We start from the raw sequence: 57,671 nt of genomic DNA, 5'->3' as shown, positions 1-57,671 counted from the left end.
GTGAAATTCCCCGCTGTTTTCCGTAATCCCCTGCTTTTATTCGCACTTTTTGTTTTAGGACTTACCTCAGCCGCTGCCGCCGACTGGCCGCGTCAGGTAACCGACAGCCGTGGAGTACATACCCTTGAGCACAAACCGACGCGCATTGTCTCCACCAGCGTGACCTTAACCGGCTCCCTGCTGGCGATTGACGCACCGGTCGTCGCCAGCGGCGCGACCACGCCGAATAACCGCGTGGCCGATGGGCAGGGCTTCCTGCGCCAGTGGGGTGATATCGCGAAGCAGCGCAAGCTGGCCCGGCTGTACATCGGCGAGCCCAGCGCTGAAGCGGTCGCCGCGCAAATGCCGGATCTGATTTTGATCAGCGCCACCGGCGGGGATTCCGCGCTGGCGCTGTACGATCAGCTCTCCGCCATCGCCCCGACGCTTATCATCAACTACGACGACAAGAGCTGGCAGGCGCTGCTGACCCAGCTGGGCACCATCACCGGACAGGAAAAGCAGGCCGCAGAGCGCATTGCCGCGTTTGATAAACAGCTCGCGCAGGTGAAACAGCAGATGAAGCTGCCGCCGCAGCCGGTGAACGCCATCGTCTACACCGCCGCCGCGCACAGCGCCAACCTGTGGACCGCGGAATCCGCGCAGGGCAAGCTGCTGCACCAGCTGGGCTTTGCGCTGGCGGAGCTGCCTGCCGGATTGCAGACCTCAACTAGCCAGGGTAAGCGCCACGACATTATCCAGCTGGGCGGGGAAAACCTGGCGACGGGGCTGAACGGCGAAGGGCTGTTTGTGTTTGCCGGTGACGAGAAAGACGTGGAGGCGATTTACGCCAACCCGCTGCTGGCGCATCTGCCGTCGGTGAAGAACAAGCGCGTCTGGGCGCTGGGAACGGAGACGTTCCGCCTGGATTATTACAGCGCGATGTTGGTATTAGACAGATTGAATGCGTTGTTTAAGTAGGCATTTTCCCTCCCTCTCCCCGTGGGAGAGGGCCGGGGTGAGGGCATCAGGCCGCACCGTCGTTCAACACACTCTCCTGCCTGAATCGGCGCAATTCCACCAACGCCACTAACAAAATCCCACCAACCATCGCTAACGCAAACCCGCTGCTGCTCGCCGACGCCGCCGGGGTCATTATCGCCCCCAGCCCGCCGAGGATCGCCGCGCCGATGGCATCACCCGTCACGTTCTGCGCCGTCCACAGGCCGTTGATGCGCCCGAGCATCCCTTCCGGCGTCTGGGTCTGGATCAGGGTGTACTGCAAGAGCGAGCTGATGGCGCTCAGCCAGCCGAAAATCACCAGACACAGCACCCCGAGCGCCCAGACCGGCATCAGGCTAAAGAAGCCGATGGCGATAAACGAGGCCAGCGTGGCAAGCAGCATAATCAGCCCCGGACGCGCGCTTTGCGCCAGGTTGCCGCTGGTCAGCGCCCCGCACGCCGCGCCGAGCGGAATGGCGGCGTAGAGAATGCCAATCTCCGAGGCGCTCATCTGCCACTCTCCTGCCAGCGCCGGGTAGAGCACGCGCACTGCGCTCGCCATGGTCAGCAGGCCGCCGAGCAGCGCAATGCCGCCAATCAGCGGGTTGCTGAACAGGAAACGAATAGCGGCCATCAGTGATTTCAGCGGATGCTCGCGCGGCTGCGGCGGAGGCGGCAGCAGCGGCAGGCGCAGCAGCGTCAGGGTGGTGATAAAGGTCCCCGCCGCCGCCAGCCCGTAGTTCCACGCCACGTTGCCGGTTGCCAGCAGCAGGCCGCCCACCATCGGCGAAATCACCGAGCCCAGACGCACGGTGAGCATGGTGATCGCCCCCGCCTGCATCAGGTTATCGCGCCCGACCAGCGCGGGCGTTGCCGCCAGCAGCGCCGTCACGCCTAAGGAGGCAAAGAAACCGTCCCACAGCCCGAGGGCATAAATGGCGATCAGCGACGGCTCCGGCAGCATCGCGTTCAGGCACAGCCCGATAAAGCCCACGCCGCAGGTGCCGCGCGCCAGCAGGATCATCTTCTTGCGCTCGTAGCGGTCCGCCATTACGCCGCCGACCATCAGGCCGATAAACATCGCTCCGCCGGTTAACGTCACCGATAACCCCACCAGCCAGCTGGAGTGGGTCATAGTCTGTATCTGTACCGGCACGGCCACGCCGAGCAGGCCGAGGGATAAAATGGAGATAAAACGAGCGATAAAAACGGCGCGATACGCCGGGTGCGTTTTGAGCAGGCTGAGGTTGAGCAGCCAGGATTTTTGATTCATGACAAAGCCTTGAGTGTAATTCTACCCATTCCATGGGCGCACATGCTAACATAGCCAAATAAGATAGATAACGATAATCACTATCATTATCAAATCATGGATGTTGCTATGTCGTTTTCCTCTTCTTCGGTGCGCGCCGTTGCCGTGCCCGTTTTATTGCTGCTATTGAGCCTGGCGATTGCACTCAGCCTGCTGGTTGGCGCGAAGCCTCTGCCCGCGTCCGTTATCGTTGATGCGCTCTCCGGTACCTGCCAGAGCGCCGACTGCGTCATTGTGCTCGACGCCCGCCTGCCCCGCACCCTTGCCGGACTGCTGGCCGGTGGCGCGCTCGGCCTTGCCGGTGCCCTGATGCAAACCCTCACCCGTAACCCGCTGGCCGACCCCGGCATTCTCGGCGTGAACTCCGGTGCCAGCTTTGCCATCGTGCTCGGTGCGGCGCTGTTCGGGTTGACCTCTCCGTCCGAGCAACTGGTGATGGCCTTCTGCGGCGCGCTGGCCGCCTCGCTGGTGGTGGCGTTTACCGGCAGCCAGGGCGGCGGACAGCTGAGCCCGGTGCGCCTGACGCTGGCGGGCGTGGCGCTCGCGGCGGTGCTGGAAGGCTTATCCAACGGCATCGCCCTGCTCAACCCGGACGTTTACGACCAGCTACGCTTCTGGCAGGCCGGTTCGCTGGATATCCGCACTCTTGAAACCCTGAAAGTGGTGGCGATCCCGGTGATGATTGCCGCTGCCGTGGCGCTGTTTTTAAGCAGGTCGCTCAACAGCCTGAGCCTCGGCAGCGACACCGCGACAGCCCTCGGCAACCGCGTGGCACGCACGCAGCTGATTGGTCTGTGCGCCATCACCGTGCTGTGCGGCAGCGCGACCGCCGTGGTCGGGCCGATCGCCTTTATTGGCCTGATGATGCCGCACATGGCGCGCTGGCTGGTAGGTGCGGATCACCGCTGGTCGCTGCCGGTGACGCTGCTGGCCACCCCTGCCCTGCTGCTGTTTGCCGACGTACTGGGCCGCCTGCTGGTGCCGGGTGAATTGCGCGTCTCGGTGGTCAGCGCCTTTATCGGCGCGCCGGTGCTGATCTTCCTGGTACGACGCAGACGCGGGGGTGGCGCATGATGGCCCCGTCCCGTCGTTTACTCACCAGCGTCGCTCTGCTGGTCGTCACCAGTCTGCTGCTGGCGGTCTGGAGCCTGCAAAGCGGTGCCGTAACGCTTGATTTCGCGCAGGTCTTTCATGCTCTCACCGGCAGCGCGCCGCGTAACATCACCATGGTGGTCACCGAATGGCGACTGCCGCGCGTGGCGATGGCGATCCTGGTTGGCGCGGCGCTTGGCGTCAGCGGCGCGATATTCCAGTCGCTGATGCGGAACCCCCTCGGCAGCCCGGACGTGATGGGCCTGAATACCGGCGCGTGGAGCGGCGTGCTGGTGGCGATGGTGCTGTTCGGGCAGCATCTCATGGCCATTACCTTTACGGCGATGGCGGGCGGCATTCTCACCTCCCTGCTTATCTGGGCCCTGGCCTGGCGCAACGGCATCGACACCTTCCGCCTGATCATCATCGGGATCGGCATCCGCGCGATGCTGATGGCGTTTAACACCTGGCTGCTGCTGCAGGCCTCGCTGGAAACGGCGCTTTCCGCCGGGCTGTGGTACGCAGGTTCTCTCAACGGCCTGACGTGGGGCAAAACCTGGCCCGCCGCGCCGCTGATTGTGCTGATGTTTATCGGCGCGCTGCTGCTGGTGCGACGCATGCGGCTGCTGGAGATGGGCGACGACAGCGCCTGCGCGCTGGGCGTGGGCGTTGAGCGCTCGCGCCTGATGCTGATGCTGGTGGCGGTATTGCTGACCGCCGCCTCCACCGCCATCGCCGGGCCGATCTCGTTTATCGCCCTTGTCGCGCCGCATATCGCACGACGTCTAAGCGGGACGGCGCGCTGGGGATTAACTCAGGCGGCGCTGTGCGGCGCGCTGTTACTGCTGGCCGCCGATCTCTGCGCCCAGCGGCTGTTTATGCCTTACCAGCTTCCGGTGGGCGTGGTGACCGTCAGCCTCGGCGGGATTTACCTTATCGTCTTGCTCGTTCAGGAGTCTCGCAAGAAATGACAGATTCAACCACCCGCTTGCGCGGCGAAAATCTCACTCTCGGCTACGGCAAAAAAATCGTTGCCCGTGATTTATCCGTCGCCATTCCGGACGGCCACTTCACGGCGATTATCGGCCCGAACGGCTGCGGTAAATCGACCCTGCTGCGCACGCTGAGCCGCCTGATGACGCCGGCTGAAGGCAGCGTATTCCTCGACGGGGAGCAGATCCAGCGCTTCGCCAGCAAAGAGGTGGCCAGGCGCATCGGGCTGCTGGCGCAAAACGCCACCACGCCGGGGGACATCACGGTTCAGGAGCTGGTCTCGCGCGGACGCTATCCGCACCAGCCGCTGTTTACCCGCTGGCGCAAGGAAGATGACGAGGCGGTGAACCGCGCGATGCGGGCGACGGGCATTACCGATCTCGCTCAGCAAAGCGTGGATACCCTTTCCGGCGGACAGCGTCAGCGCGCGTGGATCGCGATGGTGCTGGCGCAGGAGACCTCCATCATGCTGCTGGACGAGCCGACGACCTGGCTGGATATCAGCCATCAGATTGACCTGCTGGAGCTGCTGAGCGAGCTGAACCGCGAGCAGGGGTACACCCTTGCGGCGGTGCTGCACGATTTAAACCAGGCGTGCCGCTACGCCACGCACCTGATTGCCTTGCGCGACGGGGAGATTGTGGCGCAGGGCGCGCCGAAAGAGATTGTGACGCCGGAGCTGATCGAGCGGATCTACGGCCTGCGCTGCATGATTATTGACGACCCGGTGGCGGGTACGCCGCTGGTGGTGCCGCTTGGAAAACGTGCGGTCTGATGTCCCCTCACCCTGACCCTCTCCCCAAAGGGGAGAGGGGACGATTACACCCTCTCCCCTTTGGGGAGAGGGCTGGGGTGAGGGGCTTTTGACGTTATCCCAATATCTCCCTCAAAACCGGCCCTATCTTCTCAAACGCCTGCGGTGAAATGATATCCACGTGGGCGCAGTCCTGGCTGTACACCTCAAGCTCCGCCACCCACGGCGCCCAGGCGGTCTGCGGATCCATCGTTCGGGTGCGCTCGGCGACGAACAGCGTCGCTTTGCCGTCAAACCGCGCGCTGTGCGCCGTGGTGAGCAGCCGCACCGCGTCGGCGTAGTTGCCTTCGATAGCATTAAACAGCTCGCTGGAGCCCTGCCCCTGCTGGGCGGCGATAAACGCCTGACGTTCCCGCTCGATCTCTGCCAGCACCGCCGGGTCCAGGCCGTTGGCCTCTTTCTCCGCCCAGTTCTGGGTTTCCGGCGGCCAGGTATCCAGCAGGCCGAGGAAGGCCACCTCTTCACCCAGCTCGCGCAGACGGGCGGCAATCCCTTGTGCCAGCGTACCGCCGAGGGAATAGCCGAACAGATAATACGGACCCTGCGGCTGCTGCGCCCGTAAGGTGTTCAGGTGATGGTCGATGACTCCATCCAGATCCGCACACTGCTGCATCGGCCCGTCCGGGCGCGGCGACTGAATGCCGACGATTGACCAGCGCGGACTGAGGTAGCGCGCCAGCACGCTAAACTGCCAGGCGAAGCCGGACGCCGGATGGAAGCAGAACAGCGTCGGGCCGTCGCCCTCACGCAGCGGCAGAAGCGTTTCATACCCCAGACGCTGCGCCTGCTCGTCGCTCATCTGCGAGTCCAGCAGCGTGCTCAGCTTGCTCACCGTGGAGGCGACCATAATCTGCCCCGGCGTAACCTTGCGCTCGAACGCGCGGCTAAGCTGCGCCGCCAGACGCATCGCCAGCAGCGAGTGTCCGCCGAGGGCAAAGAAGTCGGCCTCAATGTCGTTGACCTCGCAGCCCAGCAGCGCGGCAAACGCCTGCGCGACGGCAATTTCGGATTCGCTTTCCGGCGCACGTCCGGAGATTTTGCTGGTCAGCTCCGGCAGCGGCAGCGCCTTGCGGTCAAGCTTGCCGTTGGCGCTCAGCGGCAGCGCGCTGATTTGCAGCAGCACCACCGGCACCATATGCGGCGGCAGCTGTGCCTTGAGCGATTCGAGCAGCGCGTCGCGGTCCAGCGGTAAGCCGGTTTCAGAAACCACGTACCCCACCAGCTGCCGGGCATCGCCACCCGTTGCCGCCGCCCGGTTGAACACGCAGGCGTGCGCCACGGCCTGAGCCACGCCCGGCAGCGACAGCATCGCCCGGTCGATTTCACCCAGCTCGATGCGCTGGCCGCGGATTTTAAGCTGGTCGTCGCTGCGGCCCAGGTATTCCACCGCGCCGTTGTCCAGCCAGCGGGCAACGTCTCCGGTGCGGTACATCCGCTCGCCCGGCGCAAACGGGTCGGCGATAAAGCGGCTGGCGGTGAGGTCCGGACGGCCCAGATACCCCTGCGCCAGCTGAATGCCGGTGAGATAGAGATCGCCCGCCACGCCGAACGGCACCGGGCGCATCATCGCGTCCAGAATGCGCAGCCCCGTGTTCCACACCGGGAAGCCGATCGGCACGCTGTTGCCCTCCACCGCCGCCAGCTCGGGACCAAACGCCGGATACCAGCTCACGTCCACCGCCGCTTCCGTCGGGCCATAGAGGTTGTGAAGCGGCGCATGGGTCAACTGCTCCCACTCGCGGCACAGTTCGGTTGGCAGCGCTTCGCCGCTGCAGAACACCTGCTTAAGGGTTTTACAGCACGCCACGTTTTCCGGCGTCAGCGAGGCAACAAACGCCGCCAGCATCGACGGCACGAAGTGGGTGGTGGTCACGCCGTACCGGGTGAAGAAGCTCTGCATCGCCTGGGGATCGCGGTGCGCGTCCGGCTCGGCCATCACCAGCTTCGCCCCGGCGATAAACGGCCACCAGAACTCCCACACCGACACGTCAAAGCTGCACGGCGTTTTCTGCGCCACCACGTCCGTCGCGTCCAGCGGGTAATGATCCTGCATCCACTTCAGGCGGTTAACGATGGCGGTATGGCCGACCATGACCCCTTTAGGGCGCCCCGTCGAGCCGGAGGTAAAGATGATGTACGCCGTCTGCTCCGGCGTCGCCAGCCGCAGCGGCTCAGCACCCGCGGTCGGTAACAGTGTGTTGTAACTAAACGTCGTAATCGGCAGATCGCTAAAGCGCGGAAGCTGTTCGTCGGTAGTAATGAGCAGGGACGGCTTCGCGTCCTCAAGCATCATCCGCAGGCGGTCGTCCGGATAGCCGGTGTCGAGCGGCAGCCACGCGGCGCCCGCCTCCACAATGCCGTGCAATGCTAACGTCAGGAATACCGAGCGCGGCAGGGCCACCGCCACGCTGTCGCCCGGCTTCACGCCGCGCGCGCGCAGCAGGTTTGCCAGCGCGACGACCTGCTCACGCATCTGACGATAGCTGAGTTCAACGTGCGCATCCGCCAGCGCGGGCGCGTCCGGCGTTTTGCTCGCCTGCTCCGCCACCAGATCCGCGAGCGTGGTGGACGGCAGCGCCAGCCCGGTATCGTTGATGCGCGCCAGCTGCTGATACTCCTGCTCTGAAACGGTTTCCACTTCGCCACAGCGCAGGTCCGGATTAGCCGCAAACTGCCTCAGCATCGCGTTCAGACGCGCGACGTGTCGGGAAAGCGTCACTTCATCGTAGCGCTGCTTATTGGCGAGGATCTCAATGCTCAACCCGCCCTGCTCGTCCGGGAACAGCGCCAGCTCAAGGTCGTTCACCGGGCCGGTTGCCAGCGTGTGGGTAATGGCCTCCACATCGTCGATATCCAGCTGATAGTCGAACACCTTGACGTTCAGCACCGGGCCAAACAGCGCTTCATCACCCGCCGCTTTCCCGCTGTCGCGCACGATCTGCTCGGCGTCATAGCGCTGGTGGCGGCGCATTTTTTTCAGCTGGTTCGCCAGGCGCAGCGCCAGCGAGGGCAGGCTCTCCTGCGGATCGATATTGACCGCCAGCGGCAGGACGTTAAGCACCGGCCCGGTCGCGGTCAGCGCCGCGGAGCCCAAGCGGCGCATAAAGATAAACCCGGCGGCATAGTCCAGCCTCCCGGTCAGGCGGCCCAGCCACAGTGCCACCAGCGCAAGGGCCAGGTCGGTGCGCTGTACCTTTTCTGCCGCCTGCGCAAGCTGGCTAAAGGCGCGGCCGTCGGCGGCAACCTTTAGGCGAAGAATATCGGTCGTGGCGGCGCGTCCAGGCAGGGGCGCGGAGGAGAGCGAGACCGGAGAAGGCAGCTCCTTGCGCTGCTCTGCCCAGAAGGCGCCGTCGCGCGCGTACGCCTCGCTGTCGCGATAGCGCTGATACTCGTCCACCACCTCGGCAAACGGCGTAAACGGAGATGCGGGCGTAGGTTCGCCCTTTTTCCACGCGGCGTAAATCGCGGCGATCTGGCGGGTAATCGCCGGGAAACTAAAGCCATCCACCACCAGATGGTGATAGCGCTGATACCAGTACCAGTGGCTTTCACCCACCTGAATCAGCTGGTGAAACGCCAGCGGCTGACCGCTGTCGACGCGCAGGTTCTGGTCAAGATCGGATTCCATCAGCGTCATGGCGTCGTCGTGAGAGTTAACGCGAACGATGGACGGCTCAGGCAGGATCGTGGACTCGTCCACCCACTGCCACACCTCGCCGTTCTCCTCGGCAAAACGCATCCGCAGGGTATCGGCCTGCATCATGCCTTCAGCAATCGCTTTTGCCAGCAGCGGCGCGTCGATATCGCCTTTCAGCTCGGTGTAGTGCGCCACGCTCCAGGCGTTTGGCAGCGTGGACAGCTGTTCCGCCATCCAGATCCCCGGCTGGGCGGCGACGAGAGGAAGACGGTTCATGCGCTTCCCTCCGCAAAATGGGACGGGACAAGCGTTTGCCAGTGCCCGACAAGCCACTGCTGGCACGCCTCCTGAGACTGTGCTTCACACACCACGTGCCACCCCGCCGGCAGTTCGCACTGCTGCGGCCACAGGCTGTACTGCCCCTGGTCGTTTTGCAAAATGGCGAACTGTCCCTGCGGATTATCGAAAGGATTGCTGAATTCCATACAGACTCCGTTAGTGAATGAGCGGCTGCCAGAGGGTCATCAGCCCCTGCGTCAGCCCACCGCGCCAGCAAAGCGCATCGTGTCCGCCGTCAACCTGACGCCAGATAACCGGTTGGTGCGTGTGCAGCTCGGCGTAAATCGCCTGATTCGCGCGGAAGATGAGCGGCTCGTTGCGCCCGGCTTCAAGAATGATGCGTAGCCCGCGAGGGGATATTTCACCGGCTTTAAGTTGTTCGATTAACAGCCCGTCCTGCTGCCCACCGCGGTGCGGCCACCAGAAGGATCCGGACTGGCTGAGCACACAGCCAAAACGCTGCGGCCAGTGGAGGCCAGCATAAAGCGACGCGAGACCGCCAAAGCTCTGGCCTGCCACCACCGTACGGTCGGCGCGGTCGCTGAACGGCGCGTGTTTCTGGACAAGGGGGAGAAGTTCTTCCTGCACCGCCAGCCAGAAATCGGGATTGCACGGCAGCTCGCGGTTGCGATGCTCCATGTCGATAACATCGATTAAGACGTAGACCGCAGGCGGCAGTTTGCGCTCGCTGGTGAGCGACGCCAGCGCAGGCCAGACGGGCATGCTTTCGGCCCAGAACTGGCCGTCGAGCAGCACCGCCAGCGGGCGTTCCGGGTTATCGTCCCCGATGGTGAAAATCCAGACGCGGCGGCGGTTGTTCAGGCGCGCGCTTTCCCACTCAATGCAGACTGGCGGCTGATACGACGTATCGGGATGATTCCACCCCGGCTGAACGGGCGCATCCGGCATTTCCAGCGCCGAGACGGCATGACCGCGCCCGCCGCGCCAGCTCTGCGGATTCAGCGGATCAGACACCGCGTGCGGCAGCAGTTTGCGCCAGCCTTCGCGCAGCGCCATGCGGTCCGGCTGCTGGCCTTCGAATACCGCGTCGGCAAAATCAATTTCATTCACGGAGGGGATAAAACAGTAGCTTCCGCGCCACTCGGGGCTGAACTCGCCCTGCCACTGCCAGACGTCGGTATCGGGAATGCGTTCGAGGGACTGCGGGCGGGCATTTTTGTGGTGATCGGTCACGCCGGTGACGTAGAGCCAGACGCGTTTGATCGGTGACGTTCTTTGCGTTCCTGCCGGGTCACGCCACCAGAACGTGACGCGATAGTTTCCCTTTTCCGGCTTCCATTCAGGCCCGTTTTTCGACTGCCACCACGCTTCACTTCCCGTTGTTAACGCCGTCACCCTTATAACCTCATGTTTAACAGTCTTTTTTGTTTCAGAGCAAATTTTATTGATAATATTATTGATAACTATTTGCATTTGCAATAGCGTAGTGCCCGCGCTGTGGGAAGCGCTCATAAAACAACCACAAAAGCAGGACGTACAATGAATAAGAAGATTCACTCTCTGGCCTTGCTGGTCAATTTAGGGATTTACGGCGTCGCGCTGCCCGCTCTGGCAGACGACAACACCGCCTCTGCGCAGCACGAAGACACGATGGTGATCACCGCCGCCAAGCAGAATCTGCAGGCGCCGGGGGTATCAACCATCACCGCCGATGAGATCCGTAAAAACCCGCCCGCGCGGGACGTGGCTGAAATCATCCGCACCATGCCGGGCGTTAACCTGACCGGTAACTCCACCAGCGGCCAGCGCGGGAACAACCGTCAGATTGATATCCGCGGCATGGGGCCAGAAAACACCCTGATCCTGATCGACGGCAAGCCGGTCACCAGCCGAAACTCCATCCGTCTGGGCTGGCGAGGCGAGCGTGACACGCGCGGCGATACCGGCTGGGTGCCGCCGGAGATGATCGAGCGCATCGAAGTGATCCGCGGTCCGGCCGCCGCGCGCTACGGCAACGGCGCGGCTGGCGGCGTGGTGAACATCATCACTAAAAAATTCGACGACCAGTGGCACGGCTCCTGGAACACCTACCTGAATGCGCCTGAGCACAAGGATGAAGGGTCTACCAAGCGCACCAACTTTAGCCTGAGCGGCCCGCTGGGCGGCGACTTCAGCTTCCGCATGTACGGCAATCTGGACAAAACCCAGGCCGACGCGTGGGACATCAACCAGGGTCACCAGTCTGACCGAACCGGTGCCTACGCCGACACGCTGCCCGCGGGCCGCGAGGGTGTAGAAAACAAAGACATTAACGGCGTGGTGCGCTGGGACTTTGCGCCGATGCAGTCTCTGGAATTTGAGGCGGGCTACAGCCGCCAGAATAACCTCTACGCAGGCGACACGCAGAACACCAACAACGACAACAGCTCCAGCGGTCTGGTGAAAAAGAACTACGGCAAAGAGACCAACCGCATCTATCGCCAGAACTTCGCGGTGACCTGGAACGGCGGCTGGGATAACGGCATTACCACCAGCAACTGGGCGCAGTACGAGCACACCCGCAACTCCCGTCTGGGAGAGGGGCTGGCGGGCGGTCTGGAAGGTCTGTTCAACAGTAATAAATTCACCGACACCGATCTGGCCGACGTGATGCTGCACAGCGAAGTCAACCTGCCGATTGATTTCATCGTCAACCAGAACCTGACGCTCGGCACCGAGTGGAACCAGCAGCGCATGAAGGACTCGACCTCCTTCACCCAAACCCAGCAGGGCGGCACCATTCCGGGCATGAGCAACGACCGCAGCCCGTACACGTCGGCAGAGATTTTCTCCCTGTTCGCCGAAAACAACATGGAGCTGACCGACAGCACCATGCTGACCCCTGCCATGCGCTTCGACCATCACACCATCGTCGGCAACAACTGGAGCCCGTCACTTAACCTGTCGCAGGGGCTGGGGGATGACTTCACGCTTAAGATGGGGATCGCGCGCGCCTATAAGGCGCCGAGCCTGTACCAGACCAACCCGAACTACCTGCTCTACAGTAAAGGCCAGGGCTGCTACGCCAGCTCCGACGGCGTGGGCTGCTACATGATGGGTAACGACGACCTGAAGGCCGAAACCAGCATCAACAAAGAGATTGGTCTGGAGTGGAAGCGCGACGGCTGGCTGGCGGGCGTCACCTGGTTCCGCAACGACTACCGCGACAAGATTGAAGCGGGCTACGCGCCGATTGGTCACACCTCTTCCGGTAAAGTGCAGACCGACATCTACCAGTGGGAAAACGTACCTAAAGCAGTCGTCGAAGGGCTGGAAGGCTCCCTGAACGTGCCGGTCAGCGACACGATTAACTGGACCAACAACATCACCTACATGCTGCAGAGCAAGAACAAGGAGACCGGCGACCGTCTGTCGATCATTCCGGAGTACACGCTGAACTCAACCCTGAGCTGGCAGGTGCATCAGGACGTGTCGCTCCAGTCGACCTTTACCTGGTACGGCAAGCAGCAGCCGAAAAAGTACAACTACAAAGGTCAGCCGGTGACCGGGTCTGAAAAAGACGAAGTCAGTCCGTACAGCATCGTTGGCCTGAGCGCGACCTGGGACATGACCAAAAACGTCAGCCTGACCGGCGGCGTGGACAACGTCTTCGACAAACGCCAGTGGCGCGCGGGTAATGCCCAGACAACCGGAAATACCACCACCGGTGCGTATATGTACGGTGCGGGTGCGTATACGTATAATGAACCGGGTCGCACCTGGTACATGAGCGTGAATACGCGTTTCTGATACAGGCAGTAACTCCCCCTCTCCCTGTGGGAGAGGGTCGGGGTGAGGGCATCAGGCCGCACTATTTGCTGATAGAGGAAAAACATGCACACCACCCACAGCACGCTCATTCTCGCCGGCCACACCGTCCACCACGTCACCTTCGACCCAACCACCTTCACCGACACCGATCTCCTTTGGCTCCCCCACCACGCTGAGCTTTCAAACGCCGGGCGCAAACGCAAAGCCGAGCATCTGGCAGGCCGCATCGCCGCCGCCCATGCCTTACCTGACCACACCGTGCCCGGCATCGGCCCCAGCGGTGAACCGCTCTGGCCGGAAGGCGTTTCAGGAAGCATCACCCACAGCGGCACGCAGGCGATGGCGCTTGCCGTCCGTCATCCAGATGCGCTTGTGGGTATTGATTCCGAAGCCATTCTTCCTGACCGTGAAGCCCGCGAAATCCAGGACGGCATCATTGATGCACAGGAAGCGATGTGCCTGAAGCGTTCGGGCTACCCCTTTGCGCTGGCGTTGACGTTGGCATTTAGCGCCAAGGAAAGTTTGTTTAAAGCCCTGTTCCCTACGGCAAGGCACTACATGGGATTCGACTGTGCACGGGTCACGGCGTTGAATCAGCAAACTATCGCGTTGACGCTCAGCCATCCGGCGGGCCGTTATAAGCAGGGAAAATGCTTTAGCCTCGCCTGGCAACGTGTTAATGGAGAGGTATATACCTTGATTGTCGTTCAGGAATAATGCTGCCCTGTTTATTGCTCCCGGCAATTAAACACTAAAAATAACGAAACTCTCACTTCCTACCATTTATAATAGCCACCAAAATCTTCCTGAAGCATTTAAAAGTATGCGAGCGAATTTTTTCATAACAGAATTTGGTCATAAAACCTCGAGCCAGATCAAAAACATGAGGATAAAAAATCAATAAATACAAAATAAGTTATTTCAATTTTATATTTTCAGGAACATTATTTCTTCGCTTTTCTACATTAACTCGATGTGACTAAGGAAACATGACGTACTCAACTAACGCCACTAACAGAACAACATGAGCCCAGCCAGAAATGAAACATTGTCTGATACCGAGAATAAAACCTATCAGCAAGCAGATAATTATTACTATCCTCGCATTTTTCGGCTGTATCTTTTTCGCTCATGCTAACGAAAATCCCTATGAGGACGGCATGGATCCTTATCATTGGATGGAAACTCACCCCCAACAGACTGCTCGCTGGTTAAATCAACGCTCAAACCAGACGGTTAAGACACTCCACGCCCTTCCATGGAGAAACGCGCTGGCGAAAAGGTTGAGCGAGTTAGTGAATACGGCCCCCACTATTTCAGACATTTATGATGCGGGAGACAATCGTTTTTATCTCCGCTCATCGGTCGAACATCCCTACCTGCGGCTGTTTGTAAAACAAGCGGGAAAGCCTGAACGTGTGCTCATCGATCCGCCTGTGGGTTATGGGATTAACTTTTTCATTCCTTCACATGATGGTCGCTTCGTTGCCGTTGGGCGCTCACGAAATGGAACGGAAAGCACGGATATCACGGTGATCAGAGTGGCTGATAACGTGGTATTAGACACTCGCATCCCCGCCGTTCGCTACCCCAATGTTGTCTGGGCCGCAGATAATCAGTCCTTTTATTACAGTCTGAACACTACAACTCAGGATTCAGGACGGCAGACCTGCGGCAAGGTCTATCTCCACCATATAGAAAGCAACAACGATATTATGACGTTTGACTGGCGCACCATTCCAGAACTCGCACAGCAATCCTGCGAAAACGTTAATCTTTACGCCTCCCCTGATTCTGACTACCTGATTGTTAACGTGTCAAAATCCATTAGCGGTTATGGCAGCTCTCTTTTTTCCGCTAAAAAAGCCCCGGATGACAACAGCACATTCACCTGGAACAAAATTGTTGATACCGATAAAAATGTTTCTGCCTTTGTTTATTCCGGGGAGTGGATTTATCTGGCGAGCTATAACGCCTCCTCAGGCTATGATATTTCACGCATCAATCTGGCGGCTCCTGCCTCCACCAAAGAACCCGTGATGAGCTGGTCTAACGGAGAGTTAACACAATTAAGCCTGAGCAGGGATTCACTTTATGTGGCTTATCATGACGCCGGCAGCAGTAAATTCATGCGTATTCCGTTTGTTGAAATCAATAAACACCAGACAATTCCGGTCCCTGCAGATGAAGACGTGAGTGCGATATTTGCCAGTAGTGACAGTAAGGACATTCTCTTCACTCGCCAGGGCTGGCTGAAGCCCCCCGTCATTTATCATTATCAACCTGCAGATAACATCATCCAGAAAACAGAGTTAATACCGCCGTTAAGCCAGCCCCTGACAGACTATGTGACGGAAGAAAAATGGGTCACTACAGCAGACAATATTCGCGTCCCACTGACCCTCATATACCGTAAAGGCATTGCGCGCGATGGTTCGGTCCCTACCTGGTTGACGGCTTATGGCGCGTATGGCGTGAGTACGTTTCCTTCATTCGATCTGACCCGTCTGCTCTGGCTGGAACAAGGCGGTATTCTCGCTATCGCGCATGTACGCGGAGGCGGTGAAATGGGCCCTGAATGGCACGAAGCAGGAAGAGCAGATAAGAAAGAAAATTCCATTACCGATTTTATCCGTTGCGCGGAATATCTTATCGACAGTCGCTACACCTCACCGTCAAAACTGGCAATCGGGGGTGAAAGCGCGGGGGGAATTATCGTGGGTATGGCGATGACCCGTCGCCCGGAACTGTTTGCCGCAGTGGCCATAGACGCCGGGATGCTCAATACCAGCCGACTGGATAACATTCCGATAGGCGTGATGAACTATGACGAACTGGGATCGCCGCTGACGCCGTCTGGCAGGCTAAACTTACTGAAAATAGATGCTTACCGGCATCTGGTACCTGAAAAACGTTATCCTCCCGTCCTGTTAACCGTAGGCCTGCATGACCAGCGCGTTTCCCCGTGGCAAACAGCAAAATTCGCCGCCCGTTTAGAGGAAATAGGCTCGCCGCGCAGCGTGCTGGTTCTGGCTTACCGTCAGGGAGGACACAGTGCGGCAACCTATGCCGAGGCCGATTCAAAATTAGTCGACACGGTAAGCTTCTTTATTTGGAAAACCGGTCTTCACGTTCAGGATAGATGATAGCGGCACCCGTTACGGGTGCCCTGTCATTCATACACGAAATGGTTCAAACATCCGGGAACATCACGCTATTCCCCGGCGCTTCCCTGTGCAGATGGATAAAGTTCAGGTGCCGTTCATACTGATCCAGAATGTCCGTAATTACCTGCTCCTTGCTGTAGTCCATCAAATCGTTCCCCTGGCTCCCTTCCAGCAGGAAGGTCTCAAGCCGGTAGTAGGTCGATTTCCCGCTGCGCGCCCGGTAGGTAAAGCCGGGGACCGAGTACTGCTGCGGCCAGATCTGGTAGACAAAGTTCTGCTCGTCGCCCATATGCACCAGCAGATCCAGGTGCCCCAGGGTCTCGCCCTCCTCCGGCGGCAGGTTTTTCAGCTCCACGTAGGCGCCACGCAGCTTCAGCTCCTGGGCTACCTCTTCCATGGCGGGGAAGCAGACCGTCTCCATCATCTGTTTGGTGTAGCGCGTGCCCGGGTAGTTCATCAGGCGCGACAGACGTTTCTTCCAGCTCAGCCTGTCCTGCGCGCCCATCGGGCGCGGCGCGGTGTCGCGGCTGGCGCTGACGCGGCGGTAATCTTCCACCTTGAGGGACTTATACAGCCCGGCCATGACAAAGAAGATGACGAAGCTGAACGGCAGCCCCATGATCACCGTGGTGTTCTGCAGCGCCGAGATGCCGTTGGTCATCAGCATGCCGAGCGTCAGCAGGCCGATGGCGACGGACCAGAAGATGCGCAGCCAGTTCGGGGCATCGCTGTTGATGTCCTTCAGCTTCGAGGTGAAGTTACCCAGCACCAGCGCGCCGGAATCCGCCGAGGTGACGTAAAACAGCAGGCCGGTAATAGTCGCCACGGAGGCGCTAAAGGTGAACGCCGGATACTGCGCCAGCAGGCTGTAGAAGCCTCGCTCCGGGTGCGCCATCGCTTCCTGCGCGAAAGTAGCATTGCCGTGGATAATCTCGTGCAGCGCGCTGTTGCCGAACACCGACAGCCAGAGCAGCGTAAAGGTGAACGGGATGATCAGCGTGCCCATCACAAACTGGCGGATGGTGCGGCCACGCGAAATACGCGCCAGGAACAGGCCAACAAACGGCGACCACGCGACCCACCACGCCCAGAAGAACAGCGTCCAGTTGTTCATCCACTCTACAGGGCGGTCGAAGGCGAAGCTGTTCAGCGTCATGCCCATAAAGCGGTTCACATAGTCGCCCACGTTGAGTACTAAGGCATTGAGCAGGAACGAGGTATCGCCCATAAACAGCACGAACAGGATCAGGCCCAGCGCCAGCGCCACGTTCAGCTCGGAGAGCACGCGGATGCCCTTATCGACGCCCGACGTCACCGAAATGGTGGCGATAATGACCGAAAGCGCAATCAGCGCCGCTTTCGCCGCCATCGAATCCGGAATATCAAACAGCACGCTCAGCCCGTAGTTAAGCTGCACCACGCCAATCCCAAGCGTCGTCGCGATACCGAAGATGGTCCCGATCACCGCCGCAATGTCGACGCTGTGGCCAATCGGGCCGTTGATCTTTTTACCAAAAATCGGGTACAGCGCGGAGCGGATGGTGAGGGGCAAATTATAACGATAGCTAAAGTATCCCAGCGCCATGCCCATCAGGGCGTACATTGACCAGCCGGTCAGGCCGTAGTGGAACAGCGTCCAGACCATCGCCTGGCGCGCGGCCTCCATCGTCTGCCCTGCCCCTTCCGGCGGCTGCATATACTGCGTGACCGGTTCCGCCACGGAGAAGAACATCAGGTCGATGCCAATGCCTGCGGCAAACAGCATCGCGGCCCAGCTCAGCAGGCTGAACTCGGGCTTTGACTGCTCAGGCCCGAGCTTCACCGAACCGAAGCGCGAGCAGGCAATGCAGACCACGAAGACGATATAGAGCGTCGCCGCCAGCAGGTAGTACCAGCCGAAGGTCTTCGACACCCAGTTCAGGGTGCGCCCAATCCACTCGGCAGAAAAATCGCGAAAGAAGATCGTTGTCAGGGAAAACAACAAAATCAGCCCGGCAGACGTATAAAAAACGACCGGATTGATTTTGTCTTTTTCTCTGTCCTGTGAAAGGTCTGTCATCCAGTATCCCCACTGTTTTTGTAACTATTAAAATCCAAATCCGCAACAATTAAGACACATTTTATATTGAACGTCCAATCAAAAACCGCTTTAATGGTTAACCAACGCTGATGAATGGAGTGGCAATAATGCCCAAAGTGGGGATGCAGCCGATCCGGCGCAGGCAGCTTATCGACGCCACGCTGGAAGCAATAAATGAAGTGGGAATGCATGACGCGACGATCGCGCAGATCGCCCGTCGGGCAGGCGTTTCCACGGGGATCATCAGTCACTATTTCAAAGACAAAAACGGTCTGCTGGAAGCAACCATGCGCGACATCACCGGCCAGCTGCGCGACGCGGTATTGAGCCGCTTACGCGCCCTGCCGGACGCCAGCGCGGAGCAGCGACTGCAGGCGATTGTCGGCGGCAATTTTGATGAAACCCAGACCAGCGGCGCGGCAATGAAGGCCTGGCTGGCCTTCTGGGCAAGCAGCATGCACCAGCCGATGCTCTACCGCCTGCAGCAGGTGAGCAGCCGCCGCCTGCTGTCGAACCTGGTGTACGAGTTCCGCCGCGAACTGCCGCGCGAACAGGCCGAAGAGGCGGGCTACGGCCTGGCGGCGCTGATCGACGGGCTGTGGCTGCGCGCCGCGCTAAGCGGCAAGCCGCTGGATAAAACCCTGGCACAATCGCTCACCAGCCACTTTATCAGCCAGCATTTACCGACCGAATAACCGAGGAGAATTTATGTCCCGAATGGCAGAACAGCAGCTTTATATCAATGGTGGTTATACATCGGCCACCAGCGGTCGCACCTTCGAGACCATCAACCCGGCCAACGGTGAAGTCCTGGCGAGCGTACAGGTCGCCGGGCGCGAAGACGTCGATCGCGCCGTAGCAAGCGCAACGCGCGGGCAAAAAGTCTGGGCGGCGATGACCGCCATGGAGCGCTCGCGCATCCTGCGTCGCGCCGTCGATATCCTGCGCGAACGCAACGACGACCTGGCAAAGCTGGAAACCCTCGACACCGGAAAAGCGTTTTCTGAAACCTCAACCGTGGATATCGTCACCGGTGCGGACGTGCTGGAGTACTACGCGGGGCTGATCCCGGCGCTGGAAGGCAGTCAGCTCCCCTTGCGCGAGAGCTCATTCTTCTACACCCGCCGCGAGCCGCTGGGCGTGGTGGCGGGCATCGGCGCGTGGAACTACCCGATCCAGATCGCCCTGTGGAAATCGGCCCCGGCGCTGGCGGCGGGCAACGCGATGATCTTCAAGCCAAGCGAAGTGACGCCGCTTACCGCTCTGAAGCTTGCCGAGATCTACACCGAAGCGGGCCTGCCGGACGGCGTGTTTAACGTCCTGCCGGGCGTGGGCGCGGAGACCGGCCAGTACCTGACCGAGCATCCGGGCATCACCAAAGTCTCCTTTACTGGCGGCGTCGCCAGCGGCAAAAAGGTGATGGCGAACGCCGCGGCGGCCTCCCTGAAAGAGGTGACGATGGAGCTGGGCGGCAAATCGCCGCTGATTATTTTTGACGATGCGGATCTGGATCTCGCTGCGGACATCGCCATGATGGCCAACTTCTTCAGCTCCGGCCAGGTGTGCACCAACGGCACCCGCGTGTTCGTGCCCGAGAAATTTAAAGCCGCGTTTGAGCAGAAAATCGTTGAGCGCGTGGGCCGCATCCGCGCGGGCGATCTGTTCGATGAAGCTACCAACTTTGGTCCGATGGTCAGCTTCCCGCACCGCGACAGCGTGATGCGCTACATCGCCAAAGGCAAAGAGGAAGGCGCGCGCGTGCTGTGCGGCGGCGACGTGATGAAGGGCGAAGGCTTCGATAACGGCGCGTGGGTGGCCCCGACCGTGTTCACCGACTGCACCGACGAGATGACCATCGTGCGCGAAGAGATCTTCGGCCCGGTGATGTCCATCCTGACCTATGAGTCCATTGAGGAAGCGATTCGCCGCGCCAACGACACCGACTACGGGCTGGCGGCAGGCATCGTCACGGCCGACCTGAACCGCGCCCACGGCACCATTCATCAGCTCGAAGCGGGCATCTGCTGGATCAACACCTGGGGTGAATCCGCCGCAGAGATGCCGGTCGGCGGCTACAAGCACTCCGGCATTGGCCGCGAGAATGGCGTGATGACGCTGCAGAGCTATACCCAGGTGAAGTCCATCCAGGTTGAGATGGGTAAATTCCAGTCCATATTTTAACCGGGAGGTTTATTTGCAATTTGACTACATCATTATCGGGGCCGGCTCTGCCGGCAACGTGCTGGCTACACGACTGACTGAAGATCCGAACACCACCGTCCTGCTGCTTGAAGCAGGCGGACCGGATTACCGCTTTGACTTCCGCACCCAGATGCCCGCCGCGCTGGCGTTCCCGCTGCAGGGCAAGCGCTACAACTGGGCGTACGAAACCGAACCAGAGCCGTACATGAACAACCGCCGCATGGAGTGCGGGCGCGGCAAAGGGCTGGGCGGCTCGTCGCTGATCAACGGCATGTGCTACATCCGCGGTAACGCGATGGACCTCGACCACTGGGCAAAAGAGCCGGGTCTGGAGCACTGGAGCTACCTCAACTGCCTGCCCTACTACCGCAAGGCAGAGACCCGCGACGTGGGGCCGAACGACTACCACGGCGGCGACGGTCCGGTGAGCGTCACCACTTCGAAACCGGGCGTGAACCCGCTGTTTGAGGCAATGGTGGAGGCGGGCGTGCAGGCGGGTTATCCGCGCACCGACGATCTCAACGGCTACCAGCAGGAAGGCTTCGGCCCGATGGACCGCACGGTCACGCCGCAGGGCCGACGCGCCAGCACCGCGCGCGGCTATCTGGACCAGGCGAAACCTCGCCCAAACCTGACCATCCGCACCCACGCCATGACCGATCGCATCCTCTTTGAGGGCAAGCGCGCGGTGGGCGTCGAGTGGCTGGAGGGTGAAAGCACCATCCCATCCAAAGCGACGGCAAAAAAAGAAGTGCTGCTGAGCGCCGGGGCGATTGCCTCCCCGCAGATCCTCCAGCGCTCCGGCGTGGGCAACGCTGACCTGCTGAAACAGTTCGATATCCCGCTGGTACACGATCTGCCCGGCGTGGGCGAAAACCTGCAGGATCACCTGGAGATGTACCTCCAGTACGAATGCAAAGAGCCGGTCTCCCTCTACCCTGCCCTGCAGTGGTGGAACCAGCCGAAGATTGGCGCCGAGTGGCTGTTTGGCGGCACCGGCGTGGGCGCGAGCAACCATTTCGAAGCGGGCGGGTTTATCCGCAGCCGTGAAGAGTTTGAATGGCCGAACATTCAGTACCACTTCCTGCCGGTGGCGATTAACTACAACGGCTCGAACGCGGTGAAAGAGCACGGCTTCCAGTGCCACGTCGGCTCCATGCGATCCCCGAGCCGTGGACACGTGCGCATCCAGTCGCGCGATCCGCACCAGCATCCGGCGATCCTGTTCAACTATATGTCCCACGAGCAGGACTGGCAGGAGTTCCGCGACGCGATCCGCATCACCCGCGAGATCATGCACCAGCCCGCGCTGGACAAGTACCGCGGCCGTGAAATCAGTCCGGGTATTGACTGCCAGACCGACGAGCAGCTGGACGAGTTCGTGCGCAACCACGCCGAAACCGCCTTCCACCCGTGCGGCACCTGCAAGATGGGTTACGACGAGATGGCGGTGGTTGACGGCGAAGGCCGCGTTCACGGACTGGAAGGCCTGCGCGTGGTGGATGCGTCGATCATGCCGCAGATCGTCACCGGCAACCTGAACGCCACCACCATTATGATCGGCGAAAAGATTGCCGACGCCATTCGTGGACGCGAGCCGCTGGCGAAGAGCACGACCGCGTATTATGTGGCGAACGGGGCACCGGTTCGCCGCTGAGGATATTTCCCCTCACCCCATAGGGGAGAGGGGATCAACCTCCCCTTCAAAAATTTATTTTTATTTTCCTGCATCCAGTTTCCACCCGCCCCTCGTATATCAGTCTGTGAGCAACCCCTTTGCTCCCCAATCCGAGGAAAGATGATGAAAAAGCTAACCCGTGTTGCATTCGTAACCAGCGCTTTACTCTTCTGTGCAGGCGCATCAGCCGCCATGACGTCAGGCTCCGTGATGGTGGGCGGAGCGGAAATGTTCCCGAGCAAAAATATTGTTGAAAACGCCATAAACTCGAAAGATCACACCACGCTGGTAGCCGCCGTCAAAGCGGCAGGACTGGTGGATACGCTTCAGAGCAAAGGGCCGTTCACCGTGTTTGCGCCGACCAATGCGGCGTTTGCGAAATTGCCTGCCGGCACGGTCGAGAACCTGGTCAAACCCGAAAACAAAGCCACGCTCACCAGCATCCTGACCTACCACGTGGTCGCCGGTAATTACGATATGAAAGCGCTGGAGCAGAAAATTAAACAGGGCGGCGGCCACGCGGAGCTGAAAACCGTTAACGGTCAGCCGCTGTGGATCATGAGCAACGGCCCGCACAATATTCAGCTTAAGGATGGTAAAGGCAATGTGGCGAACATTAGCACCTATGACGTTCATCAAAAAAACGGCGTGATCGATGTGATTGATACCGTCCTGATGCCTAAGTAGTTGTCTATACTTCGGAAGTGTGACGTTGCCTTCCGGGAAAAACATGGATAACGCGCTGGCTGAACAGCAACTGAAATTAATGCAGGCGGTCGCAAACGGCGATCGCCGTGCATTTGAACAACTTTATCGACTCACGTCGCCACACCTGTTTGCCGTCGCGCTGCGCATGCTGCGTGACCGCGCGTGGGCAGAAGAGATCCTTCACGACTGTTTTATCACCGTCTGGAGTAAAGCCGAAACCTACAACGCTGCAATGAGCTCCCCGATGACCTGGCTTACGCACATTGTGCGCAACCGCTGTATTGACTGGCTGCGCAGCGGGCAAACCCGCGCTGCCGACCGCGAGACGGCGTATAACGAAGCGATTCTGCCTTGCGAGAACGATGAGCAGAATAACTGGCACGACGATGTGCAGGCAGAACGGCTCAGGCAGTGTCTCGAACATTTGAGCAGCGAACAGCGCCAGAGCATTACGCTCGCCTACTATCAGGGAATGTCTCACAGCGACATTGCCGACTGGCTCCAACAGCCTCTGGGCTCGGTGAAAAGCTGGATACGTCGGGCAATGGACCATCTTCGGGAGTGTGTCGGGCTATGAATGATGCAGAAAAACGCGACGACATGCTGGCAGCAGAGTATGCCCTCGGCACGCTGCGGGGAGGAGCGCGGCTTCAGTTCCAGAAAAGGGTCCTCCATGAACCCGCTCTGGCTGCCCGCGTGGCGTACTGGCAGGAAATGTTCAGCACGCTGGATAGTCATCTTGTGCCCGTCTCTCCACCCGAGACGGTATGGAAGAGAATCGCCCTCGATCTGCCGCCCAAAAAGCCTTTACGCAAAAGTCGGCCTTATGTCGGCTGGATGGCTGCGGCCTCCCTCGCCGCCCTGTCGGTCGTTGCCTGGTATGCCATCCGTACCCCGGAACTTGCTCCGCTGATGGTACTCAACGATACCCAACAGCACGGACAGTGGGTCGTCAGCGCGGACGCCAGCCGTCAGCACCTGAGCATTGCCCCTCTTCGACCAACGGCCGTCGCGGCGCAACACAGCCTGCAGCTTTGGCTGATCCCAGGCGGGCAGGCGCCGGTATCCATGGGGCTGTTGCATAACGATATACCCACACGCGTCACCCTCAGGAACACAACGCTCCCTCCTGACGCTACGATAGCCATAAGCCTTGAACCAGAGGGCGGATCGCCCACTGGACTCCCCACAGGCCCGGTGCTTTACAGTGGCAAATTGTAATCCTCAGGCCCTGTTCGCAGGGCCGCTATCGTGACCCCATTTCATTTATATACTATTCTCGGTTACCTATAAGAATTAAATATTAAGTCTGCAATTAATTTAATTATTAAAAAACGACATTGACAGACTCTTCCGCACTCCATTAAGTTTTAAACGAACATCATTTTATTCCCGATACACAATATATCAAAAAACCGCGTTAATGAATTTATCATTATTCATTAACGCTTCTCTGCCTTTTATTTTTTGCATCACTCAATAGCGAGATAAGATCATGAATAATAGTGCAAACAAGGTTGTTGTCATTACCGGTGCCAGCAGCGGTATTGGTCAGGCGATTGCCCTCCATTTAGCGAATAACGCGTTTTCGCTGGTGCTGGTGGCGCGCCGTCTGGACAGAATTAATGCCCTGGTGGATCAGATTATTCAGCAAGGCGGCAAGGCTATTGCCGTGAAGGCCGATGTCACCCGTCAGGAAGAGGTTCAGCGCGCCATTGACGCTGCTGTTGCCGCCTACCAGCGCGTGGATGTGCTGATCAACAACGCGGGCTTTATGGCTATCGCCCCCCTCAGCGAGCTGAAAACCGACGAATGGGACAAGATGATTGATACCAATCTGAAAGGGGTACTGTACGGCATCGCTGCCGCTTTCCCGGTGTTCCAGCGTCAGGGCAGTGGGCATTTTATTAACGTTGCCTCCGTCGCGGGCATCAAGGTGCTGGCACCTGGCGGCGTGGTGTACAGCGCCACGAAATTCGCCGTCCGCGCGCTGAGTGAAGGCTTACGTCAGGAGGCGGGTAAAACCCTCCGCACGACGCTTATTTCCCCCGGCGCCGTTGAAAGCGAACTGCAATTCGGTAGCTCTGACGAAGAGAGCAAAAAATTTCTCCATGAGTTTTATAAGCAGGCTATTCCGGCTGACGCGATTGCCCGCGCGGTTTTATTTGCCATAGAACAGCCTGGCGACGTTGATATTAATGAAATTGTTGTTCGTCCGACGCAGGAAGAATTTTAGCCGGCGTTAAATAATGCTGAATGAGGTGTCAGTATGATTAAATCATTAACGTCCTTATCAGATCTCAATATGCGAACGGGTGCCGATATTCTCCTTGAAGTGCTGGAGAGTGAAGGCGTGGAATATATTTTTGGCAACCCCGGTACCACCGAGCTTCCACTCATTGATGCCCTGCTTCGCCATGAAAATATTCACTATATTCTGGCGCTTCAGGAAAGCACCGTAGTGGCGATTGCTGACGGCTATGCGAAAGCATCCGGCAAAACGGGCTTTATCAATTTGCATACCGCCAGCGGTCTGGGGCACGGCATGGGGAATCTGATTAATTCGCGGATCATGAAAACCCCGCTGGTGGTCACCGTTGGACAGCAGGATACGCGGCACTACGTCCGCGATCCGCTGCTGTATGATGATATTGTTTCCATTGGCTCCCCGGTCATGAAATGGGCGCAGGAGGTCACCAGCGCCGACCAGCTCCCGGTGCTGGTACGCCGCGCGTTTCACGCTGCCAGCTATCCTCCAGCCGGTCCGGTGCTGCTCTCTCTGCCAATGAACGTGATGGAAGAGCTCAGCGACGCCGGGATACAAACCGCCTCTAAAGTGAACTACCACACCGTGGCGGGCTCGCTGGACGAACTGGCCGAAGAACTGAGCCAGGTTACGCCCGGCAGGATCATGATTGTGGCGGGCGATGAGGTGCACTCCAGCGGCTCGACGCAGGAGATTGTCCAGCTGGCGGAAGCGCTCAGCGCCCACGTCTATGGCTCCTCCTGGCCGCTGAATTTGCCTTTTCCCACTCAGCACGCGCTCTGGCGGGGCAATATGCCCACCACCGCCAGCGAAATCGCCAGCATCATTAACGCCTACGATGCCGTATTCATCATCGGCGGCAGAAGCCTGATCACCATTTTGTACAGCGAGGGCGAGGCCATTCCGGCGACCTGCGCGGTGTATCAGCTCTCGGCGGATATGCACGAGCTTGGCCGTACGTATGCCACTCGCCTTTCGGTGATGGGGGATATCAAGCTCTCCCTGCACGAACTGTTGCCGAAGCTTGAGCAGCGCCTGATCGCCAGCACGCTGGCCCACCAGCGGCTGCTGGTTGCGGCCCGCGACGAACGGGAGAAGGAGTGGCAGCAGCAGGAGGAACGTCTGGCCGCCGAGCGGCTACGCCCGGCAATCTCCCCGATGGTCGCAGCCTGGGAAGTCATCCGATCCATTCCGGCGGGTACCACAATCGTTGATGAGGCGATAGCGACCGCCAGGCATGTCCGCCGGTTCATCTCTGACCAGCAGCACCAGCGCTACTACTTTATGCGCGGCGGCGGACTGGGCTGGGGGATGCCTGCCTCAGTAGGGCACTCGCTGGGACGCGGACGGGAGCCGGTGGTCTGCCTGATAGGTGACGGAGCCTCCCTGTACTCGCCGCAGGCGCTCTGGACGGCGGCACACGAAAATCTGCCGGTCACCTTTATCGTCATGAATAACAGGGAGTACAACATCCTGAAAAACTTTATGAAGAGCCAGGCCGACTACAGCTCAACGCGGCTGGGGCGTTTTATCGGGATGGACCTGGTGAACCCGCATATTGATTTTCAGTCGCTGGCCACCGCCATGGGCGTCCACTGCTGCCGGGTAACCGAGGCTGCAGATATCGCCGAAGCGGTAGCGCGCGGGCTACAGTCAGGAAAAACCAACCTGATAGAAATCGCGATTTCCGCGGATTAGCCGCGCGTTTACGCTGTACCCTACATAAAAAACTTATAACCGAAACGCCTCAAGACGCTTTATCTGACGCCCGTCGTCGTCAAAATTCTCCGCCGCCAGCCAGGCGCGCAGCTCCGCGTCTCTTTGCGGCCATTCGCCGTCAATAATAGAAAGCATATCGCTGTCGCGGTTGCGCCCTTTGCGCACCAGCTTCTGGCGCAGGCGCCCTTCCCAGACAAACCCCAGCCGCTCCGCCGCCCTGCGTGAGGCAACGTTCATCGAATCGCACTTCCACTCGAGGCGCCGGTAGCCGTGCTCAAACGCATTTTTCAGCAGCAGCCACACCGTTTCGGTGCCGATGCGGGATCCTTTCATTTTGCGCGACCAGGTTACGTGCCCGATTTCCACCGACCCCAGCAGCCGCTCGTTGGCCATATAGCTCACCAGCCCCACCGCACGCTCGGTGCGTAAATCAATGACGGCAAACGGCACCAGCTCATCGTCCATCACCTTCGCCATGACCCAGTGCGCGGTGGCTTCCACGCTCGCTGGCTGCGTGCTGGCAAGCCACGTCCAGTCGCTGTCGTCGCCCAGCGCGTAGGCCTCATAGAGATCGGCCGCGTGGCGATCGGCGTCCAGCGGCTCCAGGCGGCAATACTGGCCGAACAGCGGCGTGCGGGTTAACGCGCGCGCGCCTTTCCAGTCGGGTACGAGATCGTTAACGGTTTGACCATGTTGATTGATTTCGGGCACGGCGGTGACTCCCTGAAAGGTAAGGCATTTGTTATAGCAGGTTAAAAAGCGCGCGAAAAGCAGCGTGTTTTAATAGCCCGAGCGCATGCGATATTCCCGGAAGGCATAAGCAAAGCTGAATTTCGACTTTGCGGAATGTCATAGTCGACCTAACGTAGCGGAGCATAAAACAATCACAATATATTCTTCTCAGGGATCGCTATGACGAAAAAACTGTTGCCGTTACTGGTGCTGGCTGCGCTCTCAGGCGCTACCCACGCCGCTACTCCGCCCAACACGCTGGTGGTTGCCCAAGGGCTTGATGACATCGTGAGCCTCGACCCGGCTGAAGCCAACGAGCTTTCCAGCATCCAGACCGTGCCGAGCCTCTATCAGCGTCTGGTCCAGCCGGACCGCGATAATCCGGAAAAAAACACGCCGATCCTGGCGGAAAGCTGGGAAGCGGACGCGGCAGCAAAAACCCTGACAATCAAGCTTAAACCCGATGCGAAATTCGCCTCCGGCAACCCGCTGCGCCCGGAAGACGTGATTTTCTCTTACACCCGCGCCGTGACGCTGAACAAATCCCCGGCCTTTATCCTCAACGTGCTGGGCTGGGACGCGAGCAACATCGCCAGCCAGCTGAAAAAGGTAGACGATCACACCCTCCAGCTGCACTGGACGGCGGACGTCAGCCCGTCGGTGGCGCTGAATATTCTCTCCACGCCGATTGCCTCTATCGTCGATGAAAAAGAGGTCGCCGCGAACGTGAAGGATAATGACTTCGGCAACGCGTGGCTGAAAATGCACTCGGCGGGCAGCGGCGCGTTCAAAATGCGCGTCTATCAGCCGCATCAGGCCATCGTGCTGGAAGCTAACGACTCCGCGCCCGGCGGCGCGCCGAAGCTCAAAAGCATCATCATTAAAAACGTCCCCGATCCGGCTTCACGCCGCCTGCTGATCCAGCAGGGTGATGCGGATGTGGCGCGCGATCTGGGTGCAGACCAGATTAGCGCGCTCGACGGCAAGCCGGGCGTGAAGGTGCTGAGCATTCCGTCCGCCGAGCAGAATTACCTGGTGTTTAACACCGGCAACAGCGCTAACCCGCTGCTGAATAACCCGGCCTTCTGGGAAGCGTCGCGCTGGCTGGTCGATTATGACGGCATCACTAAAAATCTGCTGAAAGGCCAGTATTTTGTTCATCAGAGCTTCCTGCCGGTCGGCCTGCCGGGCGCGCTGGAAGACAATCCGTTTAAGTTTGACCCGGCAAAAGCGAAAGCCATTCTCGCCAAAGCGGGCATTAAGGACGCGCACTTCACGCTGGACGTAGAGAACAAGCCGCCGTTTATCACCATCGCCCAGTCGATGCAGGCGAGCTTTGCGCAGGGTGGCGTGAAGGTGGATCTGCTGCCTGCCGCCGGGAGCCAGGTCTATGCCCGCGTGCGCGCTAAGCAGCATCAGGCGGCGATTCGTCTGTGGATCCCGGACTACTTCGATGCGCACTCTAACGCCAGCGCCTTCGCGTGGAACGACGGGAAGTCCAGCACCGTGGCCGGCCTGAACGGCTGGAAAATTCCGGAGCTGAACAAGGTCACGCTGGCGGCGGTAGCTGAGCCGGATCCGGCGAAGCGTCTCGATCTGTACAAGAAGATGCAGGAACAGCTGCAGCAGAGCTCGCCATACGTATTTGTCGATCAGGGTAAAACCCAGATCGTGGTACGCGATAACGTGAAGGGGTATCAGCAGGGGCTGAACGCGGATATGGTCTGGTACGATCGCGTTACGAAGTAGCCCTTGTCTTTCTCCCTCTCCCGTGGGAGAGGGTTGGGGTGAGGGCAACATCGCGCAGCAGAGCCGCCTGTTTCCCCTCACCCCCGCCCTCTCCCAAGGGAAGAGGGGGTCGTCCGTGCATATTTTCAGGATAACGATTTTCCCATGCCACATCTTTCCACCCGCGTGCTTCAGGGCCTGCTGACCCTGCTGCTCACGCTCTTCGGGCTGCTGCTCGTCACGTTTGCGCTCTCGGCGTTTTCACCGGTCGATCGCGTGCTGCAGATCGTCGGCGATCACGCCAGCCAGTCCACCTACGATCAGGTTCGCCACCAGCTTGGGCTGGATCGACCCCTGCCCGTGCAGTTCTGGCACTACCTGCAAAACCTTGCCCATGGTGATTTAGGCACCGCCAGCGCCACCGGGCAGCCGGTGCTGCAGGACCTGCTGCACGCCTTCCCCGCCACGCTGGAGCTGGCGACGCTGGCCTTAATCATCGGTGCCGTACTCGGCGTGATTGCCGGGGTGCTATGCGCCCGCTACGCCGGTTCGCCACTGGACTTAGCGATCAGAACGCTCACCCTGCTCGGCAACTCGGTGCCGATTTTCTGGCTCGGCCTGCTGATGCTGGCCCTGTTCTACGCGAAGCTGCAGTGGAGCGCGGGTCCCGGCAGGCTGGACGATATCTGGCAGTTCACCGTCGAGCCGCGCACCGGCTTTGCGCTGGTGGATACCTGGCTTTCCGGCGACCGCGAGGCGTTTCGCAACGCCATCAGCCACCTGGTGCTGCCGGTGCTGCTGCTGGCCTATTACTCGCTGGCGAGCATTACCCGCCTGACGCGCTCCGCCTGCCTCGGCGAAATGAACAAAGAGTACATCCTGCTCGCCCGCGCCAAGGGAGCCGGGGAGATGACCATTCTGCTGCGCCACGTGCTGCCAAACATTCGCGGCACCCTGCTGACGGTGATCGCCCTCGCCTACACCAGCATGCTGGAAGGCGCGGTACTGACCGAAACCGTCTTCTCATGGCCGGGGATCGGGCGCTACCTCACCACCGCCCTGTTCGCCGGAGACACCACCGCCATCATGGGTGGCACGCTGCTGATTGGCGTCTGCTTTGTGCTGATCAATAACCTTACCGACCTGCTTGTGCGGGCGACCGATCCCAGGGTGCGCTGATGCCGTTTTATCTTTTCTTACGCCGCCTGCGCCGCTCCCCTGCCGCGTTTTGCGGGCTGGTGGCCATCGCGCTGCTGGTGTTTATCGCCCTGTTCGCCCCCTGGCTCGCGCCGCTTGACCCGAACTGGCAGGACGCCGCCGCGCGCTTACAGGCCCCGAACGGCCAGCACTGGCTGGGTACCGACAGCTACGGGCGCGACCTGCTCTCGCGCCTGATTTACGGCACCCGTCCGGCGCTCGGGCTGGTGGCGCTGGTTACCGTTATCACCCTGCCTGCCGGGCTGCTGGTGGGGATTTTGTCCGGCTACTACGGCGGCTGGATGGAGCGCATCCTGATGCGCTTCACCGACGTGGTGATGTCGATGCCGCGCCTGATCCTCGCCTTCGCGTTTGTGGCGATGCTCGGTCCGGGGCTGGTCAACGGCGCGCTGGCGCTGGCTTTAACCACCTGGCCTGCCTATGCGCGTCAGGCGCGGAGCGAGATTCAGCGTCTACGCCACAGCGATTATCTGGCCGCCGCCGAGATGATGGGGATCCGCGGCCTGCGCCTGCTGGTCGGCCATATTCTGCCCCTGTGTCTGCCGTCCGCGATTGTGCGCCTGGCGCTGGATCTGGCGGGGATTATTCTGGCGGCCGCCGGTCTGGGCTTCCTCGGCCTTGGCGCACGGCCGCCCATGGCCGAATGGGGGGCGATGATTGCCGACGGCATGCAGGTCATTTTCGACCAGTGGTGGATTGCCGCCATTCCGGGCGGGGCGATTCTGTTTGCCAGTCTGGCCTTTAACCTGTTAGGCGACGGCCTGCGCGACGTACTGGAGCCACAGCATGACTGAACACCGCGTCATCGTCGATGCGCTGAATATCGACTACCCCGCCGCGCGCGTGGTCAACAACCTGAGCTTCACGCTTGGCAACGAGCGGCTGGCGCTGGTGGGGGAATCCGGCTCCGGCAAGTCGATGTCCGCCCGCGCCCTGATGGGGCTGGTGCGTAAGCCCGGCATCGTAAGCGCTAACCGGCTTAACGTGCTCGGCAACGACCTGCTGACCCTAAGCCCCCGCCGCTGGCAAGCGCTGCGCGGCAACGGGATTGCGATGGTCCTGCAGGACCCACGCTACGCCCTTAACCCCGTGAAAACCGTCGCCGCCCAGCTTGATGAGGCGCTTACGCTGCATCAGCGGCTGCCGCGTTCAGAACGGCAGGCACGCATTCACGACATCATCCGCGCCGTCGGACTCAACGAACATGTCCTCCAGCGCTACCCCGGTGAGCTTTCCGGGGGCATGGGCCAGCGGGTGATGATTGCAATTGCGCTCGTCAACAACCCGCAGGTGCTGATTGCCGACGAACCGACCTCCGCGCTGGACGCCCGCCTGCGTAGCCAGATCCTCGAACTGCTGGTGCAGCAGTGCGAAGAACGCCGGATGGCGATGCTGTTAATCAGCCACGATCTGCCGCTGGTAGCGGAGCACTGTGACCGCGTGCTGGTGATGTATCAGGGCGAAAAGGTGGATGAGATGGCGGCGAGCCAGCTTCCGCAGGCAACGCATCCGTACACGCGCACCCTGTGGACCTGTCGTCCAGACGTCCATACTTATGGACAGATGCTGCCAACGCTCGACCGTTCGCAGCCGTGGAAGGAGGCCAATAATGGCGCTCGTTGAAGTAAAGGATCTCCAGGTGAGCTTCGGGGAGAAAACGGCGGTGTCCGCCGCCAGCTTTGTCATCGAGAAAGGTGAAACCTTCAGCCTGATAGGTGAATCCGGCTGCGGGAAATCGACGATTCTGCGCGTGCTGGCAGGGCTGCAGCGTGAGTGGCGCGGCAATATTGCGCTGCTGGGGGAAACGTTAACGCCTGGGCGACGTTTTGAAGGCGAGCTTCGCCGCAACGTACAGATGGTGTTTCAGGATCCGTGGGCGTCGCTGCACCCGAACCACACCATTGCGCGCACGCTGTCGGAGCCGTTAAGCATCCATGGCGAGACACAAATCGCGGAAAAGGTGGCCAATGCACTGCACGAGGTGGGGCTTTCTGCCGACGCGGATAAACGTTATCCGCACCAGCTTTCCGGCGGCCAGCGCCAGCGCGTGGCGATTGCCCGCGCGCTGCTGCTGCGCCCGCAGCTTCTGCTGCTGGACGAGCCGACCTCGGCGCTGGATATGTCCGTGCAGGCGGAGATCCTGAACCTGCTCAACCGCCTGAAGGCCGAGCACGAGATGACCTATCTGCTGGTGAGTCACGATGCGGACGTGATTGCCCATATGTCCGACCGGGCGGCGTTTATGTCGCACGGGGAGATCCAGAAGGTGTTTGACCGTGAGGCGATGTTACGGGGCGAGCACAGGATGGGTTAAGTTTTCCAGGCCGGGTAAGGCATCGCCGCCACCCGGCAAAAAAAATCACTTCAGCAGCTTCACCGTGGCATCAATGTCGATCTCATCTTCGGTGAAGATCAGCGTCGTGTTCTGGAAGGTGGTGATTGCCAGCTTCTTCACCGTGCGCATTTCGCCCGGCTTTTTATCAGATTTCGGCTTGATGCTGTTCATCAGCAGCCCCACCGACAGCACCGCATTCTCTTTGTCGATTTTGGTATCAACCGGCTCTTCTTCGTTAAACACCACGAAGGATTTGATGGAGGTGAGCTTCACGCGCTCGCCCGCAATAAAGAGATGTTTGCTTTCCGGGATCACCTTCACTGCGTAGGCGGAAAGGCCTTTGTTGTTGGTGGTTGGCTCGAAGGTCACCGCGGCATCTTTCTTAATCAGATCGGGGTTCGCGACCTTAATCACATGAAAATAGCGGTTATCGCCGTTTTCATCTTTGATAAATCCAAAGCCTTTATCTTTAAACCACGTTGTGATTGTACCGTTCATCGCTGTTACCGCCTGTCAGATCGTAATGACTAAAGTTTTGCAGCGCGCAGTGTAATGCACAATGGCGGAGGAGACAAAAAAAAGCCCCTGCACGGGTGCAGGGGAAAACTCATGTCAGAGCTTATTAGAATTTAGTTGAACACCATCCCACCATCAATTAAGAGCGACTGGCCGGTCATGTAGTCGGAATCCGGCCCAGCCAGGTATGAGACGCAGGCGGCGACATCTTCCGGTTCGGACAGGCGGCCAAGCGTAATGCGTTTGGCAAAGGTTTCAGTCCCGTAACCGAGCGGTTTACCCGCCGCCTCGGAGACCTGACGGTCAATCTCTGCCCACATCGGCGTTTTAACGATGCCCGGACAGTAAGCGTTAACGGTTATCCCCAGCGGCGCGAGATCCCGTGCCGCGGTCTGGGTTAAGCCGCGCACCGCGAACTTGCTGGAACTGTAGACCGCCAGCTCCGGGTTACCGGTGTGGCCCGCCTGGGAGCAGGCGTTGATGATCTTGCCGCCGTGCCCCTCTTTGCGGAACGCGTCAATCGCGGCCTGGATCCCCCAGATCACCCCTTTCACGTTAATGTTGTAGACCTTGTCGACAATATCCGGCGTGATGGATTCAATTGGGGTAGACGGCGCAATCCCGGCGTTATTGACGATCACGTTGAATCCGCCCAGCGCGGTGCGGGCTTTCTCCACCGCCGCAAATACCTGTTCGCGGTCAGAGACATCCACCTTCACGGCGACGGCGTTCCCGCCGTTACGGATGATTTCATCGGCGACGGCTCTTGCCGTCTCAACGTTATAGTCGGCGATGGCGACGGCAAAGCCATCTTTCACCAGGCGAAGCGCGATCGCTTTACCAATCCCCTGGCCTGAGCCTGTTACGAGAGCAACTTTTTGCATTTCTCTGTCCTTATGTTGATTCACAAAATCTGGCTGAGATGGAGCTGGCCCATCAGCAGCGGGTTATCGCTGTAGTCGACGGGAATGGCCACTACGGCCGGGCCATCCACATCCATCGCCGCACGCAGCGTGGGTTCGAGCGCGTCGGCGCTCTCCACGGCAAAGCCTTTCGCGCCAAAGGCGTCGGCATAGACTTTGAAATCGACCGGGCCAAACTCGACGCCGGAAAGACGCTGGTATTTTTTCTCTTCCTGAATGGCAACCATGTTGTAGCCGTTATCCACCCAGATGATGTGCAGCACGTTAGCGTTGAGGCGCACCGCGGTTTCCAGCTCCATGCTCGACTGCAGGAAGCCGCCGTCACCGGAGACCGAAACCACCTTGCGGCTCGGGTTGACCAGCCACGCGCCAATGGCCCACGGCAGCGCGACGCCCATGGTCTGCTGACCGTTGGAGATCATCACCTGACGCGCCCGGAAGCTGTAGAGATAGCGGGCGATCCAGATGTGGAAGCTGCCCATGTCGACGGTGAGCGTCACGTCGTTATTCACGATGTCCTGCATGGCGCGCACGATGCGCAGCGGATGCAGGGCAAACTGGTTGAGCGAGGCGCCGCGACGATCGAGCAGATCGCGCTGATGCTGGCGATCGACCAGAATTTCGGAGGCCCGCTGGCTTAGCTCAAGCTTATGGTCGATACGGTTAGCGAGCTGATTCAGCGTTTCGGCGATGTCCCCCACCAGCTCCAGATCCGGCACGTAGTTTCGTTCTTCATAGGCAGGCAGCACATCGATGTGCACCAGCGTGGCGTCGCCGCTGTTCCACATGGACGGCTCGTACTCCACCGGGCTGTAGCCGATGCAGATAATCAGATCCGCCAGATGGAGCAGCCGGTCACCCGCCTGGTTATTGAACAGACCGACGCGTCCGGCGAAGCGGGTGAAGTGCTCCTGGTTCACCGCCCCGGCGGCCTGATAGGTGCTGGTGACCGGAATGCGGCTTTTCTCCAGCAGCTTGCGCAGCGCGGCGCTGTTGGCTGGCTGGCTCGCCATCAGCCCCAGCAGAATGACCGGGTTTTTGGCCTTCTCGATAAGCTTCGCTACGTCGTTGATGGCGGATTCCGGTGCCGGCCCCATCAGCGCGGGACCGCTGGCGGGTAAAATCGCCCCCGTGGCGGGCTGATCGACAATATCCTGCGGCAGGCTGACGAATGCGCCCCCCGGCCTGCCGTGCTCGGCGGCGCGAAACGCGTTGGAAACCACCTCAGCAATCGCGTCCGGCGCACTCACCTCCACGGCGTATTTGGTTACCGGGCTGAACATGGCGACGGTGTCCATGCTCTGGTGCACCAGCTTGGCTTTATCTGCCCGCTTCACCGCCCCGCCCAGCGCCACCACCGGGTCGCCTTCGCTGTTGGCGGTGGCAATGCCGGTAATCAGGTTGGAACAGCCCGGCCCGGAGGTGACCAGCGCCACCCCGGCCTTGCCGGTCAGACGCCCTACCGCCGCCGCCATAAACGCCGCGTTGGCTTCGTGACGCACCGGAATAATCTCGATGGAGGAATCCAGCAGGGAGTCAAAGACCTTGTCGATTTTCGCCCCCGGGATCCCGAACACCTGCTTCACGCCCTGCGCTTCCAGCTGGCCAACAACCAAATCGGCGCCGTGCGCCCACTGACGTGACTGTTTCTCACTGTTCACGGTAGTTCTCCTGTTAGTTTTCGACGGCACGGATCGCCGCATCCAGATTGCTGGGGTGAAGGTTGGCCTGTAAAAAGGCGCTGTCGGCGGGCAGATCGATCATCAGCTTGTGAATTTCACCGAAGGTGAGGACGCCGCTCTCCAGCTGGTAGTCGAGCAGATGGCCCCCGCCCTGACGGTCGTCGGTGATGAAATGCTCGTGATAGCCCGCCACGTTGATGCCCTGCATATGCTGCGGCGTACGGAACCCAACCAGCACACCCTCGCGCTGGTTAAAGCGGAACACCGGCTGGTCGTCCAGCACGTCGGTCATCGCGCGGTACGGCGGCTTCTGGCGCGGTACGGTGCGGGTGTGGGCGTGACGGAAGTTGCCGTCGATGCGCAGCGCGCAGAACAGGTTATCGGAGGGGATCTGCTGGTCGATGACGTCGTGGATCTGCTGACGGCTCACCGGCGCATCGAAAGTTTTGCGATACTGCGGCTGGAACCAGGTCATCACCGCAAACGGCGTTTTTTGCTCCGGCTTCGCGGCCCGGGCGCTGCCGTCGGCGCGCAGCTGGTACACCTGGCTGCTGAAGGCAATCATTTCGCCGTCCAGCTCGTTGAAGGTACCCAGACCAAAATCACCGTGTGCCAGCAGATCGGCGATGGTGGTCTCTCCTTCATACACGCCGCTTAACAGGGCGCTCATTAGCGATGTCTGATAGATCACGCTGTCAGGATGCTGGGCGGAGAACCCGCGCAGGGTCTCACACAAACTGGCCTCACAGTCGCAGGCAGATGAATGCATCATCATGCTCGTCCTCTTCAACTTTATTTAGAAAGGTTAAATAAATGTTGACCCGATTCAGCAGAGAGTTCCAATATAGAAACCATGCTGGTTTGAGACGTTTTAGATATGGAACTTCGTTATCTGCGGTATTTTGTCGCGGTGGCACGCGAGCGACACTTCACCAGAGCGGCCGAAGCGCTGGGTATTTCACAGCCTCCTCTGAGTCAGCAAATCAAACGGCTCGAAGAGGAAGTGGGTACGCCGTTGTTCAGACGTCTGACGCGGGGCGTGGAGCTGACCGAAGCGGGAGAAGCCTTCTACGAGGATGCCTGCAAGATCCTGGCGCTGAGCGATGCCGCGCTGGAGAAAGCCCGCGGCATCGCGCGCGGGCTGAACGGCAACCTGTCGATTGGCATTACCAGCTCCGACGCTTTTCATCCCAAAATTTTTACCCTGATTCGCCAGTTTCAGGTGCAGAACATGGCGGTGCAGGTTCACCAGGTGGAAGCCAATATGTCGTCGCTGACGACGATGCTGGCAGAGGGTGAACTGGATATCGCCTTCGTGCGCCTGCCGTGCGAGAGCAGCAAGGCGTTCGAGTTAAAAATCCTCGACCGGGAGCCGATGGTGGTGGCGCTGCATCGCGATCATCCGCTGGCGGCGTGCGATTCGCTGGCGTTAGAGCAGCTTCGGGAAACGCCGGTGGTGTTGTTCCCGCAGGAGGTCGCGCCGGGCCTGTATGACCGGGTTCACGGCTGCTGCGAGCGGGCCGGGATTGACGTGCAGCACGCGCTGCAGTCGTCGCAGCTTTCGTCCTCCCTGAGCATGGTCTCCGCTGGCGGCGGGTTCGCGCTGGTCCCCAAATCCATGGCGGCCATTTCACCGCCGAATGTCACCTATCACACGCTGAGTTCACCGGAGCTTTATACCGATATTGCGCTCTGCTGGCGGCGTTTTGAACGTTCGCGGACGGTGAAGCGGTTTTTGACGATGCTGAGCGAGGGGTGACGGCCGTGCGGCTGTGCCCGGCGGCGCTTCGCTTGCACGGGCCTACGGTTCGTGTCGCTTTTCTTTTTGCTCTTGTAGGCCGGGTAAGGCGCAGCCGCCACCCGGCAATGCCAGCCTCTGTCGTCAAATCACGGGATCTTAGAACGGTAAAGGTCTTGTTGATGCACGCTTCGGTACTACGTTTTCCTGGTAATTGTCTGCCGCAAACCATCTGTTACTCTGGCTGTGCTCAAAGGATGACAAGGAAGAACAATGCTGAACCCCGGATTCGTTACCCGCAAAGCGCTTGCTCAGTGGCGGGATGTTCCTGCTTTTCTCCCCCAGTTCCAGTTTCATGAAAAACACCGAGCGGTCATTCATACTGCGCATCCTGAAAATATTCTGCCGTTGATTGCCAACTTTGACGTCCGGCAAGATGCCGTGATTCGTCGGCTGATGTCTTTGCGGCAATTGCCGCAAAGATTTCTGCGCAATCAGCAGGCTAACTCAATCAGCAACTTTGGGCTGCACAGCTTTACGCTTTTGAAAAGCTCAGCCTCTGAGCTCAGCTACGGCTTAAAAGGCCAATTCTGGAGGACTGATTTCGGTCTGGAAAACGCACCGGATGCCATTGCTTTTCAGTCTCCAGCCGCGCCGGGCAGCGCAAAACTGTTGCTCCGCTACCAGGTAACGGAACTGGCGCCGGGTCAACATGAACTCTGTACGGAGACCTTCGTTTATTGTCCGGACAAACGAACTCACCTAAAAATGGTAGCCTACTGGCTGGCAATACGGGCCGGGAGCGGCTGGATCCGAAGAAGGACGCTGAAAGCGGTTAAGTCGAATATTGAAGGGCTGGAATGAGCGAGGAGCAGCGCTATGCTGCATAGAAAACAGTCTTACCTTTGGCCTTTATCATAATGATCATCAGATTGGTTTCGCGCATCTGATAACCCCCTGTTCAGCTCCCCGTTGACTTATTCACTCTGTGTTTTCATCATCCGTCTCTGAGACAACGCGAACCCGTTCGGTCTGTGAAGATCGAACGTAAGTTGACAACAGCAGCGCTAACCTTAAAAAGCGGGACTATTTGCTATGAATCCAAGGGAAAATATTGTCAGTACATTCAGTGAGTTGTCTGCAGAATTACAGCGTGCTGCCGAGTTCTCTCTCCAGAATACCAATCAGCTGGTCGTGCTATCGATGCGTGCCTTCGCCAGTGAAGCCGGTGTAAAACCCGCCACGCTGCTGCGGTTAGCGCAACGATTGGGTTACAACGGCTGGGGTGAACTCAAGAACGCATTCATTGATGAACTCGGACTGCGCAATGATACATATGTATCCAAAGCCGAGAAATTGATTGCCAAAGGCACTCAGCCGCAGCTGTATGAAGAGGTGTTTCAGGCGCATCAGGCAAATTTGGCTTTCACACAGCATGAAAACCATCAGGCCATGGAGCAGGCTGTATCGCTGCTGGACGCGGCTGAGAATGTCTATATTTGCGGCTTCCGGGCCAGCTTTCCTATCGCCTGGTCGCTGTTTTATGTCTATCGACTGTTCAATCGGCAAGCATCACTCATTGATGGTCTGGCGAGCAATATCGAGGTGTTCACCCGCGAATTAACAGCACAAGATTGCCTGTTACTCACCAGTTTTGCCCCCTATTCGCGTGAGTCGCTCGATGTCCTGCGCGCGGCCCAGCAGGCAGGCGCGACAATCGTCGCCATTACGGACTCTCCCGTCTCGCCATTAGCCCAGGCTGCCGATTGCACGCTGCTGTTTTCCATAGACAGCCCGTCGTTTTTTCCTTCCGTGGTGTCCGGTATGGGGCTCGCCGAGTGTTTACTGGCGATGCTGGTCGCGCGCCATGGTCGGGATGCAGTCAATAAAATCGAAAATGCTGAACGCTATCTTATCGACTCTGGCGCCTATGTGGTGCCCGCAAAATCCTGAAAAATAATTCATTTGCATCCGGCATAAGAAAACAGAATGCATTTGGATCAAAATGAAATTGACGTGATACAAATGAATCCTGCAAGATGCGCTTTATTAGCACAGCGTATTCAGGAGCAGGACCCGCATGACCCATATCATTCACCGCAGTCTACGCAACACGCCCGCCGTGGCGGTACGCGCCCAGGGAGCGTACATTTTTGATGCACAGGGAAAACAGTATCTGGATGCCTGCGGTGGCGCCGCCGTTTCCTGTTTAGGCCACGCGCATCCGGACGTTCTGGCTGCGATGCATCGCCAGATCGATCAACTGGCCTATGCCCACACCAGTTTTTTTACCAGCGACACCGTTGAACAGCTTGCTGAACAGCTGACGCGCACGGCGCCTGGCGATCTTAACTATGCCTATTTCGTTTCGGGCGGTTCGGAAGCGGTCGAAACTGCGCTCAAGCTGGCGCGCCAGTATTTTGTTGAGATCGGCCAGCCGTCGCGCACCAAATTTATCGCCCGTAAGCAGAGCTATCATGGCAATACCCTTGGCGCACTCGCGGTGGGAGGCAACGAATGGCGCCGCCGCCAGTTTGCTCCCTTGCTGATCGACGTTATTCGCGTTTCGGCCTGCAATGAGTATCGCGACCGCCGCGCAGATGAAACCCAGCAGCAATACACCACGCGTCTGCTCAACGAGCTGGAGCAAGCCATTATTGAGGCCGGTCCCGACACCATTATTGGTTTCTGTGCAGAAACCGTGGTGGGAGCCACCACCGGCGCCACGCCGCCTACCCCGGGCTATCTTAAAGGTGTACGCAACCTGTGTGATAAATACGGCATCCTCTATATCGCGGATGAAGTCATGTGCGGCATGGGACGCACCGGCACATTGCATGCGTTTGAACAGGATGATGTGGTGCCGGATTTGGTGACCATCGCGAAGGGGCTGGGGGGCGGCTATCAGCCGATTGGCGCAGTATTAGCGAGCGAGAAGATTGTCTCAGCGCTGCAGGCCGGTAGCGGTCTGTTCCAGCACGGGCACACCTACATTTGTCACGCGACCGCCGCGTCCGCAGCCCTGGCCGTGCAGCAGGTGATCGCGCGCGATAATTTACTGCAGGCGGTCAGGCAACAGGGGGCTTACCTGCACAACGCATTGCGTGAAGTGCTGGGGGAATTACCGCATGTCGGTGATACGCGTGGACGCGGCTTGTTTGCGGGCGTTGAGCTGGTACGCGATAAAGCCAGCAAAACCCCCTTCGATCCTGCCCTGAAACTGCACGCAGCAATCAAAGCAAACTGTATGTCACGTGGGCTGATGGTCTATCCAATGGGTGGAACGATTGACGGGCAATATGGCGACCATATCCTGATCGCCCCCCCGTTTATTGTCACGCCTGGCCAGCTCGACTTTGTAGTGGACACGCTGAACACCGTCATTCGCGAAGAGACCGGCAAATTATGATCAATCGTTTACCCCCACTGGCGGAGCATGAATGGGACGACCAGCAGCGTGCTTTGGCCGAAGAGATAATCAATGGGCCCCGCGGTGCGCTGCTGCCACCTTTCGAGCCGCTGCTGCGCAGTCCCGAGCTGATGGCGCATGCGCAACGCATGGGCGAATACCTGCGTTATCGCAGCGCGCTGGGACAGCGCCTGTCGGAACTGGCGATTTTGATGACCGCGCGGCACTGGTCACAGCCTGTGGAGTGGGCGATTCATGCGCCGATAGCGCGCGAGAAAGGTATTTCTGCCGCGGCAGTGCAGGCGATTAATGAAAAGCGTCTTCCAGAGGATCTGCAGCCGGATGAATGGGCGGTCTATCACTTTTGCAAGGAGTTACAGGAGCAGCAGAAGGTCAGCGATGCCACCTGGCAGCACGCTATCGCGCTGTGGGGCGAGAAAGGCGTGGTGGATCTAATCGGAATTAATGGTTATTACAGTTTTCTCTCGATGGTAATGAACGGCGCACAGACGCCGGTGCCCGACACCCGGGATGAGATTATTCCCGCATAAGTATCGTTTTAATTTTGGCACATGAAAGTGCGCCCTGCATATCAACTTTTTTATTTCCCCACCCTGCCGATATATTTCGCCGGGTGACATTCATGCACGCTACTTCACTGACGCCGAGGGTTATCATGTCTGGATTATTCACTAAATTAAAAGTTACGTTAGCGCTGGTCGCTTGCTCCGCCAGTTTTGTGGCAGAAGCGCAGGATAAATTAACGGTTGGCGTTGATACCGCCTTTGTCCCCTTTGAATTTAAACAAGGCGATAAATACGTCGGCTTTGATATTGATTTGTGGGATGCCATTGCTAAAAAAATGCACGTCAGCTACGAATTACGCCCGATGGACTTCGGGGGACTGATTCCGGGTTTGCAATCACGTAATCTGGATGTCGCCATGGCGGGCATTACGATAACCGACGCGCGTAAACAGGTCGTCGATTTCAGCGACGGTTATTATGATGCTGATTTATTAATGGCGGTGAAAAGCAGCGATAATACCATTACTAAATTCAGCGATTTAGCAGGAAAGAAAGTGGGATTAAAGCAGGGAACGGCGGCGGCCAGCTTTATGAAAAGCAAATATAAGGCGAACTATGTCGAATTCCCGAATATCGATAACGCCTATCTTGATTTGCAGGCAGGTAACCTTGATGCCGTGGTGCATGATTCGCCCAACGTACTCTATTACGTAAAAACGGCAGGTGATGGCAAAGTGAAATCGACCGGCGAGACTGACAGCATTCTGCCGCAGCACTACGGCTTTGCGATGCAGAAGAACAGCAGCCTGACGCCGAAGATCAACGCTGCGCTGCAGGCGCTACGTGCGGACGGCACTTACAGCAAGATTTACGTGAAGTGGTTTGCTAAACAGCCAAAATAATCCCGCCAGGTCGGAGCGATCCGACCTCGTTACATCTTAACGGGTAACATGATGAATTTCGACAGTAAATATATTTGGGAGTCCCTGCCGCTGTTGTTGCAAGGACTACAGCTGACGCTGATTATTTCATTATCAGGTTTATTGGGTGGTTTTGTTATTGGCCTGCTGGCGGGAACCTGCCGGGCGCTCGGAGGAAAAATATCAAAGACAGTCTCGTTAGTCTTTGTCGAGTTAATCCGCGGGACGCCTATTATGGTACAAGTGATGTTTATTTACTTCGCACTCCCCATGGTGTTACCGATTCATATCGATCCGGTAACCGCGGCCATTACGACTATTGTGATTAACTCGGGTGCTTATATTGCAGAAATCACCCGAGGGGCGATCCTCTCGATTAATAAAGGTTTTAGAGAGGCCAGCCTGGCAATGGGATTATCTCAGCGCAGCACGCTATGGCATGTCATTATGCCGCTGGCATTACGCCGTATGATCCCTGCGTTAGGTAATCAGTGGATTATCAGTATTAAAGACACCTCGCTGTTTATTGTGATTGGTGTGGCGGAATTGACTCGTCAGGGGCAAGAAATTATTGCCGGTAATTTCCGCGCGCTGGAAGTCTGGACCGCAGTGGCAATGATTTATCTGCTGGTGACGCTGTGCCTAAGTTTCCTGCTGAAGCAACTGGAGAAGAGGATCCATATTTTATGAGCATGGTTGAATTTAGCGCAGTGTCGAAAAATTTCGGCGCCACTCAGGTGCTGCACGACATCAATTTAAAAATTGACGCCGGCGAAGTCGTGGTGATCATCGGCCCTTCCGGTTCGGGCAAATCGACGCTGCTGCGCTGCATTAACAAGCTGGAGGAAATTTCCTCTGGCACGCTGCTGGTAGCGGGAATGCATATTACCGATCCTCACGCTAACGAATGTGATATCCGCCGCGAAGCCGGGATGGTGTTTCAGCAGTTCCATCTGTTCCCCCATCTGACGGCGCTGGAGAATGTGATGTTTGGTCCGGTTCGCGTACGCAAACAGAGCAAAGCCGCCGCGCGGGAGCAGGCGCTGGCGCTGCTGGACCGCGTTGGCTTACGCGAACGCGCCAGTCACTACCCATCAGAGCTCTCTGGCGGTCAGCAGCAACGCGTGGCCATTGCCAGAGCCCTGGCGGTGAAACCGAAAATGATGCTGTTCGATGAGCCAACCTCATCCCTGGACCCCGAATTACGGCACGAGGTGCTGAAAGTCATGCGCTCGCTGGCCGAAGAAGGCATGACCATGGTGATTGTGACCCACGAAATCGGCTTCGCCCGGGATGTGGCATCACGGCTCATCTTTATTGATGGCGGCACCATTGCCGAAGATGGTCCACCTGATATGCTGCTGAATAGCAGTCGCAATCCACGCCTGAAAGAATTTTTGCAACACGTATCCTGAACAGAAGTGAATGATAATACTATGAAAAAAATCGACATTCGTGGTTCCGCTTTTGCAGTAGGTCAGGAACTTGGCGCCTTTGGCCGCGAGGCCTGGCATGCAAAACTCACGCAAACGGCGTTGTGGCAAACCGTTACCGCCATGAAAGACGCAGAACAGACCCGAAGCATGCGCTCGCGGGTCCAGTCACACTATCCCCTGATCTGGCAGGAGCTGAAGGGATTAGCCGAGGGTCTGGATGCACCATTTGATGAGGTGTTTGCCTGGAACTGCCGCGGCGATCTGGTGCGCTCAACCTCTGATGGCTGTACCACGGTAGCGGGAAGAACCGCAGAGGGGGAGCTGATTATCGCGCATAATGAAGACGGTTTCCCGCAGCTTCGCAATGACTGCGCCATCGTCAGCATCACCCCGGATGACGGCCTGGCGTTCACCAGTTTTGCTTATCCAGGCTCAATTTGCGGACATACCTTCGCCGTAAACGAAAAGGGCGTGGTGAATACGGTGAATAACATTCGCGCTTTGCACCGTCCACGCGGAATGCCGCGCCAGGTATTAGCCCGCGCCGCGCTGAATGCCGCCACCTTAGATGAAGCCATCTCAATACTGACCACCGTGTCACGCGCCGGTGCATTTCATCATACGCTGGGACAAATGGGAGACAGCCGGCTGTTTAGCGTGGAAGCGACGGGAACAGGCTGTTCCGTCACGCCGCTGCGGGAGGTTTTCGCCCATGCTAATCACCTTATCCACCCTCAGCTTGCTGCGGTTGAGCAGGTGATCACCGACAGCTCCCGGTCACGCCAGCAGAGGTTAAACGCCTGGCTGGGGACGCAATCTCACCTTGATGGTGCGGCGGCACTGGGTATTCTTTCAGACCAGCATGATCCCGCGCTCCCGATTTATCGTCTCTCGCCAAACGATCCTGATGAAGAGAACACGCTTGCCACCGCCATTTTTACCCTGAGCATGTCGGAGATAAAATGGCAGATATTCACTCACGATCGGCAAAAACCCGCTTTACAGTCTTACTGAGCCGCTTCCGCACGTAATGCGGCCTGCACCGCTGGACGGGCATTAATTTTATCCCTGTACGCCAGCAGCGCAGGCCAGGGGCTCAGCTCGATGGAGAAGAACTTGCACCACCTCAGCACGGTAAAAAGATAGGCATCTGCCACGCTGAAGGTCGATCCTGTCAAATAAGCGCGAGTGGAGAGCGTTTCCTCAAGAAAACTGAACGGCCTGAAGAGCTTCTCACGAAAAATGGATTTGACCTCTTCGGGCAGCAGGCGGTTGAAAAGAGGAGCCGATCCCGCGTGTATTTCACTGGTGATAAAGTTAAGCCATTCCTGAAGCCGCACCCGCTCCCAGCTGTCTGCGCGCGGTGCCAGTCCCCTCTCCGGCTTGAGGTCAGCGAGGTATTGCAAAATCGCTGGCCCCTCGGTCAGGACATTTCCGTCATCCCGTTCAAGCGCGGCGACATAGCCTTTAGGGTTAATGGTCAGGAAGTCGCGCCCGTCAGCGGTAAGCTTGCTCCTGTTGTCCACTTTAACCAGCTCAAACTCAATCGCCAGTTCGCGAAGCACGATATGGGGTGAGAGTGAACAGGTGTCCGGGGCGTAATAGAGTTTCATAATCTCTCCGTTAAAGCTGTGAGTGATAAACATTCGGTTTGCATTCACTGTGCTTAAAACCGTTATCACTGTAAAATTAATGATTCATAAATTAACTATTAGCTGAGCTACTGATACCCATGATGAATCTGTTGCACTGGCGCCTGATGGTTGCCGTGGCGGACGCCAGTAATATTTCGCGTGCCGCTGAAGAGGTCGGCATGACGCAGTCGGGTGCCAGCCAGGCGATCGCTCAGTTAGAGGCTTCATTAGGATTTGCGGTATTTACGCGTGAGCGACGCCACGTCGGTGTTACAGCCCTGGGCGAGCGGGTTGTCAAAGAGGCAAGAAGCATGCTGGCACGGCTGGACGCCATCCGCACACTGGCGGATGAGAGCCGCGGGCTGAGTGGCGGGCGCATTCGACTTGCCAGTTTTCCGTCAGTAACGTCCACGCTTTTGCCGGGGCTGTTGCGGGACGTGAAGCGCCTGCATCCTGAAATAGAGGTGGTCGTACTGGAAGGCACGGACCAGGAGGTCGAAGAGTGGCTTGCGGCAGATACTGTTGATATCGGTGTGGTCATGAACCCTGTTCCCGGACGCGCGGATGCGATCCTGGGGCAAGATGCATGGGTCGCAGTGTTACCAGCCAACCACCGTCTGGCTCGCTATGCACGCACGCGCGGCATCACCCTTGAGGAACTGGCAGACCAGCCCTTCGTACTCGCCACAGGCGGTTGTGCCGTCAATGGAAAAAGCCTGATGGAGCAGACTGGGTTGGAACTGTCTGACGTACAGGTGACCGTCCGCGACTGGATCAGCGTCTGCCTGCTGGTACGCGAAGGCTTGGGCGTCGCACTGATACCTGAATCCGCTCTGCCGGATGAATTACGCGGTTTGTGCGTCGTGCCCGTGACGCCTTCGCTGTGCCGGGAGTTTGGGCTGGTTTGCTCCCAGGCGGGCAAATCTTCCCGCGCGACGCAGACGTTATTAGAAGGATTGATCAAAATGAAAAAGTCTGCGTAAAGAGTAACCGCGGTACAAAATGTGCCCGGCGGCTACGCCCTTCTGGAAGCCGCCTCGCAAACCTGCAAGCAACCTGATGTAATTCATGGCTATCCCTTTTTTTCCCTTCTTCGCGGTCGTAAAGTGCCTGCGTTGCGGCACATCCGTAACCGGGCGTAGGAACCCGTTAGCATAACATGACATTTTTTTGCACAACGAGGATGCTAAATGGCTACTACCCCTGAGTTTTCTTACGCGCTCTCTGCGGAAAGCGCTGTTTGTCACCTCATCAACAATTCAATTTCCGAATCTGCGGATCTCTTCCAACTGGCCGATGCCTGCACCGCCTATGTAAGCGTATTGGTGGAAACTGACGACGCGGTGACGTTTGCTACGCTCTGTAAGCGATTGCTGGCTGCGCTGAAGCGACTGCGGGAGTGCTGTGATGCTGAACTCCCGCCGTATCTGGTTGAACAGCTGATTGCGGGGGAAAAGATAACCTCCTGCGTACCGGACTGCTGGCAAGAGACAACGCTGCAGGTGGACTATGCCGTGGCATTAACGCTGGCGGTGATGGGCGGAACATTGCCTGCGAGCGTGGCGAAAGAACTCACCGGGCTTCTGCATGATATGGTCTGGCTAATGGCGGAGTTTGTGAAGGAGCCGTATATCGCGGCGCACTGAGACGAGAGATGGGAGGCCGGAAAACTGTTGAGTAAGAAGCAGGAATTTCGGCCTTACGCAAAATACAATGTTGTTTGTCGAATGTCCCTTAAGAGTGAAAGCGGACGTTATTGCGTGTATCTACAGCACGCACTTTTTCGCCAGAAACTTCATTTTTTCCATAAATAACATATAAAATAAAGGGTGTTATTGTTGCAATAAAGCGTCTTAAATATGAATCCCTATGAAGAAAAATACAGACAACTCATAGCGAATGGGGCTATAGCTTGGGCTGATAAAGGTTATTTCAGGGCAAAAGAACAGCAAGAAAAAATCTTTCAGTGGCTTGATTTTAATAATTATTTACCCCAACCTGGCGCGCCAATACTTGAAATGGGATGTGGTAATGGAGCGATGGCTGCGCAGTTTCTTGCTGAACGAGGATATTCAGTATGGGGTGTGGATTTTTCTGAAACCGCTATCAGATGGGCTGAAAGGCGTTTTCAACAAGCGGGCCTCTCCGCTCATTTTCTTGTCGGAAATGTTTGTCATATTTATCAATGCAAGGACTCAATGTTTGAGCTGGTTATTGATGGTAGTTGTTTGCATTGCCTGATAGATGATGACCGAACTCGCTTTTTCGCAGAAGCGAAAAGATTGCTCAAACCCGGCGGACGGCTTGTGATCAGCTCCATGTGTGGAAGCCCCCGTAATTCTGATGATATTAGTGTTTTTGATCCTATAAGACATCATTTACTGAAAGAAGGTCACCCCTGGCGTACCCTGAAACCTCTCCCTGCATTAACAAATGAGATACAGGAAGCACAATTTAACGTACTTGCAACAAAAGTTAATACCAACGAGTGGTGGGATCATGCCACTCTGGTATGTTCTTTGAAATAATTATCGGCTGATTGCTCGTTAAAGTTACATCCGCTTCAGTCATCGAAATTAGATGCTAGTCTGAATTCCGCTTTTAGCGAGGAGCGGAAGATGCCGACGCACATCAATTGGGCAAGAGATCGTGTGACAAACTAAAAAATGGCTACCGAAGCAGTGGTGATTCAGTCTGACATTACATGGCGCGCTTGGGTTTGATACAACGAATAAACCATGTCGCCAAAAACACATACGAAGATGATTTCGAGTCACAACTTCCTGGTCCCGTTCCATGGCAAAACAATTCATGCTGAAAGCACATTTGGGCGCAATGGACATGTTCTGATGCTTCATGGTGGCGGCAAAGATCGAACCGTTTTCTACAAATACCGGGATATTTTGGATACCCTGGGTTTTGGAACGACGGTATTTGACTTTACAGGTCATGGTGAAACGGGGGGAGACATTCACGAATCTTCTCTTTTTAATCGTACGATGCAAGCAGAGGCGGTTATCGCTTCTCTGGGGCAGACGCTTACAGGTTGTATGGGCATCAGTATGGGAGCCTATAATGCACTTCAGCTTAGTAAAGCGATGCAATTCCGATCTCTCATCCTTATGGTTCCAGGTGTCTACTCAACACTTGCATATAAAGTTAAGTTTGGCCCTGATTTCTCTGCAATAATACGCCAACCCAGGAATTGGGAACATACAGATGCATGGAACATTGCTGCTGAGTTTAACGGGAATTTACTGATTATTGCTGCCGAAAATGATGCAATCATCCCCTCAGAAATACCAGAAAAGCTGCTGTCTTCTGCATCATGCTGTAGTCAAAAGCAACTTCTGACCATTCCCAAAGCTGGACATAATAATATTTGGGAAAATGTCATGCTCTCACCTGCGCTATACGAAAACGTAAGATCGGCCTTTAAGCATTGTTTATCTGATTAAATCAATGACCGCTCCTGGCACGCAGCAGACAAGCACCATCTATTCCTCCCGCAACGAGGCCGTAGTCTTTTTGAAATGTAAGCAAAGAAAACAGTGGCTTATTAAAAACCCAATTAAAAATCATAGTTGACATATTAAACTTTAACACCCGCCTTTTTGTTAACACGTTGACTTAAAATGTTTTCATATTGTTAACATTGTGCATGCATTAGTTCTGTTTTTTATATTTTGATAACATCAATTCTGTTAAAACCATCACCAGGACAACTTTTGACTCATTAGTGGATTCTGTATCAAATTTTGTATGGAATAAATTACATAGATTAAATAACCCCATTTATGTTCCAGGGATTTTTTCTTTGAGATGTGTCGCAATATAAGCTTGTCTTCCAGAGTGAGAACTGGAAGTGAAAGGACAAGGTGTGTATAAATGAGGTGTTCTTTATATAACACTACTTGCTTATGGTGATGTAGTTGCATCTGCTGAAAAATTGATAGATGAGTAATTATAACGCCTGCTCTCAGTCGGTACTCTGGCCTTTTCATCCGGAAATTATGTTCAGGCTACCACTCTGTCTGCAAAATTACCCGGTATGTCGGCTACGATTGTCATGCCCCATGATGCTCCAGCCAAAGTATCGGCGACAAAAGTTAAGGCATCTGCCTTTTATCTAAGGAATAAGTCATGTTCAAGCCTATAAATCATCCTGTCGCGTTTGCGCTAACACTAGTATATGCCTCGCTATTTACTCATGGTTCTCAGGCTGCAACGGCCTCGCCGTCATTAACGACATATAGCCAAAAAGCGACTGAGACTCTGCCTAAATTGATGATCCTTGCTACCGGCGGTACCATTGCAGGACAGAGCACTGGTGAAGACTCCAGCTCTATCGGATACACATCCGGCGCCATCAGCCCAAGAGTATTGCTTGCAGCCGTTCCAGGATTGGATAAAAAAGCCCAGCTTAGTAGTGTCCAGGTCGCATCCATTGGTTCTCAGGACATGAATGATAAAATCTGGTTTGATCTTGCCCAGAAGATCGACGATCTGTTCAGTACAGGTGCCGCTGACGCTATTATTATTACCCATGGCACAGATACTCTTGAAGAAACAGCTTTTTTCCTCAGTCTGGTAATACATCACCCCCAGCCTGTTATTATTACTGGAGCCATGCGACCGGCGACAGCAACTGGTGCAGATGGCCCTGCTAATTTGCTTGAATCTGTGAATGCTGCTGTGGACAAACAATCGAAGGGACGGGGAGTAATGATTGTGATGAATGACACTATCCAGTCACCGATTTGGTCCACGAAATCGGATACAACCGGAGTGGCTACTTTTCAGTCACCTTACGCCGGCCCACTGGGTTATGTCGATGCGGCAGAAGTTCATTATATTACCCCGGTGCCGGCAGAATCTCGTCTGTCTCTACAATTACCTGCATCCCATAAACTTCCGCGGGTTGAGATCATTTATGCCCACAGTAATATGGACGATGTCCAAATCAACAATGCGGTGCGTGATGGTGCAAAAGGAATTATTCTCGCCGGCGTGGGAGACGGAAATACATCCGCCTCAGCGTTAGCTGCGCTCAAAGCGGCCCGGGAGCATGGACTTGTCGTGGTCCGCGCATCGCGCTCCTATACAGGAGCAGTAAAACGTAACGTCGAGGTCGATGATAACAAAGCCGGCTTTGTTGTTTCGTCGGGGCTGAATCCGGCAAAAGCACGGATCCTTACTCAGCTTCTGCTTGCAAACGGAAAGACTTCACCAGAAAACGTTCAGGCCGCATTCTGGTCAGTTACCGGCCATAAAAACTGACGTAAAAATACCCTTCGATAAGAGGCGTTTTCGATGCTTTTACAGATAATTTTTTATCTGGGGAAACGCCTGTGAAATATGGTGATCGGGCGGTATACCATAACGCATAGACATGATCCGCGCATGTTCACGTTTGACAAAATCAAAATTGACGGCAGTTTTGTTAAAGATGCCGTCGTTCGGCCGGACTGTGCCACTGTCGCTAGAGCTGTCGCTGAAGGTGTTGAAACTCAGGAGCAATTTGATCGTATCCTTGAGGAAGGTGTGCAGAGATAAAGGGTTATTTTTACGCGCCTCCCGTTCCGTGCGAAAGAGACGTTATTGCCGTGGAAAGGTTAAACAAACTCAGAGCAGGTTCCCCTGCAGCGAATACGGAACAGGGCTGCATCTGACTTCCATCCAGAGCTCAAACCCTTTCTTCTGATGACCAAACTCTCATAGAGGTACATCTAATCCCTTATCAAAGGCGATTTTTCAGGGGCGTTTGGGGTTGCAGACATTGTGAAGAGTGCGTGGGAAAAAGACGTCTCCCCAGGGGAGGAGACGTAAAGAATAAAATGCTAAACAACAACGCCATCACAGCGATAGATAATGTGTCGAAAACGGTTAAAACCAACGAAACCGTTTGCGTGGGTTATTTTCTCATAACCGCTCACCCTTAACAGCTACCAGAACGGGTAAAAACGACAGCTTGCATTTCCGTTATCCGATGAGCAGTTCTCTGTCTAACGGTTCGATCCGGTTTCTGACGTCATCAATAGTGGCGAACGTCATTCTGTGCCCCCTTAAACTGCTTCGATAGGGTCACGCTAAAGCGCAGAGCGGAACTGATAAGCCTACTGAGATGAAGTTCCGCTATGAGCGAAGAGCGGAAGTTCGCATTTGTCATGACCGCCGGGATGCATGACTAACATTGGCGTGTGATAATCAACGAGGACCAGGTCATATAATCCTGCTTCAAACAATCTTTCCGCTCGTTTAGCTCTGCTGGTATTCCTTGCAAACAAAGTGTGAAAATACTCCAGAGGCCATTCAGTGAAGTCTTTAGACCATATAACAGTCACATCAAGAATCTACATTCCAGCAAAAGAGTGTTTAAGGCGACTTACCCAGCGGAAGCAAAAACAGCTGTCCTGCTGCCGTCTCTGCTTTTCCCTTGTACCGAGCTTTCTGTTCGCATCGAAATAATACGCAAGGCAACGATATTTTATAGCCATTATTATAAGTTGGAGAGTTTTTAATAGGGACGCATAATATCATTATCAGTGCTTTAATTTTTTTTTAATAGACATTCCATTCACTGAGATTAACTCATGCTAATAATTTAATTGTCACAACCAAAACTCAACCCAATAAAATAAAACATCTTTATTTTTAAAATTTACCTATGTGTTAATCGTGGGGCGTGTCATGAATAAAGTCAAGCTTACTATTCCATTTATATTATCTGCGGTTATTTCAGGATGTGCTGAGACACAAGAACCGGGTATCGTAGCTAAAGAATGGGCAAGAAATACCCGCCAGTTAAACATATTCCCTATATTCCCCCCCAAAGAGCGCTTTTATCCTGGGGATGTGTATATTTTCCCATTCGTCTCTCCTAATATGATAAATAAAGTTCCCTCTAAGTTTTATACAATAAAACCGATCAGATTTACGAGGTTCGATGTTTCAGATCTGCTTGAAGAAGAACAAACTATACCAACGTTACCCCAGACTCAGGGTTGGGACACATTAGGAAATGCTAATTCACGGACAGGTGCATTTGTTAGCTACCCTTCAAGTGAAGCCAGACAGAATGGAGTGATTGCGTTTCCTGGCTACTCTTTTGCTTCAGTGAGTGATGTAAGCTTAGGTCTGGGGACAGTGACAAGTGCTCTTGCTCAAACGTTTTCTTTCGCCAGTAGTTCTAAACGTAATATCACTTTCAGTGTACCGTATGCAGAAGTCATTAGTCTGGACTTCAGCTCTGCTATGGATAGATTTTTATTGTATAAGGCTAGCGTTGATAAAAATGAGACATCGAAATTGCAGTATCTGGATAGGCAAATGCAGATGTTAATCGATAATTTACTTGATGATTCAAATAATAATTATGGTATAACTCCTGGTATTGTTTTTGTTACAGACGTTTATTACGCTAGGTCAATTAATGTCACTATAACTTCAACAGACGGGGGTAGTGCTTCGGAGTCTGCAACGTTGGCAAAACTAACTGCTTTAACATCTCAAAAACAGTCACTAGTCACTAAATTAAATGAATTAAAAGCTCAAAACAAAGCATTAAACGCCAAGCCTGGAAGTAATGAGGCAGCAGCAGGAGAACCATCAAAATCGGCTCAAAATTCATCAGGAGTAGCAGCCTCAAGCGATCAAAACTCAACACCTGAGATAGATTCGTTAGAAAGCCAAATCAACGCATTAGACCTACAACTGAAAGTGCTCTCTCAATCCATTGCGCCAGATACCTTAGGTTTTACGGGAAATATAACCAGAGCCTCTGGAAACAGTGTTACATTGAATCAGGTTTTTAAATATCCGGTTGCTATTGGTTATAATGGTATAACTATGCCTGTAAAGGATTTTATTGAGATGAAAGTGGATATTAAACCATCTCCAGTAGGACCCTTTAATAATCAAGTCACCCAGCAAATAGATTCATCCACAAATACCCAAAAATCTACAAACCCCAAAATGTCTACAAAACCACAAAAAAAACCTGTGGTAAAAGTAACAACTGATTGGGGTAATTTACCAAAGGATTCCAGCCAGCCCTTGAAATTACCTATTGAACCGTCGAAGAATCTTGATATTCTGTTGGATGATGAGAAGAAAAATTAATTGAACCCATGAAATTATAAGATATTATAAATTCAAAGGATTGTTAACTTATAGCCCTTCTTAATATTAAAGGGAATTATATAATTCATTTTATTGTCCTCCAATATTGATGCGGACGTATTCAATTATTTCCCATTAGCAATGAACGTTCAAACTTCATCGGGTAGGTCCTAGTTCAACGTATAGGGGGAATAGACAGTTACTATAGATCAAGCGATTAAGAGATACCGCTAGGCAACGTCCGCTTCTGGCACAAAGCGGACATATCTTTCGCTTTCACCTCATACAGTGACGTAGCAATCCTATTCGCCGTTAAACGTTGGCTCAGCACATGTGCCCTCTACTCGAAATGTCCCGCCTGCATCTTTTAAAGTTCGGGTGCTAAGATAGCCATGTAGTAGCTAAAACCTTACGGTAATTGTAGCGGCACATCACTGCCATCAAACATTTCTCTTAAATACTTTTCAAGCGATTTAAAATCTTTTGCTGCAGGAATGACCACGCGATATTCGCTGATGCCAATTTTTTTTGCGGCATCATCATTAAGCACGATCACAAGTTTGCCATCTGTGAGTTGAACGGAACGAATAGAGTCTGTTAACTCATATTCCGTTGACTCACTCTGAAATCCAATGCAGTCGTTAATAGGTAATTCATCCTCATCAAATCGTCCGATAATGATAAAGTTTTTTGGATCATGAGTGTCATCTCCTATTCCGATAGTGAGAACATCATTTTCTTCAAAGCAGTTAATATACGCTGCAATAAGATTTTTAACATTACTCATCAGTTGTCCTTGTCTTGAATCGTTTTGCTCCTGACAGATTTTACCGAAAGCATGATATTCATTAACATGTTAGTATCGTAAAAGTAGTCGAAGATTGCATCCGCACAAATATTTTTAATATTGCTCCTGTTAAAGGCAAAGTATATATTTCCGGCATAGCGAAGCGGCTGATGTGCCATCGCCATGCGATTCACAACACATGGGAAACCTTGGCTCCGATGACGTACCTCGCCAAAGCTGCCGAGCTGGCCGCTTCCGCGCACTTAGCCGCATTCGTCGGTTATCACGAAATCGATTTGACTTCTTCGGGCAGCACGAGGTTGAAAAGAGCTGTAGATACAGCGTGATTTTAAGATGAATGTTGACCTTATCTGGGATCGGTATATTCATCCTTTGGTTATGCGTCTATTCACTATGTCATTCACATAATGTTCAATCGAAATATTGTGCTCCCGATTAATTTTAGAAATGAATGCGCTAAGATGCTCTTGCGATGCATGAAGGGTAGTGGCAATAAGGTTATCAAAATCGTTCTGAGTGAATCGTTTATGTCCCTTCAACGTCGAACGCTGGAGCAAAGTGTGTGCGGTCACTTCCAGGACGGCCCGCCGGTAATGATCGGACAGCAGGACGTCAAGATCGATCTGACGAATATCAAACTCAAAATGAAAACTTACAAATCCCGATTCGACAGGTAAGGAATAAATCAGTTTGTCACCTAATTGCTCAACGTAAGGTTCATATCCTTCTCCCATTACTCGCGTAGTCTGCATATAATCCCTTTCCTCTCATGCATTAGATTAATTTCTCTTGAATAAATACACCGCATTACTATTTTAAATCTTGTTTAAAACATCCGTAAAAAGAGAACATCACCTCGCTATAAAAGAATATTTTACCGTGAGGGTTTCCTTTTAAAGAAAAAATCTATCCATAAAAATAATTATAAAACGCATTGAAGTTTTCATTACCGATAAGAGGCACAATCCTTCCCTGCAATTCATAAATAAAATCATCTTTTACTTCGTCATTATCATCTGCTATATCAAAGATATCGTACTGGCCATATACCAAATCAATAAGCTCAGCTAGAGAAAATATGAACCCAGAGAGACTACTAGCTATCTGAAACGGTTCAATTACATCACAACCTGCATAAACAGAGGAACTCCCTTCATCGATAACCGCAATTATAGGTTTACCTCCGCCTAAATCATTACCAATAACAAGATAATTATCTGGTAAGTATTCATAACCACTTTGAGCCTTCAAGAGCTCACTGGCTGAGTGAAGTTTAATTGGCGTGAAGCCTGTTTCAATCTTTAACTTTTCAGGATTATAATTTTCATATAAAAATTCCACCTCTGTCGAACGAGGTAAGTTGCACGGGAAGGCATTGTCCAGATCAGTGACGGTGCTGAAACTTCCTGACAGCGAGTGTTTATTGCAAATGACAATAAGTTGTTTTAATGCTTTTTCAATCTCATTCACAATAGTCTCAGACGCATCCATAAATATAGCCCTCAGTAATAACCAATTAATTTAGAATTACATTCTCAGTATGTACTACCTTCAAATAAGCTAAGTAAATCAATTTTTAATTAATCTCTCGCTCTTTAAATCAAAGCTCTATGAAGTTATCGTTCTCGAGATAAAAATTTGAACCTGATATGAAATCCGCTACAGATGGTTTTTCTCTTTGGATAGAGATATTATGTAATACATCTATAAATTGATCTCCATAGAAAAACAACTCTAGAGAATTATCAACAACAAAATCAGGATATACTTCCTCATCGTCATCACTAATGACAGGATAGTTATCTAAATAACAAACAAGCTCTTCTTTAGCAAATGCTTCATATTCTTTTGTATACACACAAAAATCATCTAATGTATTCCCACCCATAATTTTATATATTAAGCCATCTAACCCATACGCTTTTCTGTATTCTAGCCAACTCATACGCACAATCCTTGAGGGTTATCTTTTATACTTTGCAAAGCAAGTAGTTAATGATAAAATCATATATTGAATTGGAATTTAAATGTTTTTATAATCCGGGAAAATCATTCCCCGGACCATTTTAGCTAATTAAAATCATACTCACATTAATAAATAGGGTCAGCAAAATCTATTCCTTTCACATTATTCTTAGAAAGGAACTCTTTTAATTCATTTGAAATAATTACGCAAGATTTATATTCACTACATCTTGCCATACTAAAATCTTCAACAACATTTTCTTTGAAGACTATTTTACTAAACTTCCTTGGACCATTAGGTAAATAACTTAATATAGGTTGGCTTTCTGAAGCTTCCATATCGATGCATGAAACCTCTCTTAGTATATTAATTATTTTATACCCTTGATGTTGGGTTTCATTTACAGTTACAGTTGCGTCAATAAGTTGAACATCAGTCCGAAAAACATCGTGACAAGAAATTAGTGATGCTAGTCTGGGTGATATGAATATAGGCCCATCACTATAATAAAAATCATATGCAAGCAGTGCCTTCTCACTCACCTTAGATTTTAATTTAAAAAAATACCCCTCGTTACTTTCAATTGATTTACATTGAGAAAAAGCACTTCCAGATATGTCAGGGTGCTGGTATTCAAACCAATAACTATTGGGGTAATCAGAAGCAATTCGTAGCTCATACATACTTAGCACCTCGCTTTTCTAACCGAGTTTTTGTTAAGAATAGTTTTCCCACCGCGTAAATCGGCACGTTCATTTTTTATAATTTCACTAACAGCTTGTTTATACTCTGCTTGTTTCCAGCCGTTTTCCTTCCCGTATTCATATATAGCATCCATCTGGTCACCTATATTTTTTGTATAAACAGGGTGAGACCCACTATGGATTGTTCTTGTCGGATGGTAATCAGCTGACTTAGGTAAATAAATAACATTTTTAATATCATGGATATTAAAATCAGCCGCTTTTATTAAATCATGGCCTTTTAACTGTTGTGGAATAATATGATGCTTTTGGAAACCAGTAATACTCGGCATCGTGTTATAGGTCAGCAATCCAAGCGGATCAATCCACCCCAACGGGTTCGGCGCATACTGATAAAGGTTCCACCCACCATTCAACCCAATCGGATCCTGCACAATAAACCGCCCGACCTGCGGGTCGTAGTAGCGGAACAGGTTATAGTGCAGTCCCGTCTCACCGTCAGCGTACTGCCCGGC

53 protein-coding genes and 1 pseudogene are annotated in these 57,671 nt (G+C 55.4%); 37 read left to right on the top strand and 17 right to left on the bottom strand.

Annotated elements, in window-relative coordinates; genetic code table 11:
• Positions 1–960: a Fe2+-enterobactin ABC transporter substrate-binding protein gene (gene fepB / locus AC0TNG_RS20565; protein WP_473713032.1), complete on the top strand. Its 960-nt coding sequence runs from the start codon at positions 1–3 to the stop codon at positions 958–960.
• 46 nt (positions 961–1,006) lie between these two features.
• Here the strand turns inward: fepB and entS are convergent, their stop codons facing one another.
• Positions 1,007–2,254, bottom strand: a complete 1,248-nt coding sequence (entS, locus tag AC0TNG_RS20560; protein ID WP_473713030.1) for an enterobactin transporter EntS — start codon at positions 2,252–2,254, stop codon at positions 1,007–1,009.
• A 108-nt stretch (positions 2,255–2,362) separates the two neighbouring features.
• On the opposite strand from entS, the gene fepD reads away from it, so the two are divergent.
• Genes fepD through fepC form a run of 3 tightly spaced genes read left to right on the top strand, consistent with a single transcriptional unit; the run spans position 2,363 to position 5,153 of the window.
• A complete protein-coding gene (fepD, locus tag AC0TNG_RS20555) occupies positions 2,363–3,367 on the top strand; it encodes a Fe(3+)-siderophore ABC transporter permease (protein WP_157188752.1) in 1,005 nt (334 codons plus the stop codon).
• Complete coding sequence (gene fepG / locus AC0TNG_RS20550) at positions 3,367–4,356, top strand: iron-enterobactin ABC transporter permease (protein WP_473713184.1); 990 nt, start codon at positions 3,367–3,369, stop codon at positions 4,354–4,356. The genes fepD and fepG overlap by 1 nt, the downstream gene beginning before the upstream one ends.
• On the top strand, positions 4,353–5,153 hold the full coding sequence (fepC, locus tag AC0TNG_RS20545; protein ID WP_473713028.1) for an iron-enterobactin ABC transporter ATP-binding protein: 801 nt from the start codon (positions 4,353–4,355) through the stop codon (positions 5,151–5,153). The genes fepG and fepC overlap by 4 nt, the downstream gene beginning before the upstream one ends.
• A gap of 94 nt (positions 5,154–5,247) precedes the next feature.
• Here fepC and entF read toward each other — a convergent pair whose 3' ends face one another.
• Genes entF through fes form a run of 3 tightly spaced genes read right to left on the bottom strand, consistent with a single transcriptional unit; the run spans position 5,248 to position 10,524 of the window.
• The gene (gene entF / locus AC0TNG_RS20540) at positions 5,248–9,105 is read right to left on the bottom strand and encodes an enterobactin non-ribosomal peptide synthetase EntF (RefSeq protein WP_473713026.1); all 3,858 of its coding nucleotides are present in this window, start codon (positions 9,103–9,105) and stop codon (positions 5,248–5,250) included.
• On the bottom strand, positions 9,102–9,314 hold the full coding sequence (locus tag AC0TNG_RS20535) for an MbtH family protein (protein WP_463726981.1): 213 nt from the start codon (positions 9,312–9,314) through the stop codon (positions 9,102–9,104). Before AC0TNG_RS20535 ends, entF begins: the two co-directional genes overlap by 4 nt.
• 10 nt (positions 9,315–9,324) lie before the next feature.
• Positions 9,325–10,524, bottom strand: coding sequence for an enterochelin esterase (gene fes, locus AC0TNG_RS20530; protein WP_473713025.1), 1,200 nt, complete (start codon positions 10,522–10,524; stop codon positions 9,325–9,327).
• Between the two features lie 144 nt (positions 10,525–10,668).
• Here fes and AC0TNG_RS20525 point away from each other — a divergent pair, with 144 nt between their 5' ends.
• From AC0TNG_RS20525 to AC0TNG_RS20515, 3 genes are all read left to right on the top strand, one after another.
• The gene (locus tag AC0TNG_RS20525) at positions 10,669–12,918 is read left to right on the top strand and encodes a TonB-dependent siderophore receptor (RefSeq protein WP_463726983.1); all 2,250 of its coding nucleotides are present in this window, start codon (positions 10,669–10,671) and stop codon (positions 12,916–12,918) included.
• Between the two features lie 84 nt (positions 12,919–13,002).
• Entirely contained in the window at positions 13,003–13,656 is a 654-nt protein-coding gene (gene entD, locus AC0TNG_RS20520) for an enterobactin synthase subunit EntD (protein WP_473713023.1), read from the top strand.
• A 323-nt stretch (positions 13,657–13,979) separates the two neighbouring features.
• On the top strand, positions 13,980–16,085 hold the full coding sequence (locus AC0TNG_RS20515) for a prolyl oligopeptidase family serine peptidase (protein WP_473713021.1): 2,106 nt from the start codon (positions 13,980–13,982) through the stop codon (positions 16,083–16,085).
• Positions 16,086–16,131: 46 nt separating this feature from the next.
• Here AC0TNG_RS20515 and betT read toward each other — a convergent pair whose 3' ends face one another.
• Positions 16,132–18,165, bottom strand: a complete 2,034-nt coding sequence (gene betT / locus AC0TNG_RS20510) for a choline BCCT transporter BetT (RefSeq protein WP_024906970.1) — start codon at positions 18,163–18,165, stop codon at positions 16,132–16,134.
• Between the two features lie 128 nt (positions 18,166–18,293).
• Between betT and betI the strand changes: the two genes are divergently transcribed.
• The 8 genes from betI to AC0TNG_RS20470 all read left to right on the top strand — a co-directional run bounded on the left by betI (position 18,294) and on the right by AC0TNG_RS20470 (position 26,738).
• Positions 18,294–18,881, top strand: a complete 588-nt coding sequence (betI, locus tag AC0TNG_RS20505; protein ID WP_024906969.1) for a transcriptional regulator BetI — start codon at positions 18,294–18,296, stop codon at positions 18,879–18,881.
• 13 nt (positions 18,882–18,894) lie between these two features.
• Positions 18,895–20,367 (top strand): betaine-aldehyde dehydrogenase, encoded by a 1,473-nt coding sequence (gene betB / locus AC0TNG_RS20500; RefSeq protein ID WP_473713018.1) that lies wholly within the window; start codon positions 18,895–18,897, stop codon positions 20,365–20,367.
• 13 nt (positions 20,368–20,380) lie between these two features.
• The gene (gene betA, locus AC0TNG_RS20495) at positions 20,381–22,045 is read left to right on the top strand and encodes a choline dehydrogenase (RefSeq protein ID WP_024906967.1); all 1,665 of its coding nucleotides are present in this window, start codon (positions 20,381–20,383) and stop codon (positions 22,043–22,045) included.
• A gap of 144 nt (positions 22,046–22,189) precedes the next feature.
• Entirely contained in the window at positions 22,190–22,753 is a 564-nt protein-coding gene (locus AC0TNG_RS20490; protein WP_024906966.1) for a fasciclin domain-containing protein, read from the top strand.
• Positions 22,754–22,796: 43 nt separating this feature from the next.
• Positions 22,797–23,351 carry an RNA polymerase sigma factor gene (locus AC0TNG_RS20485; protein WP_024906965.1) on the top strand — a complete coding sequence of 185 codons (555 nt, stop codon included), beginning with the start codon at positions 22,797–22,799 and terminating at the stop codon, positions 23,349–23,351.
• Entirely contained in the window at positions 23,348–23,995 is a 648-nt protein-coding gene (locus AC0TNG_RS20480; protein ID WP_024906964.1) for an anti-sigma factor, read from the top strand. Before AC0TNG_RS20485 ends, AC0TNG_RS20480 begins: the two co-directional genes overlap by 4 nt.
• Before the next feature lie 274 nt (positions 23,996–24,269).
• On the top strand, positions 24,270–25,010 hold the full coding sequence (locus AC0TNG_RS20475) for an SDR family oxidoreductase (RefSeq protein WP_024906963.1): 741 nt from the start codon (positions 24,270–24,272) through the stop codon (positions 25,008–25,010).
• A 33-nt stretch (positions 25,011–25,043) separates the two neighbouring features.
• Complete coding sequence (locus AC0TNG_RS20470) at positions 25,044–26,738, top strand: thiamine pyrophosphate-binding protein (RefSeq protein WP_473713015.1); 1,695 nt, start codon at positions 25,044–25,046, stop codon at positions 26,736–26,738.
• 33 nt (positions 26,739–26,771) lie between these two features.
• Here the strand turns inward: AC0TNG_RS20470 and AC0TNG_RS20465 are convergent, their stop codons facing one another.
• Complete coding sequence (locus AC0TNG_RS20465; protein ID WP_473713013.1) at positions 26,772–27,470, bottom strand: GNAT family N-acetyltransferase; 699 nt, start codon at positions 27,468–27,470, stop codon at positions 26,772–26,774.
• 201 nt (positions 27,471–27,671) lie between these two features.
• Here AC0TNG_RS20465 and AC0TNG_RS20460 point away from each other — a divergent pair, with 201 nt between their 5' ends.
• From AC0TNG_RS20460 to AC0TNG_RS20440, 5 genes are all read left to right on the top strand, one after another.
• Positions 27,672–29,240 carry an ABC transporter substrate-binding protein gene (locus AC0TNG_RS20460; protein ID WP_473713011.1) on the top strand — a complete coding sequence of 523 codons (1,569 nt, stop codon included), beginning with the start codon at positions 27,672–27,674 and terminating at the stop codon, positions 29,238–29,240.
• Between the two features lie 144 nt (positions 29,241–29,384).
• On the top strand, positions 29,385–30,398 hold the full coding sequence (locus tag AC0TNG_RS20455; RefSeq protein ID WP_473713009.1) for an ABC transporter permease: 1,014 nt from the start codon (positions 29,385–29,387) through the stop codon (positions 30,396–30,398).
• On the top strand, positions 30,398–31,231 hold the full coding sequence (locus AC0TNG_RS20450) for an ABC transporter permease (protein ID WP_126544101.1): 834 nt from the start codon (positions 30,398–30,400) through the stop codon (positions 31,229–31,231). Before AC0TNG_RS20455 ends, AC0TNG_RS20450 begins: the two co-directional genes overlap by 1 nt.
• On the top strand, positions 31,224–32,060 hold the full coding sequence (locus tag AC0TNG_RS20445) for an ABC transporter ATP-binding protein (protein ID WP_420277900.1): 837 nt from the start codon (positions 31,224–31,226) through the stop codon (positions 32,058–32,060). Before AC0TNG_RS20450 ends, AC0TNG_RS20445 begins: the two co-directional genes overlap by 8 nt.
• Positions 32,047–32,751, top strand: coding sequence for an ABC transporter ATP-binding protein (locus AC0TNG_RS20440; protein ID WP_473713008.1), 705 nt, complete (start codon positions 32,047–32,049; stop codon positions 32,749–32,751). The genes AC0TNG_RS20445 and AC0TNG_RS20440 overlap by 14 nt, the downstream gene beginning before the upstream one ends.
• 45 nt (positions 32,752–32,796) lie before the next feature.
• Here the strand turns inward: AC0TNG_RS20440 and AC0TNG_RS20435 are convergent, their stop codons facing one another.
• The 4 genes from AC0TNG_RS20435 to budA form a co-directional block, all read right to left on the bottom strand.
• Positions 32,797–33,270: a cold-shock protein gene (locus AC0TNG_RS20435; RefSeq protein ID WP_024906955.1), complete on the bottom strand. Its 474-nt coding sequence runs from the start codon at positions 33,268–33,270 to the stop codon at positions 32,797–32,799.
• A gap of 131 nt (positions 33,271–33,401) precedes the next feature.
• Positions 33,402–34,172: a (S)-acetoin forming diacetyl reductase gene (locus AC0TNG_RS20430; RefSeq protein WP_024906954.1), complete on the bottom strand. Its 771-nt coding sequence runs from the start codon at positions 34,170–34,172 to the stop codon at positions 33,402–33,404.
• A 20-nt stretch (positions 34,173–34,192) separates the two neighbouring features.
• Positions 34,193–35,914: an acetolactate synthase AlsS gene (gene alsS, locus AC0TNG_RS20425; protein WP_198925452.1), complete on the bottom strand. Its 1,722-nt coding sequence runs from the start codon at positions 35,912–35,914 to the stop codon at positions 34,193–34,195.
• A complete protein-coding gene (gene budA / locus AC0TNG_RS20420) occupies positions 35,886–36,665 on the bottom strand; it encodes an acetolactate decarboxylase (RefSeq protein ID WP_061098944.1) in 780 nt (259 codons plus the stop codon). The genes alsS and budA overlap by 29 nt, the downstream gene beginning before the upstream one ends.
• A gap of 105 nt (positions 36,666–36,770) precedes the next feature.
• On the opposite strand from budA, the gene AC0TNG_RS20415 reads away from it, so the two are divergent.
• The 9 genes from AC0TNG_RS20415 (at position 36,771) to AC0TNG_RS20375 (ending at position 44,937) form a co-directional block, all read left to right on the top strand.
• Complete coding sequence (locus AC0TNG_RS20415; protein ID WP_032649661.1) at positions 36,771–37,652, top strand: LysR family transcriptional regulator; 882 nt, start codon at positions 36,771–36,773, stop codon at positions 37,650–37,652.
• Between the two features lie 252 nt (positions 37,653–37,904).
• Positions 37,905–38,495, top strand: coding sequence for a hypothetical protein (locus tag AC0TNG_RS20410; protein ID WP_024906950.1), 591 nt, complete (start codon positions 37,905–37,907; stop codon positions 38,493–38,495).
• Positions 38,496–38,726: 231 nt separating this feature from the next.
• Complete coding sequence (locus AC0TNG_RS20405; RefSeq protein ID WP_473713006.1) at positions 38,727–39,584, top strand: MurR/RpiR family transcriptional regulator; 858 nt, start codon at positions 38,727–38,729, stop codon at positions 39,582–39,584.
• A gap of 127 nt (positions 39,585–39,711) precedes the next feature.
• Positions 39,712–41,040, top strand: coding sequence for an aspartate aminotransferase family protein (locus AC0TNG_RS20400; protein ID WP_048993199.1), 1,329 nt, complete (start codon positions 39,712–39,714; stop codon positions 41,038–41,040).
• Positions 41,037–41,591, top strand: a complete 555-nt coding sequence (locus tag AC0TNG_RS20395) for a carboxymuconolactone decarboxylase family protein (RefSeq protein WP_175557789.1) — start codon at positions 41,037–41,039, stop codon at positions 41,589–41,591. Before AC0TNG_RS20400 ends, AC0TNG_RS20395 begins: the two co-directional genes overlap by 4 nt.
• Positions 41,592–41,716: 125 nt before the next feature.
• Positions 41,717–42,469 (top strand): glutamine ABC transporter substrate-binding protein GlnH, encoded by a 753-nt coding sequence (gene glnH, locus AC0TNG_RS20390; protein WP_032649674.1) that lies wholly within the window; start codon positions 41,717–41,719, stop codon positions 42,467–42,469.
• A 51-nt stretch (positions 42,470–42,520) separates the two neighbouring features.
• Positions 42,521–43,177, top strand: coding sequence for a glutamine ABC transporter permease GlnP (gene glnP / locus AC0TNG_RS20385; protein WP_024906945.1), 657 nt, complete (start codon positions 42,521–42,523; stop codon positions 43,175–43,177).
• A gap of 2 nt (positions 43,178–43,179) precedes the next feature.
• On the top strand, positions 43,180–43,902 hold the full coding sequence (gene glnQ, locus AC0TNG_RS20380) for a glutamine ABC transporter ATP-binding protein GlnQ (RefSeq protein WP_473713183.1): 723 nt from the start codon (positions 43,180–43,182) through the stop codon (positions 43,900–43,902).
• A gap of 21 nt (positions 43,903–43,923) precedes the next feature.
• A complete protein-coding gene (locus AC0TNG_RS20375; protein ID WP_473713003.1) occupies positions 43,924–44,937 on the top strand; it encodes a C45 family autoproteolytic acyltransferase/hydolase in 1,014 nt (337 codons plus the stop codon).
• Here AC0TNG_RS20375 and gstA read toward each other — a convergent pair.
• Entirely contained in the window at positions 44,931–45,536 is a 606-nt protein-coding gene (gene gstA, locus AC0TNG_RS20370) for a glutathione transferase GstA (protein WP_024906942.1), read from the bottom strand. The two genes, AC0TNG_RS20375 and gstA, sit on opposite strands and share 7 nt — an antisense overlap.
• Positions 45,537–45,655: 119 nt before the next feature.
• On the opposite strand from gstA, the gene AC0TNG_RS20365 reads away from it, so the two are divergent.
• The 8 genes and pseudogenes from AC0TNG_RS20365 to AC0TNG_RS20330 all read left to right on the top strand — a co-directional run bounded on the left by AC0TNG_RS20365 (position 45,656) and on the right by AC0TNG_RS20330 (position 53,678).
• Entirely contained in the window at positions 45,656–46,540 is an 885-nt protein-coding gene (locus AC0TNG_RS20365; RefSeq protein ID WP_417927050.1) for a LysR family transcriptional regulator, read from the top strand.
• Between the two features lie 207 nt (positions 46,541–46,747).
• Positions 46,748–47,203 carry a hypothetical protein gene (locus AC0TNG_RS20360; protein WP_417927048.1) on the top strand — a complete coding sequence of 152 codons (456 nt, stop codon included), beginning with the start codon at positions 46,748–46,750 and terminating at the stop codon, positions 47,201–47,203.
• A gap of 213 nt (positions 47,204–47,416) precedes the next feature.
• A complete protein-coding gene (locus AC0TNG_RS20355) occupies positions 47,417–48,085 on the top strand; it encodes a class I SAM-dependent methyltransferase (RefSeq protein WP_071994451.1) in 669 nt (222 codons plus the stop codon).
• A gap of 210 nt (positions 48,086–48,295) precedes the next feature.
• On the top strand, positions 48,296–49,015 hold the full coding sequence (locus AC0TNG_RS20350) for an alpha/beta fold hydrolase (RefSeq protein WP_061715811.1): 720 nt from the start codon (positions 48,296–48,298) through the stop codon (positions 49,013–49,015).
• Between the two features lie 533 nt (positions 49,016–49,548).
• Positions 49,549–49,665: pseudogene (locus AC0TNG_RS20345) on the top strand (serine dehydratase); the annotation flags it as partial.
• 35 nt (positions 49,666–49,700) lie between these two features.
• A complete protein-coding gene (locus tag AC0TNG_RS20340) occupies positions 49,701–50,837 on the top strand; it encodes an asparaginase (protein WP_090417899.1) in 1,137 nt (378 codons plus the stop codon).
• A 123-nt stretch (positions 50,838–50,960) separates the two neighbouring features.
• Positions 50,961–51,113 carry a hypothetical protein gene (locus AC0TNG_RS20335; RefSeq protein ID WP_155267924.1) on the top strand — a complete coding sequence of 51 codons (153 nt, stop codon included), beginning with the start codon at positions 50,961–50,963 and terminating at the stop codon, positions 51,111–51,113.
• Between the two features lie 1,134 nt (positions 51,114–52,247).
• Positions 52,248–53,678: a hypothetical protein gene (locus AC0TNG_RS20330; RefSeq protein WP_473713000.1), complete on the top strand. Its 1,431-nt coding sequence runs from the start codon at positions 52,248–52,250 to the stop codon at positions 53,676–53,678.
• 409 nt (positions 53,679–54,087) lie between these two features.
• Here AC0TNG_RS20330 and AC0TNG_RS20325 read toward each other — a convergent pair whose 3' ends face one another.
• From AC0TNG_RS20325 to AC0TNG_RS20300, 6 genes are all read right to left on the bottom strand, one after another.
• Complete coding sequence (locus AC0TNG_RS20325; RefSeq protein ID WP_048993206.1) at positions 54,088–54,465, bottom strand: hypothetical protein; 378 nt, start codon at positions 54,463–54,465, stop codon at positions 54,088–54,090.
• A gap of 386 nt (positions 54,466–54,851) precedes the next feature.
• Positions 54,852–55,238: a hypothetical protein gene (locus tag AC0TNG_RS20320; protein WP_024906923.1), complete on the bottom strand. Its 387-nt coding sequence runs from the start codon at positions 55,236–55,238 to the stop codon at positions 54,852–54,854.
• Between the two features lie 154 nt (positions 55,239–55,392).
• The gene (locus tag AC0TNG_RS20315; protein ID WP_473712999.1) at positions 55,393–55,977 is read right to left on the bottom strand and encodes a hypothetical protein; all 585 of its coding nucleotides are present in this window, start codon (positions 55,975–55,977) and stop codon (positions 55,393–55,395) included.
• A 109-nt stretch (positions 55,978–56,086) separates the two neighbouring features.
• Positions 56,087–56,431: a DUF7716 domain-containing protein gene (locus AC0TNG_RS20310; protein WP_048993214.1), complete on the bottom strand. Its 345-nt coding sequence runs from the start codon at positions 56,429–56,431 to the stop codon at positions 56,087–56,089.
• Positions 56,432–56,577: 146 nt separating this feature from the next.
• On the bottom strand, positions 56,578–57,135 hold the full coding sequence (locus AC0TNG_RS20305) for an imm11 family protein (RefSeq protein ID WP_290094564.1): 558 nt from the start codon (positions 57,133–57,135) through the stop codon (positions 56,578–56,580).
• A gap of 2 nt (positions 57,136–57,137) precedes the next feature.
• A partial coding sequence (locus AC0TNG_RS20300) for an RHS repeat-associated core domain-containing protein (protein ID WP_473712996.1) occupies positions 57,138–57,671 on the bottom strand: 534 nt, incomplete at its 5' end.

It is taken from the genome of Enterobacter sp. PL_is514, assembly GCF_055816715.1.
Note: the sequence above shows the minus strand (reverse complement) of the source record. Positions and strands in the feature narration are given on the sequence as shown.

Bases quoted from the DNA above. Each gene is read 5' to 3' on its own strand.
- fepC (WP_473713028.1), top strand. From the start codon at position 4,353: ATGACAGATTCAACCACCCGCTTGCGCGGCGAAAATCTCACTCTCGGC.
- betB (WP_473713018.1), top strand. From the start codon at position 18,895: ATGTCCCGAATGGCAGAACAGCAGCTTTATATCAATGGTGGTTATACA.
- AC0TNG_RS20375 (WP_473713003.1), top strand. From the start codon at position 43,924: ATGAAAAAAATCGACATTCGTGGTTCCGCTTTTGCAGTAGGTCAGGAA.
- AC0TNG_RS20415 (WP_032649661.1), top strand. From the start codon at position 36,771: ATGGAACTTCGTTATCTGCGGTATTTTGTCGCGGTGGCACGCGAGCGA.
- glnP (WP_024906945.1), top strand. From the start codon at position 42,521: ATGAATTTCGACAGTAAATATATTTGGGAGTCCCTGCCGCTGTTGTTG.
- AC0TNG_RS20435 (WP_024906955.1), bottom strand. From the start codon at position 33,270: ATGAACGGTACAATCACAACGTGGTTTAAAGATAAAGGCTTTGGATTT.
- entD (WP_473713023.1), top strand. From the start codon at position 13,003: ATGCACACCACCCACAGCACGCTCATTCTCGCCGGCCACACCGTCCAC.
- AC0TNG_RS20330 (WP_473713000.1), top strand. From the start codon at position 52,248: ATGAATAAAGTCAAGCTTACTATTCCATTTATATTATCTGCGGTTATT.
- glnQ (WP_473713183.1), top strand. From the start codon at position 43,180: ATGGTTGAATTTAGCGCAGTGTCGAAAAATTTCGGCGCCACTCAGGTG.
- glnH (WP_032649674.1), top strand. From the start codon at position 41,717: ATGTCTGGATTATTCACTAAATTAAAAGTTACGTTAGCGCTGGTCGCT.
- budA (WP_061098944.1), bottom strand. From the start codon at position 36,665: ATGATGCATTCATCTGCCTGCGACTGTGAGGCCAGTTTGTGTGAGACC.
- AC0TNG_RS20400 (WP_048993199.1), top strand. From the start codon at position 39,712: ATGACCCATATCATTCACCGCAGTCTACGCAACACGCCCGCCGTGGCG.
- AC0TNG_RS20320 (WP_024906923.1), bottom strand. From the start codon at position 55,238: ATGCAGACTACGCGAGTAATGGGAGAAGGATATGAACCTTACGTTGAG.
- AC0TNG_RS20360 (WP_417927048.1), top strand. From the start codon at position 46,748: ATGGCTACTACCCCTGAGTTTTCTTACGCGCTCTCTGCGGAAAGCGCT.
- AC0TNG_RS20405 (WP_473713006.1), top strand. From the start codon at position 38,727: ATGAATCCAAGGGAAAATATTGTCAGTACATTCAGTGAGTTGTCTGCA.
- AC0TNG_RS20395 (WP_175557789.1), top strand. From the start codon at position 41,037: ATGATCAATCGTTTACCCCCACTGGCGGAGCATGAATGGGACGACCAG.
- entF (WP_473713026.1), bottom strand. From the start codon at position 9,105: ATGAACCGTCTTCCTCTCGTCGCCGCCCAGCCGGGGATCTGGATGGCG.
- AC0TNG_RS20485 (WP_024906965.1), top strand. From the start codon at position 22,797: ATGGATAACGCGCTGGCTGAACAGCAACTGAAATTAATGCAGGCGGTC.
- AC0TNG_RS20470 (WP_473713015.1), top strand. From the start codon at position 25,044: ATGATTAAATCATTAACGTCCTTATCAGATCTCAATATGCGAACGGGT.
- AC0TNG_RS20340 (WP_090417899.1), top strand. From the start codon at position 49,701: ATGTTCAAGCCTATAAATCATCCTGTCGCGTTTGCGCTAACACTAGTA.
- AC0TNG_RS20325 (WP_048993206.1), bottom strand. From the start codon at position 54,465: ATGAGTAATGTTAAAAATCTTATTGCAGCGTATATTAACTGCTTTGAA.
- AC0TNG_RS20450 (WP_126544101.1), top strand. From the start codon at position 30,398: ATGCCGTTTTATCTTTTCTTACGCCGCCTGCGCCGCTCCCCTGCCGCG.
- betT (WP_024906970.1), bottom strand. From the start codon at position 18,165: ATGACAGACCTTTCACAGGACAGAGAAAAAGACAAAATCAATCCGGTC.
- AC0TNG_RS20475 (WP_024906963.1), top strand. From the start codon at position 24,270: ATGAATAATAGTGCAAACAAGGTTGTTGTCATTACCGGTGCCAGCAGC.
- AC0TNG_RS20490 (WP_024906966.1), top strand. From the start codon at position 22,190: ATGAAAAAGCTAACCCGTGTTGCATTCGTAACCAGCGCTTTACTCTTC.
- fepG (WP_473713184.1), top strand. From the start codon at position 3,367: ATGGCCCCGTCCCGTCGTTTACTCACCAGCGTCGCTCTGCTGGTCGTC.
- AC0TNG_RS20430 (WP_024906954.1), bottom strand. From the start codon at position 34,172: ATGCAAAAAGTTGCTCTCGTAACAGGCTCAGGCCAGGGGATTGGTAAA.
- AC0TNG_RS20480 (WP_024906964.1), top strand. From the start codon at position 23,348: ATGAATGATGCAGAAAAACGCGACGACATGCTGGCAGCAGAGTATGCC.
- AC0TNG_RS20365 (WP_417927050.1), top strand. From the start codon at position 45,656: ATGATGAATCTGTTGCACTGGCGCCTGATGGTTGCCGTGGCGGACGCC.
- fepD (WP_157188752.1), top strand. From the start codon at position 2,363: ATGTCGTTTTCCTCTTCTTCGGTGCGCGCCGTTGCCGTGCCCGTTTTA.
- AC0TNG_RS20410 (WP_024906950.1), top strand. From the start codon at position 37,905: ATGCTGAACCCCGGATTCGTTACCCGCAAAGCGCTTGCTCAGTGGCGG.
- AC0TNG_RS20535 (WP_463726981.1), bottom strand. From the start codon at position 9,314: ATGGAATTCAGCAATCCTTTCGATAATCCGCAGGGACAGTTCGCCATT.
- betI (WP_024906969.1), top strand. From the start codon at position 18,294: ATGCCCAAAGTGGGGATGCAGCCGATCCGGCGCAGGCAGCTTATCGAC.
- AC0TNG_RS20335 (WP_155267924.1), top strand. From the start codon at position 50,961: ATGTTCACGTTTGACAAAATCAAAATTGACGGCAGTTTTGTTAAAGAT.
- AC0TNG_RS20355 (WP_071994451.1), top strand. From the start codon at position 47,417: ATGAATCCCTATGAAGAAAAATACAGACAACTCATAGCGAATGGGGCT.
- AC0TNG_RS20445 (WP_420277900.1), top strand. From the start codon at position 31,224: ATGACTGAACACCGCGTCATCGTCGATGCGCTGAATATCGACTACCCC.
- alsS (WP_198925452.1), bottom strand. From the start codon at position 35,914: ATGCGGCGATCCGTGCCGTCGAAAACTAACAGGAGAACTACCGTGAAC.
- AC0TNG_RS20460 (WP_473713011.1), top strand. From the start codon at position 27,672: ATGACGAAAAAACTGTTGCCGTTACTGGTGCTGGCTGCGCTCTCAGGC.
- gstA (WP_024906942.1), bottom strand. From the start codon at position 45,536: ATGAAACTCTATTACGCCCCGGACACCTGTTCACTCTCACCCCATATC.
- entS (WP_473713030.1), bottom strand. From the start codon at position 2,254: ATGAATCAAAAATCCTGGCTGCTCAACCTCAGCCTGCTCAAAACGCAC.
- AC0TNG_RS20350 (WP_061715811.1), top strand. From the start codon at position 48,296: ATGTCGCCAAAAACACATACGAAGATGATTTCGAGTCACAACTTCCTG.
- AC0TNG_RS20440 (WP_473713008.1), top strand. From the start codon at position 32,047: ATGGCGCTCGTTGAAGTAAAGGATCTCCAGGTGAGCTTCGGGGAGAAA.
- AC0TNG_RS20525 (WP_463726983.1), top strand. From the start codon at position 10,669: ATGAATAAGAAGATTCACTCTCTGGCCTTGCTGGTCAATTTAGGGATT.
- AC0TNG_RS20515 (WP_473713021.1), top strand. From the start codon at position 13,980: ATGAAACATTGTCTGATACCGAGAATAAAACCTATCAGCAAGCAGATA.
- AC0TNG_RS20455 (WP_473713009.1), top strand. From the start codon at position 29,385: ATGCCACATCTTTCCACCCGCGTGCTTCAGGGCCTGCTGACCCTGCTG.
- AC0TNG_RS20310 (WP_048993214.1), bottom strand. From the start codon at position 56,431: ATGAGTTGGCTAGAATACAGAAAAGCGTATGGGTTAGATGGCTTAATA.
- AC0TNG_RS20305 (WP_290094564.1), bottom strand. From the start codon at position 57,135: ATGTATGAGCTACGAATTGCTTCTGATTACCCCAATAGTTATTGGTTT.
- AC0TNG_RS20315 (WP_473712999.1), bottom strand. From the start codon at position 55,977: ATGGATGCGTCTGAGACTATTGTGAATGAGATTGAAAAAGCATTAAAA.